This is a genomic window from Nonomuraea sp. NPDC050691, assembly GCF_040654455.1.
GTDB lineage: Bacteria > Actinomycetota > Actinomycetes > Streptosporangiales > Streptosporangiaceae > Nonomuraea.
Genome location: NZ_JBFAIA010000064.1, coordinates 1 through 40,721 on the forward strand (window position 1 = coordinate 1; position 40,721 = coordinate 40,721).

The 40,721-nt window shown below is 73.5% G+C and carries 38 protein-coding genes; 20 read left to right on the forward strand and 18 right to left on the reverse strand.

The window, feature by feature from the left end; all coding sequences use genetic code 11:
* Positions 1-55: 55 nt before the first annotated feature.
* From cutA to AB0H81_RS22910, 7 genes are all read right to left on the reverse strand, one after another.
* Complete coding sequence (gene cutA / locus AB0H81_RS22880) at positions 56-2,422, reverse strand: aerobic carbon-monoxide dehydrogenase large subunit (RefSeq protein ID WP_358377882.1); 2,367 nt, start codon at positions 2,420-2,422, stop codon at positions 56-58.
* A complete protein-coding gene (locus tag AB0H81_RS22885; protein ID WP_358377884.1) occupies positions 2,419-2,916 on the reverse strand; it encodes a (2Fe-2S)-binding protein in 498 nt (165 codons plus the stop codon). Before AB0H81_RS22885 ends, cutA begins: the two co-directional genes overlap by 4 nt.
* A 118-nt stretch (positions 2,917-3,034) precedes the next feature.
* A complete protein-coding gene (locus tag AB0H81_RS22890; RefSeq protein ID WP_358377887.1) occupies positions 3,035-3,910 on the reverse strand; it encodes an FAD binding domain-containing protein in 876 nt (291 codons plus the stop codon).
* Positions 3,907-5,292, reverse strand: coding sequence for a solute carrier family 23 protein (locus AB0H81_RS22895; RefSeq protein WP_358377890.1), 1,386 nt, complete (start codon positions 5,290-5,292; stop codon positions 3,907-3,909). Before AB0H81_RS22895 ends, AB0H81_RS22890 begins: the two co-directional genes overlap by 4 nt.
* A gap of 116 nt (positions 5,293-5,408) precedes the next feature.
* On the reverse strand, positions 5,409-6,059 hold the full coding sequence (locus AB0H81_RS22900) for an NYN domain-containing protein (protein ID WP_358377892.1): 651 nt from the start codon (positions 6,057-6,059) through the stop codon (positions 5,409-5,411).
* 147 nt (positions 6,060-6,206) lie between these two features.
* The gene (locus AB0H81_RS22905) at positions 6,207-6,410 is read right to left on the reverse strand and encodes an RNA-binding S4 domain-containing protein (RefSeq protein WP_358377894.1); all 204 of its coding nucleotides are present in this window, start codon (positions 6,408-6,410) and stop codon (positions 6,207-6,209) included.
* A 39-nt stretch (positions 6,411-6,449) separates the two neighbouring features.
* Positions 6,450-8,081, reverse strand: coding sequence for a PucR family transcriptional regulator ligand-binding domain-containing protein (locus tag AB0H81_RS22910; RefSeq protein ID WP_358377897.1), 1,632 nt, complete (start codon positions 8,079-8,081; stop codon positions 6,450-6,452).
* Positions 8,082-8,213: 132 nt separating this feature from the next.
* Between AB0H81_RS22910 and AB0H81_RS22915 the strand changes: the two genes are divergently transcribed.
* From AB0H81_RS22915 to AB0H81_RS22940, 6 genes are all read left to right on the forward strand, one after another.
* On the forward strand, positions 8,214-9,158 hold the full coding sequence (locus AB0H81_RS22915) for a DUF2877 domain-containing protein (RefSeq protein ID WP_358377900.1): 945 nt from the start codon (positions 8,214-8,216) through the stop codon (positions 9,156-9,158).
* On the forward strand, positions 9,155-10,642 hold the full coding sequence (locus AB0H81_RS22920) for an FdrA family protein (protein WP_358377903.1): 1,488 nt from the start codon (positions 9,155-9,157) through the stop codon (positions 10,640-10,642). Before AB0H81_RS22915 ends, AB0H81_RS22920 begins: the two co-directional genes overlap by 4 nt.
* Positions 10,639-12,036 (forward strand): DUF1116 domain-containing protein, encoded by a 1,398-nt coding sequence (locus AB0H81_RS22925; RefSeq protein ID WP_358377906.1) that lies wholly within the window; start codon positions 10,639-10,641, stop codon positions 12,034-12,036. The genes AB0H81_RS22920 and AB0H81_RS22925 overlap by 4 nt, the downstream gene beginning before the upstream one ends.
* Before the next feature lie 208 nt (positions 12,037-12,244).
* On the forward strand, positions 12,245-14,506 hold the full coding sequence (locus AB0H81_RS22930) for a protein kinase (protein WP_358377909.1): 2,262 nt from the start codon (positions 12,245-12,247) through the stop codon (positions 14,504-14,506).
* A 110-nt stretch (positions 14,507-14,616) separates the two neighbouring features.
* Positions 14,617-15,465: an MOSC N-terminal beta barrel domain-containing protein gene (locus AB0H81_RS22935; protein WP_358377912.1), complete on the forward strand. Its 849-nt coding sequence runs from the start codon at positions 14,617-14,619 to the stop codon at positions 15,463-15,465.
* A gap of 258 nt (positions 15,466-15,723) precedes the next feature.
* The gene (locus tag AB0H81_RS22940; protein ID WP_358377915.1) at positions 15,724-16,890 is read left to right on the forward strand and encodes an MFS transporter; all 1,167 of its coding nucleotides are present in this window, start codon (positions 15,724-15,726) and stop codon (positions 16,888-16,890) included.
* Between the two features lie 21 nt (positions 16,891-16,911).
* On the opposite strand, the gene AB0H81_RS22945 is transcribed toward AB0H81_RS22940, so the two are convergent.
* Together AB0H81_RS22945 and AB0H81_RS22950 are read right to left on the reverse strand one after the other, a co-directional pair.
* A complete protein-coding gene (locus AB0H81_RS22945; RefSeq protein WP_358377976.1) occupies positions 16,912-18,474 on the reverse strand; it encodes a bifunctional 3'-5' exonuclease/DNA polymerase in 1,563 nt (520 codons plus the stop codon).
* A 27-nt stretch (positions 18,475-18,501) separates the two neighbouring features.
* On the reverse strand, positions 18,502-19,905 hold the full coding sequence (locus AB0H81_RS22950; protein ID WP_358377918.1) for a metallophosphoesterase: 1,404 nt from the start codon (positions 19,903-19,905) through the stop codon (positions 18,502-18,504).
* 226 nt (positions 19,906-20,131) lie between these two features.
* Here AB0H81_RS22950 and AB0H81_RS22955 point away from each other — a divergent pair, with 226 nt between their 5' ends.
* Complete coding sequence (locus AB0H81_RS22955; RefSeq protein WP_358377921.1) at positions 20,132-20,545, forward strand: hypothetical protein; 414 nt, start codon at positions 20,132-20,134, stop codon at positions 20,543-20,545.
* A 27-nt stretch (positions 20,546-20,572) separates the two neighbouring features.
* Here AB0H81_RS22955 and AB0H81_RS22960 read toward each other — a convergent pair whose 3' ends face one another.
* Positions 20,573-22,195 (reverse strand): FAD-binding oxidoreductase, encoded by a 1,623-nt coding sequence (locus AB0H81_RS22960; protein WP_358377924.1) that lies wholly within the window; start codon positions 22,193-22,195, stop codon positions 20,573-20,575.
* Positions 22,196-22,211: 16 nt separating this feature from the next.
* On the opposite strand from AB0H81_RS22960, the gene AB0H81_RS22965 reads away from it, so the two are divergent.
* The 4 genes from AB0H81_RS22965 (at position 22,212) to AB0H81_RS22980 (ending at position 26,174) form a co-directional block, all read left to right on the forward strand.
* Positions 22,212-22,754: a TetR/AcrR family transcriptional regulator gene (locus AB0H81_RS22965; RefSeq protein WP_358377927.1), complete on the forward strand. Its 543-nt coding sequence runs from the start codon at positions 22,212-22,214 to the stop codon at positions 22,752-22,754.
* Complete coding sequence (locus AB0H81_RS22970; protein WP_358377930.1) at positions 22,729-24,546, forward strand: glycerol-3-phosphate dehydrogenase/oxidase; 1,818 nt, start codon at positions 22,729-22,731, stop codon at positions 24,544-24,546. The genes AB0H81_RS22965 and AB0H81_RS22970 overlap by 26 nt, the downstream gene beginning before the upstream one ends.
* Before the next feature lie 345 nt (positions 24,547-24,891).
* On the forward strand, positions 24,892-25,761 hold the full coding sequence (locus AB0H81_RS22975) for a sucrase ferredoxin (RefSeq protein ID WP_358377932.1): 870 nt from the start codon (positions 24,892-24,894) through the stop codon (positions 25,759-25,761).
* 101 nt (positions 25,762-25,862) lie between these two features.
* Positions 25,863-26,174 carry a WhiB family transcriptional regulator gene (locus AB0H81_RS22980; RefSeq protein ID WP_101784355.1) on the forward strand — a complete coding sequence of 104 codons (312 nt, stop codon included), beginning with the start codon at positions 25,863-25,865 and terminating at the stop codon, positions 26,172-26,174.
* Positions 26,175-26,384: 210 nt separating this feature from the next.
* Here AB0H81_RS22980 and AB0H81_RS22985 read toward each other — a convergent pair whose 3' ends face one another.
* Both AB0H81_RS22985 and AB0H81_RS22990 read right to left on the reverse strand, forming a co-directional pair.
* Positions 26,385-26,618, reverse strand: a complete 234-nt coding sequence (locus AB0H81_RS22985; protein WP_175603780.1) for a DUF397 domain-containing protein — start codon at positions 26,616-26,618, stop codon at positions 26,385-26,387.
* 113 nt (positions 26,619-26,731) lie between these two features.
* A complete protein-coding gene (locus tag AB0H81_RS22990; protein WP_358377936.1) occupies positions 26,732-27,622 on the reverse strand; it encodes a helix-turn-helix transcriptional regulator in 891 nt (296 codons plus the stop codon).
* Positions 27,623-27,754: 132 nt separating this feature from the next.
* On the opposite strand from AB0H81_RS22990, the gene AB0H81_RS22995 reads away from it, so the two are divergent.
* On the forward strand, positions 27,755-28,225 hold the full coding sequence (locus AB0H81_RS22995; protein ID WP_358377939.1) for an ATP-binding protein: 471 nt from the start codon (positions 27,755-27,757) through the stop codon (positions 28,223-28,225).
* A gap of 274 nt (positions 28,226-28,499) precedes the next feature.
* On the opposite strand, the gene AB0H81_RS23000 is transcribed toward AB0H81_RS22995, so the two are convergent.
* Entirely contained in the window at positions 28,500-29,141 is a 642-nt protein-coding gene (locus AB0H81_RS23000) for a phosphoribosyltransferase family protein (protein WP_358377942.1), read from the reverse strand.
* A 348-nt stretch (positions 29,142-29,489) separates the two neighbouring features.
* The gene (rsgA, locus tag AB0H81_RS23005) at positions 29,490-30,587 is read right to left on the reverse strand and encodes a ribosome small subunit-dependent GTPase A (RefSeq protein WP_358377945.1); all 1,098 of its coding nucleotides are present in this window, start codon (positions 30,585-30,587) and stop codon (positions 29,490-29,492) included.
* 440 nt (positions 30,588-31,027) lie between these two features.
* On the opposite strand from rsgA, the gene AB0H81_RS23010 reads away from it, so the two are divergent.
* The 3 genes from AB0H81_RS23010 to AB0H81_RS23020 all read left to right on the forward strand — a co-directional run bounded on the left by AB0H81_RS23010 (position 31,028) and on the right by AB0H81_RS23020 (position 33,811).
* On the forward strand, positions 31,028-31,516 hold the full coding sequence (locus AB0H81_RS23010; RefSeq protein WP_358377979.1) for a sigma-70 family RNA polymerase sigma factor: 489 nt from the start codon (positions 31,028-31,030) through the stop codon (positions 31,514-31,516).
* Positions 31,513-32,235, forward strand: coding sequence for a zf-HC2 domain-containing protein (locus AB0H81_RS23015; protein ID WP_358377948.1), 723 nt, complete (start codon positions 31,513-31,515; stop codon positions 32,233-32,235). The genes AB0H81_RS23010 and AB0H81_RS23015 overlap by 4 nt, the downstream gene beginning before the upstream one ends.
* Before the next feature lie 196 nt (positions 32,236-32,431).
* A complete protein-coding gene (locus AB0H81_RS23020) occupies positions 32,432-33,811 on the forward strand; it encodes a CHRD domain-containing protein (protein ID WP_358377950.1) in 1,380 nt (459 codons plus the stop codon).
* A 148-nt stretch (positions 33,812-33,959) separates the two neighbouring features.
* On the opposite strand, the gene glyA is transcribed toward AB0H81_RS23020, so the two are convergent.
* The 4 genes from glyA to AB0H81_RS23040 form a co-directional block, all read right to left on the reverse strand.
* The gene (gene glyA / locus AB0H81_RS23025) at positions 33,960-35,213 is read right to left on the reverse strand and encodes a serine hydroxymethyltransferase (RefSeq protein WP_358377953.1); all 1,254 of its coding nucleotides are present in this window, start codon (positions 35,211-35,213) and stop codon (positions 33,960-33,962) included.
* A gap of 134 nt (positions 35,214-35,347) precedes the next feature.
* Positions 35,348-36,328 carry a YihY/virulence factor BrkB family protein gene (locus AB0H81_RS23030; RefSeq protein ID WP_358377956.1) on the reverse strand — a complete coding sequence of 327 codons (981 nt, stop codon included), beginning with the start codon at positions 36,326-36,328 and terminating at the stop codon, positions 35,348-35,350.
* Between the two features lie 41 nt (positions 36,329-36,369).
* Positions 36,370-36,765: a YccF domain-containing protein gene (locus tag AB0H81_RS23035; RefSeq protein ID WP_358377959.1), complete on the reverse strand. Its 396-nt coding sequence runs from the start codon at positions 36,763-36,765 to the stop codon at positions 36,370-36,372.
* Between the two features lie 54 nt (positions 36,766-36,819).
* Positions 36,820-37,608, reverse strand: coding sequence for a TIGR03084 family metal-binding protein (locus AB0H81_RS23040; protein WP_358377962.1), 789 nt, complete (start codon positions 37,606-37,608; stop codon positions 36,820-36,822).
* 47 nt (positions 37,609-37,655) lie between these two features.
* Here AB0H81_RS23040 and AB0H81_RS23045 point away from each other — a divergent pair, with 47 nt between their 5' ends.
* The 5 genes from AB0H81_RS23045 (at position 37,656) to AB0H81_RS23065 (ending at position 40,600) form a co-directional block, all read left to right on the forward strand.
* A complete protein-coding gene (locus tag AB0H81_RS23045; RefSeq protein ID WP_358377965.1) occupies positions 37,656-37,781 on the forward strand; it encodes a hypothetical protein in 126 nt (41 codons plus the stop codon).
* A gap of 60 nt (positions 37,782-37,841) precedes the next feature.
* Entirely contained in the window at positions 37,842-37,925 is an 84-nt protein-coding gene (locus tag AB0H81_RS23050; RefSeq protein WP_350809452.1) for a putative leader peptide, read from the forward strand.
* Between the two features lie 109 nt (positions 37,926-38,034).
* Positions 38,035-39,708, forward strand: a complete 1,674-nt coding sequence (locus tag AB0H81_RS23055; RefSeq protein WP_358377968.1) for a nitrite/sulfite reductase — start codon at positions 38,035-38,037, stop codon at positions 39,706-39,708.
* The gene (locus tag AB0H81_RS23060) at positions 39,705-39,875 is read left to right on the forward strand and encodes an Insertion element protein (protein ID WP_358377970.1); all 171 of its coding nucleotides are present in this window, start codon (positions 39,705-39,707) and stop codon (positions 39,873-39,875) included. Before AB0H81_RS23055 ends, AB0H81_RS23060 begins: the two co-directional genes overlap by 4 nt.
* Positions 39,872-40,600, forward strand: coding sequence for a phosphoadenylyl-sulfate reductase (locus tag AB0H81_RS23065; protein ID WP_358377973.1), 729 nt, complete (start codon positions 39,872-39,874; stop codon positions 40,598-40,600). The genes AB0H81_RS23060 and AB0H81_RS23065 overlap by 4 nt, the downstream gene beginning before the upstream one ends.
* Positions 40,601-40,721: the final 121 nt, after the last annotated feature.

A 40,721-nucleotide genomic window follows, 5' to 3' on the forward strand; every position in this document is an offset into this window, starting at 1 on the left:
GTCCGCACCGGCCCTGCGCGACCGCCGGCCGCTCCCACCGGCCCGCGCCGGGCCGTCAGCCGCCGCCCGCGTGCCGGCGCCGCAGGTCGAACAGCTCCGACGGCGAGATCGGCATCCGGTCGACGGGGAACCCCTCGGCGTCCTCGACGGCCGACGCGATGACCGCCGAGACCGGGATGACCCCCGCCTCCCCCGCGCCCTTGACGCCCAGGGGGTTCAGCGGCGACGGCGTCTCCAGGTGTCCGGTCTCGATGCGCGGGATCTCCGTGGCGTACGGCATGAGGAAGTCCATGAACGAGGCGTTGAGCAGTTGCCCGTCCCCGTCGTACACCATCCGCTCGTACAGCGCCCCGCCGACGCCCTGGGCGACGCCGCCGTGGATCTGCCCCTCGACGATCATCGGGTTGACCAGCCGGCCACAGTCGTGGATCACCGCGTACCTGACCACCCGGACCTCGGCCGTGAGCGGGTCGGTCTCGACGATCGCCGCGTGCATGCCGGCTGCGAACGTGGAGCGGATCGGCGAGTAGTAGTCCCGTCCTTCCAGTCCCGGCTCGTCGCCCTCGGCGACCGGCGGCCGGTCGGGCGAGGACGCGCCCGCGAACTGGGTGGCCCGCACGGTCTCGTCGTCGAAGGCGTAGCGCAGCGGGTTGGCCAGCACGGCGACAGTGGCCAGCGGGATCGAGGCCGACGGCGCGCCCACGACGTGGACCATGCCGTCGGTGATCTCCAGGTCGGCCGGGTCGGCCTCCAGCGCGTCGGCCGCGATGCGCAGCGCCTTGGCCCGCACCTTGCGGCAGGCCAGCGCGATGGCGTTGCCGCTGACCACGGCCGCCCGCGAGGCGAACGTGCCCACCGCGTACCCGAACCGGCGCGTGTCGCCCGTCACCACCGAGATCCGCTCGATGGGCACGCCCAGCTCCGTGGCGGCGATCTGCGCGAACGCGGTCTCGTGCCCCTGCCCCTGCGAGGTGAGGCCCGTGGAGACGTGCACGCGGCCGTCGGAGGTGATCTGCACGTGCCCGCCCTCGTACGGGCCGACGCCGGTGCCCTCGACGTAGCAGCCGACGCCGATGCCGCGCCCGGGCCGCCGCTCGAACGCGTCCCAGCCGATCAGCTCCTTGAGCATGGCCAGCATCCGGGGGTAGTCGCCGCTGTCGTAGATGAGCGGCCGGCCGTCCTGGAAGATCAGGCCCTGGTCGTACGGGAACTCGTCGGGCTCGATGAAGTTGGCCCGGCGCACCTCGGTGCGGTCCTTGCCGAGATGCTGGGCGATCTTGTCCATGGTGCGTTCCATGCAGAACACGCCCTGCGGCCGGCCCGCCCCCCGGTACGGCGTGACCTGCACGGTGTTGGTGTAGATCGAGGAGAACTCGACCCGGTAGGCGCCGATCTTGTACGGCCCGAGGAGCTGGGTGGAGGTGATGATCGGCACGATGATCCCGTACGGCGTGTAGGCGCCGTGGTCGTGCAGGATCGTCACGTCCAGCCCGAGCACCCGCCCGTCGTCGTCGAACCCGGCCCGGACGTACTGCACCTGCGCCCGCTCGTGCGCCGAGGAGACGAAGTGCTCGCGCCGGTCCTCGGTCCACTTGACCTCGCGGCCGAGCGTCATCGCGGCCCACGGCACCAGGATCTCCTCCGGCCACGGGTGGACGATCTTCACGCCGAACCCGCCGCCCACGTCCGGCGCGATGACCTCGACGTGCGGCAGCGGCAGGCCGAGCGCGGCGGCCACGGCCATCCGGACGCTGGTCGAGGTCTGGGTGCTGGAGTGGACGCGCAGGTCGGTGCCGTCCCAGCGGGCGTGGACGGCGCGGCCCTCCAGCGGCATGCTGGCGCTGCGCTCGATGTCCAGCCGGAAGGCCAGCGTGTGCGGCGCCTCCTCGATGGCCTCGCGGGCGCTCCGGCCGTCGCGGGCCGGGACCTCCTGGACGAGGCGGGCGCCCACGTTGCCGGGCACGTCGTCGTGGACGAGCCGGGCGCCGTGCGCCGCCTCCTCCAGGCCGACGACCGGCTTGAGCGGCTCGTACTCGACGTGGATGAGGGCGCAGGCGTCCTCGGCGAGGTAGCGGTCGGCGGCGACGACCATGACGACCGGCTCGCCCACGTGGCGGACCACGTCGCGGGCCAGCGGGTACGCGGTGCGGCCGTGGGTGAGCGCGGGGTGCGGGATGAGCAGCGGCAGGGGCCGTCCCGCGCGCTCGGGCAGGTCCTCCCAGGTGTAGACGGCGACCAGGCCCTCGACGTCGAGGGCGGCGGAGACGTCGATGTCGCGGATGCGGGCGCGGGCGTGCGGGGAGCGGACGAACGCGGCGGCCAGGGCGTCCGGCCCCAGGTCGTCGACGTAGCGGCCCCGGCCGGTGAGCAGCCGCCGGTCCTCACGCCTGCGTACCGGCTCGCCGAACAGCCTGGTGCTCATGACACCTCCCCGGCGGGTCGCCGCTCCTCGGCGAGCAGCTCGGCGGCGCGGTGGACGGCCTTGACGATGTTCTGGTAGCCGGTGCAGCGGCACAGGTTGCCCGAGATGCCGTCCAGCACCTCGTCGTCGGCCGGGGCGGGGTTGTCCCGCAGCAGCGCGGTGACCGTGCAGAGGAACCCGGGCGTGCAGAAGCCGCACTGGAGGGCGTGGCACTCCTCGAACGCCCGCTGCACCGGCGACAGCCCCTCCGGCCCGGCCAGCCCCTCGACCGTGGTGATCTCCCGGCCGTCCACCGTCACCGCGAAGGTCAGGCAGGAGCGCACCGGCTCGCCGTCGAGCAGGACCGTGCAGCAGCCGCAGACGCCGTGCTCGCAGCCGACGTGGGTGCCGGTCAGGCCGAGGTCGTGGCGCAGGCAGTCGGACAGCAGCCGCCTCCCCGGCACCCGCGCCCGCCGTGCGGCGCCGTTCACGACCAGCGTGATCTCGTGCTCCACCGCTCTCCTCCCCCGCGCCTCGCGGCGCGCTCACCGTCGAGCCGCCCGTCCCTCTCGCCTGAGCCGCCGGTCCCCCTCGCCGCCTCGCGCCCGCGGCCCCGGCCCCCCGCCCCGCCCGTCACGGCGGGGTGGCCGCGCGGGCCGCCGCCTCCTTCAGCGCCCGCTCGGCGAGCACGCCCACCAGGTGCAGCCGGTACGCGGCGCTCGCGTGGATGTCGTCCTCCGGTTCCACGGCCTGCCGGACGGCCTCGGTGACCGCCTCCCACGGCACCGTGGCGGCGGGCCGTCGCCCGCACACCCCGGTCACGTCGGCCACGACCGGGACCGGGCCGACGCCCACGCAGGCGACGCGGGCCGCGGCGACGTGCAGGTCCTCGTCCAGGGTCACGACGGCGCAGACGCCGGCCAGCGCGTAGTCGCCGTGCCGCCTGGCCACCTCCTCGAACGCCGACCCGGACCTCGGGGGCAGCGCCGGGAAGAACGCCGACACGGCCAGCTCCCCCGGCTCGGCGGCCGACTCCAGCGGCCCGGCGAAGAACGCGTCCGCCGCCACCTCCCGCACGGCCGCATCCGGGGAGCCGCCGGTGGCGCGGCGGGCCAGCCGTACGGACCCTCCCAGCACCGCCAGCACGGCCGGCAGCTCGGCGGCCGGGTCGGCGTGGACCAGGCTGCCCACGACGGTGCCGCGGTTGCGGATGACCGGGTGGGCGACGAGCCGCAGCGCCTGCCCGAGCAGCGGGTGGGCGCCGGCGCGCGCCACCTCCGCCTGCCGCGCCAGCGCCCCGACGGTCACGCCCTCGGGGCGCGCCTCGATCGTGGACAGGCCCGGGAGGCGGTTGACGTCGACGACGTGGGCGGGGGCGGCCAGCCGCATGTTGAGCAGCGGGATCAGGCTCTGCCCGCCGGCGAGCACCTTGCCGTCCACCTCGGCCAGCAGGTCCAGCGCCTCGCGCAGGTCGCGAGGGGCGTGGTAGGTGAACGGCGGCGGCTTCACCCCGCGTCCCTCCCCTCGTCGCCGGTCGCGGGAGCCCGCTCCGGCACGGGCGACGGGCGGCCGGCGATCACCCGCAGCAGGTGGTACCCGGCCACCAGCACGATGGTGCCGAACGCGATGCCCTCCAGCCGGAAGTCGGAGCTGATCAGGAACTTCACCGGCCCGACCGCCAGGATGATGCCGGCGCCGATGGGCACCATGTTGAGCGGGTCGGCGAAGTCGACCCGGTTCTCGACCCAGATCTTGGCGCCGAGGAGCCCGATCATGCCGTACAGGATGACCGTGACACCGCCCAGCACGCCGGACGGCGTGGCGGACACCAGCGCCCCGAACTTCGGGCTCAGCCCGAACAGGATCGCGATGAGGCCCGCGATGTAGTAGGCGGCCGTGGAGTAGACCTTGGTGGCGGCCATGACGCCGATGTTCTCGGCGTAGGTGGTGGTGGGCGAGCCGCCGACCGCGGTGGCGACCGCGGTGGCCACGCCGTCGGCGGCGATGGCCCGGCCCACGTACGGGTTGACGTCGGCGCCGGTCATCTCGCCGACGGCCTTGACGTGGCCGATGTTCTCGGCGATCAGCGCGATGACCGCGGGCAGCACGAGGAGCACCGCGGAGAAGCGGACGTCGGGCAGGTGGAAGTCCGGCAGCCCGATCCACGGGGCCGAGGCGACCTTGCCGAGGTCCACCCGGTAGTGGGGCGCGATGCTGAGGACGCCGTCGGTGTAGGCGGGCACCCGGCCGAACACCTTGTCGGCCGCCCACGACAGCACGAACCCGATCACCAGGCCGATGAGGATGCCGATCCGGCCGACGAACCCCTTGAACGCCACCACGAGCACGAACGTCACCAGCATCGTGACCAGCGCCATCCACTGGTCCTGCGGCCAGTACACGTCGGCCACCACGTACGCCAGCCCGAACCCGATGAGCATGACCACGCCGCCGGTGACGACGGGCGGGAAGATCTTGTGGATGATCTCGACGCCGAGGAAGTGCACCGCGAGCCCGGCCAGGGCGAGCACGAGCCCGGCGACGAGGATGGCGCCGGTGACGACGGCGTCGGCCCCGGCCGTGTCGCCGCCGGCGACCGCCCGGATCGCGAGCACGCCGCCCACAAACGAGGCGCTGGTGCCCAGGTAGCTGGGGATGCGTCCCTTGACGATCAGCAGGAAAAGGATCGTCGCCACGCCGGACATCATGATCGCGATGTTCGGGTCGAGCCCCATGATCAGGGGGAAGACGAAGGTGGCGCCGAACATGGCCACGACGTGCTGCGCGCCGAAGCCGATCATGCGCGGCCAGGTCAGCCGTTCGTCCGGCCTGACCACCTCGCCGGGAGCCAGATGCTTGCCGTCACCGTGCTTGGTCCAGCCAAAAACCATGAAAGCCCCTCTTCAGCCGGGCCGTCGGGCAGCGGCCGCACACGGGCATGATCCGCCAAATTCACGTCCAGCACCAGCATTCCCCGCACTCACGCCGTCGCACCTGAACGGTGAGGTCAGTTCCAGTGGGGAGGACGGTGGTAGACGGCGCCGTCACGACCGTGGACCACGTCGGGAAGCTGGGACCGGCGGATGACGGCGGCACCGAGCGGGAACCAGGCGTCGCTGCACTGGCGCAGGTGGTCGGACCGCCTGTGGGGCGGAAACACCGACACGATCTTCGTCTTGCGTCCATGTCCGGCGTCAAGCCGCTTGATCGCGTGGATGGCCGCGCAGAGGTCGGAGTCCGCGGACACCAGGATGACGACGTCCACGCTGCCGGTGGCCACGTCGCCGGCCATGGCTGCGGCGAGAGCGACATCGGACTGCTTCTCGGCGAAGGTACGGCGCCGAGCACCACACTCACGGCAACGGATGATCTGCTTCTGGAACCGCCCGAGGGTCACCTCCACGCCCCGGCTCTCGAGCGTGGCGAGATACGCCTCCTGGCGCGCGCTCGCGGGCGGGTCGTCCCTGATCGCCGCGCTAAAGTAGCGGACGGACACCAGGCGTTGCCCCGGCTTGAGGAAGCCGGTGGCCAGCGACCAAAGATCCAGCCACAGCAGGCTCCGGCGGCCCGCCGCGCGCAGGCCGTAGTAGAGGTTGAACCCGTCGATGTAGACGCCGACTCTGCCGAGTTCGGGAATCGGCTTGTCGCCCACTGCCATCACGTCCTAACATGGAGTCACCTCGCCCGGGGGTACGTTCCCGGGCTCTACGGCCTCCTTCGGGAGGCCGTTTATTTTTCGTCGGCAGAGGCGACAATAGTCAACGGTCGGTAATGGCGTGATGACTTTTCGTGAAGGGCGTTCCCGTCAGCGGACCTCGATGGTGAAGCCCTCCCCGCTCACCACCTGACCCGAGCGGATCTTGGCGGTCTTGCGCAGTTCCACCTCGCCGTCCACCAGCACCATGCCCTCGGCCACCAGGTGCTTGGCCATGCCGCCCGTCTCGGTGATGCCGCAGTACTTCAGCAGGTCGCACAGCGGGATGTAGTCGGAGCGCAGTTCGAATTCCACGGCACCCAAGCCTAGACGCGGCGGCGGGCCCGGACGCGGCTAGATGCCGCGCATCCTCAGGACGTGCAGCGCCAGCGTGAGGTTGAGCCGCAGGTGCGGGTCGTCGGTGAAGCCGCCCAGCAGGCGCTCCAGCTTGCCGATGCGGTAGCGCAGCGTGTTGTAGTGGAAATGCAGCCGCCGGGCCGTCTCGGCCACGTTGAGGTTGGTCTCCAGGAGCACCTGCAGCGTGCGCCGCAGGTCGGCGTTCTCGGCGTCGTCGTCGCTGGCGAGCGGCCCCAGGGTCTCGCGGACGAACGCGTGCAGCTCCGCCGTGTCGTTCACCAGCGAGAGCAGCCGGTAGACGCCGAGCTGGTCGAAGTGGGCGACCGCGCCGGGCCCGTGGAGCTGGCGGCCGACGCGCGCCGCCTTCAGGGCCTGCGCGTACGCCTCGGGCAGCGTCGCGACGCCCGGCGACGGGCGGGAGGTGCCGGTGGAGAAGGTGGCCGGCGGCAGGTCGGAGAAGGCGGAGGCCGCGTCCTTGGCGACCCGGGCCGCGTCCACCCTGGCGTCGAGCACGGCGACCACCTCGTGGGAGAAGCCGGCGACGGCGCCGCGCGGGTCGTGGCGGCGGGTCGCCGCGGTCCAGCTGGTGACCAGGCGGTCCTGGGCGGTGCGCTCGTCGCTCTCCGGGTCGAGCTCGGCGACGAGCACGGTGACCGGCCGTTCGAGGTCCCAGCCGAACGCCCGGGCGCGCGCGGCGACCCGCTCGGCCGTGCCGGCGCGGCCGGTGAGGACGTCGCGCAGGAAGTCGGCGCGGTACTTGCTCTCGACGGCGTTGACCGCCTCCTGGCGGGTGACGACGAGGGCGGCGACGGTGGCGGCGCGCTCCAGGATGCCGACGTCGCTGTCGCGGATTGCGCCCGACGGGCTGTAGGCGACGATCCGGCCGTGGTGGTGACCGCCGGCGACGACGGGCACCGACACGAAGTCCCGTCCCCCTCCTCCCGCGTTCGCCCCGTTCGCCGGCGGGACGGCCTGGGGCGGGACGGCGGGACCGTCGGAGGCGATCGACTGGCGCAGGACCGTCACGTCGCCCTGCGGTCCGGCCGTCGCGAGGACGCGACCGGCGCCGTCCACCGCCGCCACGGCCACGTCGAGCAGCCCGGCCACCCCCTCGGTCACCTCGTCGAGCCCGCCGCCGGCCAGCACCACCTGGACCAGCGCCCGGTGCGCCTCCTCGCCCCGCGCGAGCGCGGCCGCCTGCCGGTTGAGGATGTCGGTCAGCACCTGGTTGAGGATGTCGTCGAAGCCGACGTCGTCGGGGAGCTGGATCAGCGGGAACCCGAGCCGGTCCGCCTGCTCGACCATCTCGTCCGGCAGCTCGTCCACGTACCGGCCGAGCTTGATGGCCAGCGCCGACAGCCCGCGCTCGTCGAGGTCGGCGACCAGCCGGCCGAGCGACTGGGGGGTGTTGCGCAGCGGGTAGCCGGTGGTGAGGAGCAGTTCGTGCGGCTTGACCCAGGCGAGGACGTCGGGCACCTCCATGACGTTCAGGCGCTGCACGATCCGGCCGAGGCCGCTCTCCCCCGCGATCAGCCGGGCTTGGGCGAGTGTCGAGACGCCGAGCACCTCCCCGACGGACAGACCATGGATGATCGTTCCCGTGCTGGCCGGGCGAACGGGGGGCTCCATGGGGTGATTGTGACCCGGGAAGCGGTCTGTCAGGAAGAGCCAACCTTCTTGCGCACTGTTGGCAAATTTCTCCGTACGGCGTGGTTGAACGGTCGTTCTACCGTCAAGGCCCAGAGGCGGTGAGGAGGTCCGGTGACCGTCGGTACACGCGCGAGGCGGCCGCATGTCCACGCGACCGGGGCCGCGAGCACGGCGGTCCGGCCGCTGCTCGACGCGCCGCGCCGCGCGGCCCGCGTGCTCGCCGCCTTCCCCGCGGGGGCCTACCTCCAGGTCAGGACGGATCGGGAGCCGTCGGTCATCGCGGTGCTCACGCCGGGCGCGACCCGGCTGCCCAACGCGGTGCTGCTCGCGGGCGAGCCGCCGCGGCTCACGGTGGGTGACGACGCGTCCGTGGGCGACGGCGCGGTACGGCTGGGACGGCTGAGCCTGCGCGCGTCGCGCTGGTGGGACCCGGCGCCGCCGCTCGGAGAGGCGGACCCGGCCCGGCTGCGGGAGGCGGCGGCCGGACTGACGCCCGGAGAGCCCGCGCTGGCGGGCGAGCCCGCCGTGGAGCTGCTGGCGTCCGGGTGCGCGAGCGGGAGGCTGCTGGACGTGCTGACGGCGGCCGAGCGGCTCGTCGGGCTCGGCCCGGGGCTGACGCCGAGCGGGGACGACGTGCTGGCCGGGCTGATGGTGACGTTGCGGCTGCTCGGCGCGGCCACGGGCGCAGCGCGAGCGGTGTGGCTGGCGGACTGGCTCGCGGCCACGGTCACCTACGACGCGCGGACGCGCACCACGCCCCTGTCGGCGACGCTGCTGCACTGCGCGGCGCTGGGGCAGGCGAGCCCGGAGGTGGGCGGGGTGCTGCGGGCCCTGGCCGGGCACCACCCGCTGGAGCCCGCCGTGCGCCGCCTGCACGCCCTCGGCCATACGTCGGGGTCGGATCTCGCCCAGGGGATCGCGATCGGTCTGCGCTCCGTCCTCGCCTTCTCGCCCCAGGAGTCCCCTTCCCGAGAATCCTCCTCCCTCCAGGAACCCCCTTCGTTCCGCGAGTCTTCCTCCCCCAAGGAGCTCTTCCGGCCCCGGGAGTGCGCGTGACCCCGGGGGCCGGGGAGGCCGCCGTCGTGGTGCGGGCCGGGGTCTACCACGACTCCGTGACGCTCATGCGGGTCAGCCGGGCCCTGTCCGACCTGCCCGGCATGGACGTGGCCCTGGTCGCCATGGCCACCGAGCTGAACCTCGCCATGGCCCGCGACCTCGGCTTCGCCCCTCCCCCGGCCGGGCCCTCCGACCTGCTCGTCGCGCTGCGCGGCCGGGACGTGGCGGCGGCCGAGCGGGAGCTGGACCGGCTCCTCGCGGCCCTGTCCTCCGCGCGCGGCCCGGCCGGTTCCTCCGCATACGGCATGGCCGGGGCGGAGGGGCCGGCCCCGCGCACCACCCGTTCGGCCGCCGCGCGGGCGGGCGAGGCCGCCGGGGTGGCGCTGGTGTCGGTGCCCGGCGAGCACGTCCTGCCGGAGGCGGTGGACGCCATCGAGGCGGGCCTCGACGTGATGATCTTCAGCGACGGCGTCCCCGTACGGCAGGAGGTGCTGCTCAAGCGGCTGGCCGCCGAGCGCGGCGTGCTCGTCATGGGCCCCGACTGCGGCACGGCCGTGATCGCCGGCGTGGGCCTCGGCTTCGCCAACGTCCTGCGGCCGGGCCCGGTGGGCGTGGTCGCCGCGTCCGGCACCGGGGCGCAGCAGGTGACCTCGCTGCTGGACCTGGCCGGCACCGGGGTGAGCCATGTGCTCGGCGTCGGCGGCAGGGACCTGTCGGCCGAGGTGGGCGGGCTGTCGGCGGTGCGGGCGCTGCGGCTGCTCGACGAGGACCCGGCGACCGAGCTGATCGTGCTCGTGTCCAAGCCGCCGGACCCGGGGGTGGCGCGGGCCGTCCAGGAGGTGGTGGAGTCGCTGCGCACACCGGTCGTGCCCGCGCTGACCGGGCGCGACGACCTGACGGGCGCGGCGGAGCGGGCCCTGCGCGCGCTCGGCGCGCCCGTGCCCCTCTGGCCCTCCTGGCCCGTTCCCGCCCGCCGCTCCCCGGAGCCGGGCGCGGTCAGGGGCCTCTACGCGGGCGGGACGCTGTGCGCCGAGGCCGCCGCCATCGTCGCGGCGGGTCCCGGCGCCGAGGCGGGCGCCGGTTCCGAGGCCGCCCCCTCCGGTCCCGGTCCCGGTTCCGGTTCCGGTCCCGGTTCCGGTTCCGGTTCCGGTGAGTTCGTCGACTTCGGGGCCGACGCCTACACCCGGGGCCGGCCCCATCCCATGATCGACCCGGCGCTGCGCCTGGACGCGCTCGCCCGCGTCGGCCCGGACGAGGTGGTCCTGCTCGACGTCGTCCTCGGCCACGGCGCCGATCCCGACCCGGCCGCGTCGCTGGCGCCCGCCGTGGCCCGTTGCCCGGCCGCCGCCGTGGTGGTCGCGCTCGTCGGCACCGAGGGCGACCCGCAGGACCTGCACCGGCAGGCCGCCGCCTTCCGCGAGGCCGGCGCCTCGGTCTTCGTGTCCAACGCCCAGGCCGCCCGGTACGCGAGGGACCTGCGATGACGCTGCTCTCCAGCCCGCCCCAGGTGATCACCGCCGGCGTGGACCTGCTGCGCGAGGCCCTGGACGCCCAAGCCGTTCCCACCACCCCCGTGGACTGGCGGCCGCCGCTGCCCGGCACCGCCGGCGCCCTCGCCCGGGTCCTCGCCGACCCGCGGCGGCGCGCCGCCAACGAGCGGGCCGTGGACCGGCTGACCTCGTCCCGCCCCCTGCTGGTGCGCGTGCGGCGCGCCTCGGAGCTGCTGGAGCTGCCGCAGCCGATGTTCCTGCACGCCGGGCCGCCCCTCGACTGGGAGCGGGCGTCGGGGCCGATGCGCGGCGCGCTGATCGGCGCGATGCTGCTGGAGGGGTACGCCCTCGACGAGCACGACGCCCGTGCCCGGCTGGAGTCGGGCCGGGTGCGGCTGGAGCCCTGCCACCACCACCGGACCGTGGGGCCGATGGCGGGCGTGGTGAGCCCGTCGATGTGGATGTTCGAGGTGCGTGACGACGTCCACGGCGGCGTCGCGTACTGCTCGCTGAACGAGGGGCTCGGCCGGGTGCTGCGCTACGGCGCGTACGGCCCGGAGGTGCTCGACCGGCTCGGCTGGATGGACCACGTGCTGGGGCCGGTCCTGTCGGCGGCGGTGGAGCTGGCCGGGCCGATCGACCTGCGGGCGCTGGCCGCGCAGGCGCTGCAGATGGGCGACGAGCTGCACAACCGCAACCGCGCGGCCACGTCGCTGCTGCTGCGGGAGCTGGCGCCGTACGTGGTGAACGCGGCGCCGGGGCACGCCGCCGAGGTGCTGCGGTTCGTCGGCGGCAACGACCACTTCTTCCTGAACGCCGCCATGGCCGCCGCCAAGGTCTCGGCCGACGCGGCCCGCGACGTGCCGGGTTCGTCGCTGGTCGTGGCCATGGCCCGCAACGGCACCGACTTCGGCGTGCAGGTGTCGGGGCTGGGCGAGCGGTGGTTCACGGGGCCGGCGGGGGTGCCCGACGGCCTCTACCTCGGCGCGTACGGGCCGGCCGACGCGAACCCCGACATCGGCGACTCCACGATCACCGAGACGGCGGGGCTGGGCGGGTTCGCGATGGCGGCGGCCCCGGCCATCGTGCGCTTCGTGGGCGGCGAGGTGGCGGACGCCGTGGCGGCGACCCGGTCCATGTACGAGATCACGCTCGCCGAGCACCCCGCGTACCAGATCCCGGCGCTCGGCTTCCGGGGAACGCCGGTCGGGATCGACCTCACACTGGTGGCCCGGACGGGGGTGCTGCCGGTCGTCAACACCGGCATCGCCGGGCGCGTGGCGGGCACGGGGCAGGTCGGGGCGGGGCTGGTGAGCCCGCCGGCGGAGGCGTTCACGAACGCATTGCTGGCCCTAGCCGATTCCGCACTTGATCCATTTGATCCGTGATATTTCCGGACGTAATGGGATTTGTCAGGACTTGATGCTGCTTCCGTTCCGTAATGGCGTGCCTATATCGTGTCGAACCTCATAATCTGGAACCGTGGCGCGACGCATGTGACCGATGAGGCGGGAGACTTTGGGGGCGGAAATGGCAGCCGACCGGTTGCTCGGCGGGCCCGGCACACAGGGGGAAGTGTCGCGGAGCCAGGGACGCTTGATCGGCCGGCGCTACAGGCTGATGTCGCCGGTGGGCCGGGGCGGCATGGGCATGGTGTGGCAGGCCCACGACGTGCTGCTCGACCGTGACGTGGCGGTCAAGGAGCTGATCCTGCCGCACGGACTGGACCACGCGGGTAAGCAGGTGGCGCACCGGCGCATGCTGCGCGAGGCCCGCTCGGCCGCGCGGCTGACGCACCCCGGCATCGTGACCGTCCACGACGTGGTCGAGGAGGACGGCCGGCCCTGGATCGTCATGGAGCTGTTCCGCGCGTGGTCGCTGGAGCAGGCCGTACGGCAGAGCGGCCCGCTGCCGGTGGCGCAGGCCGCGGAGATCGGCATCCGGGTGCTCGACGCGCTGCGTCACGCCCACGCGGCGGGGATCCTGCACCGCGACGTCAAGCCGGGCAACGTGCTGCTCACCGCCGACCGGGTGGTGCTCACCGACTTCGGCATCGCCGCCATCGAGGGCGACGTCACGATCACGCAGACGGGCCTGCTCATGGGCTCGCCCGCGTACGTGCCGCCGGAGCGGCTGTCGGGCCAGCAGATCACGGCCGCGGCCGACCTGTGGTCGTTCGGCGCGACGCTGTACGCGGCCGTCGAGGGACGCCCGCCGTACGAGGGGCCGGACGCGATCGCCGTGCTCGGCGCGGTGCTGACGCAGGAACCGGTCCGCCCGCACCGCGCCGGGGCGCTGCTGCCCGTCATCGAGGGGCTGCTGCGCAAGAACCCGGCCGAGCGGCTCACCGCCGCGCAGGTCACCGACGCCCTCGAGCACATCCTGCTGGCCCACGGCTCCGCCCGGCCGCGCAACCCGGAGACGCCGCAGGCGCCTCTGCCCACGGAGGCCGACCCGACGCCGGCCGGGCTGCTGCCGCCGCTCGACCCGCCGTCCGGGCCGATGCCCTCGCGCATCGTCGAGACGCCGTCGGGCCCGGTGCGCGTGCCGTACGAGCCGGGTCTCGGCGACGCGGCGGGAACGTACTCGGGAGGCTACGACGCGCCGGCCGGCGCGTCGGGGGGCCACCACACCGACCGGATCGCGATGCCGCCCCAGGGGTTCGACGCCTTCGGCGGCCCGTCGGGGCCGCTGTCCGCGCCCGGCGCGACCGGCGCGCACCCGCACGGACCCGGCACGACCGGCCCCCACCCGCACGGCTTCGGGACGACCGGCGCCGGTCCGTCCGGTGTCCCGGGTGTCGCCGGCGCTTCCGGGACCTTCGGGGCTTCGGGCACTTCGGAGCCGGGCGGCTTCGGGGCTCCCGGGGTTTCGGCTCGTGACGCGCTCTCCGGAGGGCCCGAGACCGGCGGGCCCGCGGGTGCAGGTGGGCCGTCGAGCCTCGCCGGACGGCTGCAGGCCGCCGCGGGCACGGACGAGCGCCTGGACGCCGCCGTCCTCTTCGGCGACCCCCCGGCCCCGAACGCCCGCTCCGGCCCGCGCCAGGGACCGCAGCCGATCCTGCCGCTGACCACGGACAGCCGGGCCGCCCCCTGGCCGCTGGCCTCCGAGGACCACCTGCGCGACCACTCCCGCGACCTGTCGGCGGACGTGCCGCGGCGCCGCCCCTCCGCACCGCCGCGCGACGGCGTGCGCCCGGGGAAGGGCAGGCGGCGACCGGACGACGACGAGGGCCCGTGGCTGCGCGACGGGCGGCCGACGCCCCGCCTCATCCTCGTCTCGGTGGCGGCCGTGAGCGCCGTCGTGGCGGCCACCGTGTTCCTCTCGTCCGGCTCCGGCTCCCCTACGCCGGCGACCACGTCCGCGACCTCCGGGGCGACCTCCGAGCCCGCCGCCACGGCCGCGCCGCTGCAGGCGGCGACCGTGCCGGAGGGCTACAAGGAGCACACGCCGCCCGGCTTCAAGGCCGCCGTGCCCGCCGCCTGGAAGCCGGCCACGTCCGGCGACGGGACGACGTTCGCGGGGCCGAAGGACTCGGGCATGCGGATCGTGGTCGAGCCGGTGCCGCCGCAGCAGGACGGCGGCCTGGGCGAACTGAGCCGGGCCGAGGCGGACGGCGGCGTCGACGGCTACATCCAGGTGCAGCTCCAGGCGACGCAGTTCCGCACGTGGAAGGCCGCGGACTGGGAGTACACCTACACGCAGTCCAACGGCGTCCCGATGCACGCGCTGACCCGGTACGTCACGATCGACGACAAGGACGCGTTCAAGATCACGTTCGACATGCCGGAGCTGGGCTGGGACGACCAGGCGCAGACGCGCAAGGTGTTCCTGGAGACGTTCCGCCCGACGTCCTGACCTCCTGGAGACGTTCCTCCTGGAGACGTTCCGCACCTCCTCGAGACGTTCCGCGCGACGTCCTGAGACCGCGCGGGGGCGGCGCCGGGCCGTGCGGTACCGTCCGACGCATGAGGTTGGCGAGCATCCATTTCTATCCGGTGAAGTCCACGGGCGGTCACGAGGTGCGGCGGGCCGAGGTGGAGCCGTGGGGGCTCGCCGGCGACCGGCGTTTCGTGGTCGTCGGCGGTGACGGCAAGGTGCTGACGGCGCGCACGCACGCGCGGCTGCTGGCCTGCGTGGCCACGCCGGACGACGACGCGCCGGACGGCGACGCGTTGACGCTCACCGGACCGCACGCGGCGCCCCTTCGCGTCGTCCCGCGCGGGGGGCGTGAGGTGGCCGGCCGGAGGATCCCGGTGACCTACCCCAAGGAGGTCCTGGACCTGGCCGACTGCGGCGACGAGGCGGCCGCGTGGCTGTCGGCGCTGCTCGGGGAGCCCGCCCGGCTGGCCTGGCAGGACGACCCCTCCGGCCGTCCCGTCGACCCCCTGTACGGCCGGCCCGAGGACCGCGTGAGCCTCGCGGACGCCTATCCGCTGCTGCTCACCACCACGGCCTCCCTCGACCGGCTCAACGCCTGGGTGGCCGAGACGGCCGCCGAACGGGGCGAGGAGCCCCGGCCGCCGCTCTCGATGCGCCGTTTCCGGCCGAACGTGGTGATCGACGGCGTGGCGGAGCCGTTCGACGAGGACACCTGGAAGCGGGTGCGGATCGGCGAGGTGGACTTCCGGGTCAGCAAGGGCTGCGATCGCTGTGTGCTGCCGACGATCGACCCGGTGACGCTCGCCAAGGGCAAGGAGCCCACGCGCACGCTCGCCCGGCACCGCAGGTGGGACGGGAAGGTCTGGTTCGGCGTCAACCTCATCCCGGACGGCCCCGGCGTCCTGACCCAGGGCGACCCGGTCACCGTGCTCTGACCCTCCCCTCCCGTCATGGGGAGGACACGCCGAAGGTCCGGTCCGCGGGGGATGCGCCGGCGAGGGCCGCCGCGGAATGGGGCCGGCCGGGATGGGAAAGGCGTCTTGTCCTCTTTGGGAGGATCTTGTGGGCTATGGGAGACTTCACGGGTGACCAGCGCCCCCACAAAATCATCATCGATTTCCCCCAATGACGATATTCGCCGAATTCAGCGTCGTACGCTGGCCGTCCTCTCCGGCGCGCAGATCGTCGGCGGCGTGGGCGTCGCGGTCGGCCTGGCGCTGAGCTCCGTGGTGGTGGACGAGCTGTCCGGCTCGACGGTCATCAGCGGCTTCGCGGGCACCGCGACCGTGCTCGGGGCGGCGCTGCTGGCGCTGCCGGCCGCCAAGGCCGCCGCGCGGGGTGGACGGCGGGCGGGCCTGTCACTGGCGTACGTGGCGGCGCTGGCCGGCTGCGCGCTGTCCGTCGCCGCCATCTCGATCCGCAGCTGGCCGCTCCTGCTCGCCGGGCTCGTCCTGGTCGGCGGCGGCAGCGCCGGCAACCTGGCCGCCCGCTACTCCGCGACCGACCTGTCGCCGGAGGGGCACGCCGCCCGCCACCTGTCGCTCGTGGTGTGGGCGGCCACCGTCGGCTCCGTCGCCGGGCCGAACCTGGCCAAGCCCGCCGACCAGATCGGCATCGACCTCGGCCTGGTGGACAAGGCCGGGCCGTTCGCGTTCGCGGCCATGGCGTTCGCGGTGGCGCTGGTCATCGTCGCCGCCGGGCTGCGCCCCGACCCGCTCAGGCTGGCCCGCGAGCGCGACGGCGCCCGCCCCGTGCCCGCCGGCCGCGTGCGGACGATCCGGCCGGCGTGGGAGACGCTGCGCTCCACGCCGATGGCCCGGCTGGCGCTCGTCATGGTGGCGGTAAGCCACACCGCGATGGTGTCGGTGATGTCGATGACCCCGGTGAAGCTCCACCACGACGGCTCGACGCTGGACGTCATCGGCCTGGTGATCAGCCTGCACATCGCCGGCATGTACGTCCTGTCGCCGGTGGTCGGCTGGCTGTCCGACAAGGCTGGCAAGGTGCCGGTGCTGCTGCTCGGCATGTCGCTGCTGCTGAGCGCCGCGTGCCTGGCGGGCACGGCCGGTCACCGCGTGTGGCAGGTCACCACGGCGCTGGTGCTGCTCGGGCTGGGCTGGTCGTGCGGGCTGGTCGCCGGGTCGGCGCTGCTCAGCGAGTCGGTGCCGGTGGAGCGCCGGCCCGCCGTGCAGGGCCTGTCGGACCTGCTGATGAACGTCTGCGGCGCCACCGGCACGGTCGTGGCCGGCGCGATCGTGGGCGGGCTGTCGTACGGGGTGCTGGGGCTGGTGGTGGGCCTGATGGTGACGCTGGCCGGCCTCTGGCTGGCCCTCACCAGGCGTAAGGCGGCGACGGCGTAGGAAGGGGCCGCCGGCCCGCCCTCACTTGGCGTCGGCGTAGGAGGAGACCGCCACCGCCTCCATGGGGAAACGCACCGGCGTGCGGCCGAACATCAGCCGCGTCGCCTCCTCAGCCGCCGTGGACACCGCGTCGATCACCTCCGGCGCCTGCTCCAGCGGGCAGTGGACCATGACCTCGTCGTGCTGGAAGAACACCAGCCTGGCCGGGCCGGGCAGCAGCCCCCGCAGCACGGCCATGAGGGCGAGCGCCCACTCGGCGGCCGTGGCCTGCACCACGAAGTTGCGGGTGAACCGGCCGCGGTCGCGCGCGGCCCGGCCGCCGTCGGGCCCCGACACGAGCCCGCGCCACCGCTCGGACGGGGGCGGGCAGGTGCGCCCCAGCCAGGAGCGCACCAGCCGCCCCTCCTCCCCGGCCTTGGCGGCGTCCTCGACGAACTGGTAGGCGCGGGGGAAGCGCTGGCGCATCATGGCCAGCAGCTTGGGGGCGTCGCCGCTGGTGCCGCCGTACATGGCGGACAGCATCGCGATCTTGGCGTGGTCGCGGTCGCCGCCGAACGCCTGCGCCAGCGCGGAGTAGAGGTCGATCTCGCCCGCCGCCCTGGCCAGGCCGACGTCGCCGGCCATCGCGGCGAGCACGCGCGGTTCGAGCTGGGCGGCGTCGGCCACGACGAGGGTCCAGCCGTCGTCGGCCACGACCACCCGCCGCATCACCTTGGGGATCTGCAGCGCCCCGCCGCCCGAGGTGGCCCAGCGCCCGGACACCACGCCGCCCACCACGTACTCGGGGCGGAACCGCCCGTCGCGGACCCACTGGTCGGCCCACGTCCAGCCGTGGAAGCTGTGCAGGCGGGCCAGTTCCTTGTAGGCGAGCAGGGGCGCGACGGCCGGGTGGCCGACCTGCTTGAGCTCCCAGGAACGGGTGCTCTTCAGCGCGACGCCCGCCCCCTTGAAGGCCTTGACGAGCTGCTGCACCGAGTCGGGGTTGACCGGGTGGCCGAAGGCGGCCGACACCTCGTCGGCCAGCGCCTGGAGCCGGGAAGGCCGCATGCCGTGCACGGGCCGCGGGCCGAGCAGGTCGGCGAGGAGCGCGTCGTGCACGTCGCGCCGCCACGGCATGCCGTCGTGGCCCATCTCGGCCGCGATGAGCGCCCCCGCCGACTCGGCCGCGACGAGCAGCCTGAAGCGGCCGGGGTCGGGCAGCGCCTCGATGCGGCGCAACTGGTCGGCCAGCACCTCGGCGACGACGCTCGCGGACGGCGGTTCGGGCGCGAACAGGGTGCCCGGCTCGCTGGGCCGCTCGTCGGGCACCGGCAGCCCGTGCAGGCGGGCGTGGGCGGCCCGGACGGAGCGGGGCTCGCCGTGGCGGCCCTCGAAGCCCAGGAGGAGGCCCTCGGTGAGGGCGAGGTCGTGGCAGCGGGAGACGCGCACGCCGGCGCTCAGCAGGGGCACGTAGTCCTCGCGGGTGTCGGCCCACACCCAGCGGGGCCGCTCGCGCTCCCTCTCCCGCACCACCGCCGCGAGATCAGCAGAGCCCGTGACACCGGAAGACCCCAGGGGGAGCACCTCGTCCCCCGCAACCACCACGTACACGCCCCCCAGCGTGCCAGGCGTCTACGACAAAGCGATCCGCACCTCGTCCTCCAGCGGCGGCTCCAGTTCCTGGTCCAGGCAGCCGGTGGCGGCGAAGCAGCGGAGGGTGAGCGTGTCCGGTGTGACGGAGAGGTGGAGGAACTGCTTGAAGAACGGAGGTGTGTCCCAGTCGGACAGCTCGGACAGGTAGCGGTGGAAGACCCGGTCCACCGGCAGCCGCAGCGGCCACGGCCAGCCCCCGAGCAGCCGCGCCGCCCACTTGATCCGCGCCGTCATCCGCACCGGCGACGCGATCGGCCGTACGGGCGTGCCGCCGATGCGCTCGGACATGACGCAGGCCGCCTCGGCGGGCGTGAGGTAGAGCCACTTCATGCGCAGCCGCCGGGCGTAGAGCTGGCTGTAGAACGACAGGGAGTCGCCGCGCAGCGGATAGCACTTGAAGTCGTCCTCGTGGACGCCGGCGACGTCGACCCGCGCGATGGTGTGGGTGGCGTGCATGAAGGCGCCGCCGCCGCCGGAGACGACGTACTGGATGACCCGGTCGCCCACCCGGACGGGATAGCGCTGGTAGTTGTGGACGTCGCCGCCGATGGCGGCCACGTAGCGGTGGCGGGGGTCGCGGACGATGTCGTCGATCGTCCCGCCCTCCTCCAGCGGCGAGGGCTTGTACTCGTTGCGCGTGTAGATGGGCTTGCCCGTGACGAGGATCTTGGGCCGGGGGTCCAGCGACACCTCGCGTAACCAGGCGGTCTGCCGCCGGTCGATGACGCCCCTGATGCCCGTGTCGACGCCCACGACGATCAGGCTGTCGCTCTCGATCGCCCAGTACGGGCCCGGCTGGGCGGCCGGACCGGCGGCCTGCTGGGAGGGGCGCGCGCGCAGCTTCCGGGCCTCGGCCAGGCGGGCCTCGTCGATGGTCTCGGGCCGGCGCCACAGCAGCCCGCGCAGCCATCCGCTGACCGGGCGGGGCTTGAGCGCGGGCGCGTCGCAGAAGACCCGCATGAAGCCGCCGAGCCCGTCGTACCAGTCGTGGTTGCCAGGGATCGCGTAGATGGGGGCGTCGTAGTCCTGGTACGGGCGGAAGAACTTGTCGCCGTACTCGTTGCCCGATCCGGCCGGGTAGATGACGTCGCTCGCCACCACCGCGAACGCCGTCCCCTGGCCGGCGCGCAGCAGGCCGGGCACGACCGCGTACTGGGAGGCGTCGCCCTCGCCGGTGTCGCCGAGCAGGAGGAAGTCGAAGGCGCCGCCCAGGCCGGGCCGGACCCGGAAGCCGGGGTCGGCGCCGCCGCCGAGCTGCGCGCTCACCCAGCGCTCCCGCACCTCGGGCGACGGGTCGCCGAACAGCCCGGCCAGGATCTCGTTGCGCGAACGCCACAGGGTGCGCGGGTCGAGCCAGGTGAAGCCCTTCCTCTTCGGGCGCATCCCGTCGAACGTGCCGATCCGGGCACAGGCCCAGCCTGCACCTTCTTCGGACACCCGGGACGAGAGATGCTTTCCGCGTTCGGCCGCCGCTTCCACCATGACCATATCTTTACCGTGATCTTTCCGGCGCGCATCCCGAACGCTCCGTGCAGCTCTCGACACGGAAGGTTCCCATGTGTAGCCTCACGCCCCAAGCAAGCGGTTGTCGGCCGCGGGAGGGGCTGCCATGGCCCGGAACGGTCCGGACGATACGACCAGGCGGGGCGCCCCCGAGGTGGCCGCCGTCGAAGGCCTGCTGGCGTACGCGCACACGCGGTGGCGCGGGAGCCGGGCGCGGGTCCGCGGCGTCAGGGAGGCGGTCGAGCGCAGCCGGGCGCTGGCCGGCCTGGATCCGCTCGCGCACACGCCGCTGCTGGTCCGCTCGCTGCGCGCGGCGGCCCGGGTGATGCTCGGGCACGGGCGGCCGGGCGAGGCGTTACCGTACGCGCTGGAGGCCGTCGCGCTGGCCCGCCCGCTCGGCGGCCCGGCGCTGGTGATGTGCCTGGCGACGCTGACCGAGACGTACGAGGCTCTGCACCGCTACAGCGAGGCGGCGGCCGCGGCGCGCGAGGCCGGGGCCGCCGTCGATCCGCCCCCTTGATCCCGCCCGCCGGATCCGGGGCGCGGGTCAGGGGACCAGCACGCCGGGGTTGAGCACGCCCCGCGGGTCCAGCCGCGCCTTGACCGCCCGCAGCGCCTCGACGCCCACCGGCCCCAGTTCCCCCGCGTACGCCTCCAGGTGGTCGCGGCCGACGCCGTGGTGGTGCGACACGGTGCCGCCCGCGCCGGCGATCGCCTCCAGGGTGGCCCGCTTGGCCTCGGCCCACTGCCGCACCGGGTCGCCGTCCTGGGCCGTCACCACGGTGAAGTACAGCGACGCGCCCGTCTCGTACACGTGGGAGACGTGGCACATCACCAGCGGCGAGCCGAGCGCGCCGAGCAGCGCCAGCCGCACCGCGTCGTACAGGCGCGGCAGCCCCGACCAGAAGCAGGCCGTCTCCAGCGTCTCCACGGTCGCGCCGGCGGCGAGCAGCGAGTCGCGCAGGTACGGCGCGGAGAAGCGGCCCCGCTCCCAGGCCAGCCCCGGCTCCTCCCCGAGCGGCTCGCCGCCGTGTCGCGCGAGCACCGCGGCGGCCCCGGCCCGGGCGGCGGCGACGGACGCGCCCTCGTAGCCGGCGATCACCAGGCATCCCGCGCCGCCGCCCCCCAGGGCGTCCGGGCGGGCCAGGCCGACCAGGGTCTCGGTCTCGTCCGAAAGCCGCAGCACCGTGGGCAGCGGCCCGTCCTGGGCGAGCTCCCGCAGCGCGGCGGCGCCCTCACGGAACGTCGGGAAGCGCCAGCCCTCGTAGACCTTCTCGGCGGGCACGGGACGGACCCGCAGGCGCAGCGAGGTGATGACCCCGAGGGCGCCCTCGGAGCCGAGCAGGAGGTGCCGCAGGTCTGGCCCTGCGGCGGAGCGTGGGGCGCGGCCGAGCTCCAGGGTGCCGGCGGGGGTGGCCGCGGTGAGGCCGACCACCATGTCGTCGAAGCGCCCGTACCCGGCGGACGCCTGCCCGCTGGACCGGGCCGCCGCGAACCCGCCGAGCGTGGCGTACTCGAACGACTGGGGGAAGTGGCCGAGTGTCATCCCGTGGGCGGCGAGCAGCCGCTCCGCCTCGGGAGCGCGCAATCCCGGCTCCAGCTCGGCCACGCGCGACTCGGCGTCGAAGCCGGCGAGCCGGTTCATCCGGGACAGGTCCAGCGCCACGACCCCCGCGAACGGCGCGCCCCCGCCGTCCGGACCGTCACCGGGCCGGCCGGGAGCCGGGCCCCGGGAGCGGTCGGGCGTCAGGCCGCCCACGACCGAGGTGCCGCCGCCGAACGGGACGACGGCCACCCGCTCCCGCGAGCACAGCTCCAGCAGCGCCGCCACCTCGGCGTGGGAGCCGGGCAGCACGACCGCGTCGGGGGCGTCGAGGGCGTCGCCGGCGCGCATGCGCAGCAGGTCGGGCGTCGACTTGCCGCGCGTGTGCCGCACCCGTGCCTCGCGCGAGGTGCGCACGTGGCCGGCTCCGGTGATCCCGGCCAGGTCCTCCAGCACGCGGCCGTCGAGCGCGATCTCGGGCAGCCGTACGGACTCCAGCGGTACGGCCGGCACGGCGGGCCCGCGCACGCCGAGCAGGTCGCGCAGCAGCTCACGGACCGGCTCGGGCAGCTCGCGGGCGAGGGCGGGGTCGCCCCAGCCGGACCAGAGCATGGGTTCAGCGGACATGTCTACACTGTGACATATGACGGCGATTCGTCACAATGACGGTGTTCTGGACGCGGCGCGTGACTGCGTGCTGGCCTACGGGGTGCGGCGGACCACGCTCACCGACGTCGCCCGCCGGGCCGGGGTCTCGCGCATGACGCTCTACCGGCGCTGGCCGGACGTGCGGTCGCTGGTCGCCGACCTGATGACGCGCGAGTGGCTGCGGGCGGTGGAGGACCTGGACCTGTCCGACCCGGTGGCCGCCGTGGTGGAGGGGGTGCGGCGGCTGCGCTCCCACCCGCTCTGGGTCAAGATCGTCGAGGCCGACCCCGAGCTGCTCCTGCCGTACCTGCTGCACCGCAGGGGCGCCACCCACGACGCCGTCCTGACCCTGCTCGAACGCGTCACCGGCGACCCGCGCGCGGCGCGGGCGGTCCTGCTGGTGGCGCAGTCGTTCCTGATCTCGGCGCCCGCGATGACCGGCCCCGGAGGTGACGGCGGGGTCACCCTGGACGACCTCGACGCCGAGCTCGCCGCCCTGCTGGAGGGATACCTTGGACAGCTCGATCGACACCCGTAGCTCGCTCAACGCCTTCAGGAGGCGCGCGGAACTGACGCGGACCGCCGAGGAGACGGCCGACGTGCTCGTCGTGGGCCTCGGCGCGACCGGCGCGGGCGCCGCCCTGGACGCCGCCTCGCGCGGCCTGTCCGTGGTCGCGGCGGACGCGCACGACCTCGCCTTCGGCACCTCCCGGTGGAGCTCCAAGCTGATCCACGGCGGACTGCGCTACCTGGCCAAGGGCGAGGTGGGCATCGCCCACGAGAGCGCCGTGGAGCGCGGCATCCTGCTGCGGCACACGGCGCCGCACCTGGTGCGCGCGCACCCGTACGTGCTGCCGCTCACCGGTGACGTCTCGCGGGCCCGGGAGGCCGCCGTCATGGCGGGCTACCGGCTCGGGGACGCGCTGCGCGCCTCCGCGGGCACGCCACGGCCCCTGCTGCCCGGCCCGTCGCGTCTGGACGCCTCCCGGACGCGCCGGCTCGCGCCCTTCCTCAGCCCGTACGGCCTGCGTGGCGGCCTGCTGTCGTGGGACGGGCGGCTGCTCGACGACGCTCGCCTGGTGGTGGCCCTCGCGCGCACCGCCGCCGCGCACGGCGCGCGGATCCTGACCCGGTGCCGCGTCCTGGAGCTGACCGGGCGGGGCGCGCGGGCGCGCGACGAGCTGACCGGGGAGGAGTTCGAGATCCGCGCCAGGGTGGTGATCAACGCCACCGGCGTGTGGGCGGGCGGGCTGGACCCCCGGGTGCGGCTGCGGCCGTCGCGGGGGACGCACCTGGTGTTCGCGCCGGGGACGCTGCCGGGGCTCACGGCGGGTCTGCACCTGCCGATCCCGGGCGCGGGCAATCGGTTCGCGCTCCTGCTCCCCCAGCCCGACGGGCGCGCGTACGCGGGGCTGACGGACGAGCCGGTGGACGGGCCCGTGCCGGACGTGCCGGAGGCGCCCGAGGAGGACATCAGGGCGCTGCTCGGCGTTCTCAACGCCGTGCTGGACGTCCCGCTGCCCCGGGAGGCGGTGGCAGGGGCCTACGCGGGCCTGAGGCCGCTGCTGGCGGGCGAAGGCGGCACGGCCGACCTCTCGCGCCGCCACGCGGTCCTCGGGGGCGAGAGGGGCCGGTGGGGCGGCCGTGGCGACTCGGTCGTCACGGTGGTGGGCGGCAAGCTCACCACGTACCGGCGGATGGCCCAGGACGCGGTGGACCGCGCCGTGTCCGCCGCCGGGCTCGACGCGGGAGCGTGCCGGACGGCCCGCCTGCCGCTCGTCGGGGCGATCCCGACGCTCGGCGCGTCCGGCGGCTTCGGCGACTCCGGGGGCTCTGGCAGCTCTGGCAGCTCTGGCGGCTCTGGCGGCTCTGGCGGCTCTGGCGGCTCTGGCGGCCGAGGGTGGCTCAGTGGCCTGGGCGGGCTCCGTGATCGCAGCGGGCTCGGCGATCGGGGCAGGGGCGATGATCGTGGCGGGCCGGGCGGTCTGCCCGGGAGCCCGGGGAGGGGTTCGCTGAGGGGCCGCGGACGTCGTGGCGGCGGCCCACACGGGGCCGGGGACGGAGGGCCGTCCGCGCGGCTGGTGGAGCGCTACGGCGCCGAGGCGGCCGCCGTGCTCCCGCTCGTCCGCGCGTACCCGGAGGAGGTGGGGGCGGGCGTCACGGCGGGCGAGCTGCTCTGGTCGGCGCTGCACGAGGGCGCCCTGGACGAGGTCGACCTGCTGGACCGGCGCACCCGCATCGGCCTGGTCGCGTCGGACCGCGCCGCCGCGCTGCCCGCCGCCCGCGCCATGCTGGCCCGCGCCACCGCCGAGGGCCCGCCGAACGCCTGACCCCCGACGCCGCACACGGCCCGGAAGGCCCGAAGACCGGACCACCGGACCCACCCCACGCCGCACCCGGCCCGCAGCCCCAGAGGCCACGCCCTCCGTACCCGCACAAACCCGCCCAGACCCCGGCCCCAGCCGCCGGGCTCCCCCAAGGGCGCACGGACCCGGGCGTTTCGGAGGCCGGGCGGCTGGAAGGGGCCGGAAGGGGGGCGGCGAGGACACGTCGGGTGGAATCCCTACATCGGCCGCGCCTTACCGTTAGGTTAGTCTTACCTAATCTCGTACTGACGCGGAGGGGGAGCGTTGGCCAGGGGCTGCGAACATCCGGACGGGTGCCACACCGGGACCGTGCCCACCCTGGCCAGCGCCACCGTGGGAGCCCGGCTGTGGCTGCTCGTCGAGTACAACGGCCCCTGGCCCTCCCACCTGGAGAACCTGGAGCTCCCGGACGACGTCGCGCGGCTCGTCGAGCGGGCTCTGGAGCGCGGCGTCCGGCCCCAGCTCATCCGCCGCCCCGGCCGCCGGACCCGCCAGGCGGGGCAAGGCCTGCGTGTGCTAGTCGCCTACGGCGCGGGCCCGGAACCGTGGCTGGCCTCGGGTGTCGTCGCAGGTCCGGACGATCTTGACCTGGACGCGCTGGTGGCCGGAGTGGTCCCGGAGTCCTGCATACTTGAAGACGAGCCGGTATTTCTGGTCTGCACGCACGCCAAGCGCAATGCGTGCTGCGCCCGCATTGGACTACCCCTCGCTCGCGAGCTGGCCGAGGTTTGGCCGGACAGAGTATGGGAAACGTCACACGTTGGCGGCGATCGCTACGCCGCCAACCTCGTGTGCTTGCCACACGGAATTTTCTACGGCAGCATGTCTCAGGCTGCTGCGATCGCAGCGGCGAACGCGTACCGGTCGGGCGAGATCATTCTCGACCGCTACCGGGGACGCGCGGGCATCCCTGAGCCATTGCAAGCCGTCGAGCACTTCGCCCGAGCCCATACGGGAGAGTGCTCTGTCGGCGCAGTGGCCGTGGAATCCTCCAGGTTGGACGGCGACGTCACCCACGCCATCGTGCGCTGCGGCGACGTCCGGCTCCGGGTTGTGGTCACGCCCTCGGCGTTCCGAGCGCCGTGCGGCACGGTTTGCGCCGAGACGATCACCACCTACCGGCTGGTTTCGCTGGACAGGCTCTCGCCTGTGCGGTACGCCACGCCGGCGCTCACCTGATTGTGGGAACATCACGGCCCCTCCTTGCGTTGGAACAGTGACGCCGAAAGCGTCCAATGCGGCTCAATTACCGAAATACCTCTCACGAAGGTGGTTTTCTCATGTCTCAGGTACGTCGGCAGCTCGCCCGCCCGCGCCCCAGCTGGGGTTGGCAGGATGATGCCGCGTGCCGGGGTGAGGACCTCGTGCTCTTCTTCGGTCCCGACGGGGAGCGGCAGCCGGAGCGTGACGTACGTGAGCGGAAGGCCAAGGCGATCTGCGCGCAGTGCCCGGTCCGCACCGAGTGCCTGGACTACGCGCTCTCCCGCCCGGAGAAGTACGGCACGTGGGGCGGCCTCAACGAGGACGAGCGCGCCTCCGAGCGTCGCCGTCGCATGCGCCGCGCCGCCAGCGCCGGCATCTCCGCCGCCTGATCCGCCCGGCCGCCACGAGCGCGGTCACGAGCACCGCGTGATCCCGCAGTTGTCCCGATGAACCGGGGTCCGGCCCGCCGGACCCTGGCGAACCCGGTCGGGGCAACTGCATGATCAGGCGCGATTCTCAACCCGAGCACGCGAAAGAGCCCGGCGCCTTCCCTCGGCGCCGGGCTCTCGTCATTTCCGGAAACCCCCGTTTCGAGCGGATCAGACGATCAGGTCATCGAACTCCCCGTCCTTGGCCCCCAGGACGAACGCGGTGATCTCGGCACGCGTGTAGACGAGCGCGGGATCGTCGGGAAAGCGCGAGTTGCGCATCGCGATCTCCCCCGTGGGAAGGGTGGCCACCTCGACGCAGTTGCCGTTGGGGTTGCTCCGCTTGCTCTTCCGCCACACGACGGGAAGACGGCCGGCGGGCGTTCCGTTGCGGAACCCATGCATGGAAGAAGCTCCTCGCTTGCAAATGCACGTGCATCCGTGCTTTGCGAGCTGAGATTACGGCAGCGCGCGGCCGGCCATGCCCCTGATGGGCAAATTTCCCCGTATGGAGTGGGTCACAGGGAGGAGCGGAGGCTCTCCAGGAAACGCCTGCTTCGCGCCGGCGACTCGGCCTGGATGCTCAGCCGGTCCATCACCCGCATGTAGTTCTCGGACTCGGCGGGTTTGTCCAGGTACAGGGCGCTGGTGAGCTGCTCCATGTAGACGACGTCGGGCAGGTCGCGCTCGGGGAAGCGCAGGATGCTGAACGGCCCGCCGGCCGCCGCGTGCCCGCCCCGGTCGAACGGCATCACCTGCACGGTCACGTTGCGCAGGCCGGTCATCTCCAGCAGGTGGTCGACCTGCTGACGCATCACCTCGGGGCCGCCGAGCGTGCGCCGCACGACCGCCTCGTCGATCACCGCCCACAGCGTGAGAGCGCCCTCGCCCTCCAGCCGGCGCTGCCGCGTGGTGCGCAGTCTCACCCGCCGCTCGATCTCCTGCTCCGGCGCCGCCTCGTGCGCCAGCCTGATCACCGCGCGGGCGTAGCCGGGCGCCTGGAGCAGGCCGGGGACGAACTGGTTCTCGTACGTCCTGATGACCGAGGCCGCGCCCTCCAGGCCGATGTACACCTCGAACCAGGAGGGCAGCAGGTCGCCGTACTTGTGCCACCAGCCGGGGGCGTTGGCCTGCCGCGCGAGTCCCAGCAGCGGGGCCCGTTCGGTCTCGTCGGTGACCCCGTACAGGGTGAGCAGGTCGGCGACGTCGCGCTCCTTGAAGCTGACCTGCCCGAGCTCCAGCCGACTGATCTTGGCGTGAGAAGCGCGAATCGCGTATCCGGCGTCGTCGCGCGAGATACCCTTCTCCGTGCGGAGCCTGCGCAGCTGGGTGCCCAGCAGGATCCGCAGGACCGTCGGGCTCCCCGGCGTGAAGCCGAAGACACTCCCCTCCGCCCTTTGTGCGCTCACGCCGCCGCTCCCAGATCGTCTGCACGTGCAGATGCGATTTGCATCCGTAAACGACGAAAAGTCTTGCATCGGAAAGCGCATCCCGTAAAGATGGCAATGGATCACTTAACAGACCGCGCTTCGGGGGCCAGGATGACGACTTTCGACGCACGGCCGCACACCGCAGCCGCAGGGGCCCGGCCACCTGACTGGCTGTCCTCCGTCCTGGTGGGCGGACGGCCGACGCCCTGCGACGCGTCGTTCCCCTTTCACGGGCTGGTCGAGCCGGCGTGCGTCTCGTCGGCGCGGCGCTTCGTGGACCACACGCTGGCCGGCTGGGGGTCGGACGGCGTGGCGTTCGAGGCGCAGCTCGTGGTCTCCGAGCTGGTCACCAACGCGATGCGGCACGGCGGCGGCATCGAGGAGCTGCGGCTGCTCGGCTACGGCACCGAGGTGGCCTGCGTGGTCACCGACCGCAGCCCGGCCGCGCCGATCGCGGTCTGCCCGGACGTGTTCGCCGAGTTCGGACGCGGGTTGCGGCTGGTGGAGGCGATCTGCACGACGTGGGGCTGGGTCGTCTCCAGCACCCGGCGCAAGCTCGTCTGGGCCGTCCTCGCCGCCTAGCCCGCGCTGCGCGAGACCCGCGGCCGGATCGTGCTCGTCGGCCCACCGCGGACAACATCGCCGATGCCATCGCCTGGTCGCCGGCCCAGCTGCCCGGCGTGGACGTGAACACGGTCGTCGTGCGCCCCACCGGCCAGCCCACCTGATGCCCGCCTCCTACCCCGTTTCTCCGGAGGCAGCATCGGCTTCTCCGGAGGCAGCATCGGCCGGCCGGCCGCGCTGGGGGCGACGGCCTACCAGGCGCTGTACGCGGTGGCCGTGGGGCTGTCCGTGATCAGCTCGCCTCTCCTCTGCCCTGTGCCAGCAGGTCGAGGACGTCGGCGTCGCTGAGCTGGTCGAAGTGGGCGTACCACTGGCCGACCGCGTGGAAGTCGGGCGGCATGGCGAGCACCACCACGTCGTCGGCCTCCTCCCGCAGCGCGCGCACCGTCTCGCGGGCGCCGACGGGCACCGCCAGCGTCAGCGTGGCCGGCTTCGCGCGGCGCACGGCCCGCAGCGCCGCCCGCGCGGTGCCGCCGGTCGCGAGCCCGTCGTCCACCACGACCACCTCGCGCCCGGCCAGCTCGGGCAGCGGCCGGTCCCCTCGGTAGACCCGCACCCGCCGGTCCAGTTCCCGGCGCTCGTCCTCGACCACGCCCGCCACGGACGACGGCTGCAGCCCGAGGCGGGCGAGCAGCGGCAGGTCCAGCACCGGCTCCCCGCCCTCGGCTATCGCGCCGACGCCCAGCTCCGGCATCGGCGGGTAGCCGATCTTGCGGGTGACGAGCACGTCCAGCACGCCGCCCAGCCGCCGCGCGACGGGCAGCGCCACGGCGACGCCGCCCCGGGGCAGGGCGAGGATCACGGGGTCGTGGAGGTCGCGCAGCCGCTCGGCCAGCAGCTCACCGGCCTCGGCCCGGTCCGCGAACACGTCCATGCCCTGGTCCTACCCCCGCCCCGGCTCCGCTCCCCCGCCCACGGACCCGGCGCCTCCGCTCCCCGAGGGGCGGGTGGAACGAACCCGGCCAACCCGCTCCCCGCGTACATGGGCGGACGAACCCGACCGGCCCGCTCACCTCGCACACGTACGGACGAACCCGGCCGGCACCCTCACCTCGCACACGTACGGACGAACCCGGCCGGCACCCTCACCTCGCACACGTACGGACGAACCCGGCCGACCCGCTCCGTGCGCACGCGTTCGGGCGAGATGCCCTCGCCGCGAACGCGCGCACCCGGACGCGGGTCGGCGCCCCCGCGTGCGGGTGCGAGGGAGCGGGACGGTTCAGGGGCGGTTGCGGCCGGAGCGGCGCATCTCCTTGTGGATGATCTTCCACCGGTTCTGCTGCTCCTTGCGGATGCGGGCGTCCGTGCGGCCGGCCATCCAGCGGGCCTCCCGCTGGAGCTTGCGCCAGCTCTGCAGCCGCCGCTCCGGCAGGTCGCCGCTCTCCACGGCCGCCAGCACCGCGCAGCCCGGCTCCGACTCGTGCCCGCAGTCGTGGAAGCGGCACTGGGCGGACAGCTCGTCGATGTCCGAGAACACCAGGTCCACGCCCTCGTGCATCTCGTACAGGCCGACCCGCCGGATGCCGGGCGTGTCGATGATCAGCCCGCCGGCGGGCAGCGGGATCAGCTCCCGGTGGACGGTCGTGTGCCGCCCGCGCCCGTCGGCGGCGCGCACCTGCTGCGTCTCCATCACGACGTCGCCGGCCAGCGCGTTGACCAGCGTGGACTTGCCGGCGCCGGACGGGCCGAGCACGACGGCGGTGCGCGAGCCCTCCAGGTACGCGCGCACCAGCTCGACGCCCTCGCCGCGCAGCGAGGACACGGCGTGCACGTCCACGCCCGGCGCGGCGGCGTGGACGTCGGCGAGCAGGTCGTCGAGGCCCTGCTCGAACAGGTCGGCCTTGGTGACGAGCACGACCGGCGTGCCGCCCGACTCCCAGGCCAGCGCGACGAGCCGCTCGATGCGGCCGAGGTCGGCGAAGTCGGTGGAGTGCATGGACGGCTCGGCGACGAACACGACGTCCACGTTGGCGGCCAGCACCTGGCCCTGGCCGTCGCCGGACAGGCCGCCACGCGAGTCGCGGCTGACGCCGCCGCGTACGAACGCCGTGGTGCGCGGCAGCACGGCCTCCAGCTCGTAGCGGCCCTCGGGCAGCGGGCGCAGGGCGGCCCAGTCGCCGACGCACGGCAGCGCGACGGGGTCCTCGGCGGACGCCCGGCGTACGCGCGCCGAGTGGCGGGCGTGGTGCTGGCCGTCCTCGGTGATCACCTCGGCGGCGCCGCGATCCACCCGGGCGACGCGCCCGGGAACGGTGCCGGCGGGAAGCTCGGCGGCGCGGGACGCGGTCCAGCCGAGCAGCGAAAGATCGTAAGACAACGGAGTGATTCCTTGCTGTGAAGAGATGCTGAGAAGGGGTGAGCCGGGCGGCTCAGGCAGGCACCCGGAGGTGGACGGCACGCAGGCGGAACAGAACAATCCGCATGGTCTCCACCTCCTCTTCTCGCCTCGCGGCCGCGCCCTCGCGCTCCGCGGTCTCTCCGTGCTCCGTGGCCACTCCATGAAGCAACACCGACGCACCCGTTCCAGGGCGTCGCGGCGACTCTACGCAGCTCGCCATCCGGGCGCAATCGCATTTTTCTCGGCGTGTCGTTGAACCCTGCCCGGAGCTCCGGCCGTACTTCCTGCCGACAGCTCGAGAAAGGGGAATGATGCGGACCAGCACGTATCCCCCACCCTCGGCCGAGGGGGCCGGCCTCATGGGCAAGCCGCGATTGAGCCACTGGATCAGGCGCGTGCGGCCCGACGACGATCTCGTCGTGTCGGCTCTCTATCGGGAGTACCACGGGCCGCTGCTCGCGTTCGTGGTACGGCTGACGGGGGGCGACAGGCAGTGGGCAGAGGACGTCGTGCAGGAGACCATGATCAGGGCCTGGCGCAGCGCGGAGCGGCTGGATCCGGCATCGGTCTCGCTGATGCCCTGGCTCGCGACCGTGGCGCGACGTATCGTCATCGATGACCGGCGGCGCAGGGACGCCCGCCCTCAGGAGTCGGGCGACGGGCCGCTGGAAAGCGTGCCCGTGCCCGACGAGATGGAGGGACTGCTGCACCAGGTGCTCGTGTCAGACGCGCTGAGGGCGCTGTCACCGGCGCACCGCGAGATCCTCAACGAGACGATCCTGCGGGACCGGTCGGTGAACGACGCCGCCGAGGCCCTCGGGATTCCCGTGGGCACCGTGAAGTCCCGGGTGTACTACGCGGTCCGCGCCTTGCGCGTCGCACTGGAGGAGAGGGGGGTGACGGCGTGACGTCGCGAGTGGAGCACACCGATGTGGGCGCCTACGCCCTCGGCCTGCTGGACGACGACGACAAGGCCGCCTTCGAGGAGCACCTGGCCACCTGCCCGCCGTGCGCGGCTGAGCTCGCCGACCTGTCGGGGGTGGCGGGCGCGCTCGTCGGCATCGGCCCGCTGGAGGATCTCGGCCCGCCGCAGCCACGCGGCGAAGCCGAGGTCGTCGACCTGATGCGGCGCAAGCGGGCGGCCGACCGCCGCGCGCGCAGGGGCACGATCGTGATCGGCATGGCCGCCGCGGTGACGCTGGTCGCGGGGGGCCTGACGATCGGCACCCAGCTCGGCGACTCGGGGGCGCCGGCGGTCGCGGCGTCCGGGCATCAAGGCCATCTGGGCCCGGCGGAGCAGTTCTACGCCGACGGCACACCCGTGGCCGGCACCGGCGCCGGCGGCGTGACGGGCGGCCTGGTCATCGAGTCGAAGGCGTGGGGCACCCATGCCGCGCTCAAGCTGTCGGGCGTCAAGGGCCCGCTGGAGTGCGAGCTGGTGTCGGTGTCGAAGTCGGGGCAGCGGCGGGTCATGACGGGGTGGGCCGTGCCGTCCGCCGGCTACGGGGTGCCGGGCCAGCCGGACCCGTTGTACACGCACGGGGGAAGCCCCGATCCGCTGGAGAAGATCGACCATTTCGAGGTGGTCACCACGACGGGCCAGAAACTGCTCACCGTCAACGTGTGACGTTCGCGCCTCATGCCCTCTCACCCGCGGTGGGAGGGCATTTCTCTATGCCCTGCGGACTGCCGGTACTTTTACACATTCGCGGGTTGAACCTCCGCGCGTCCGGGCTTCGTACTGCCTGCCGTACCGAACCGAAAGCCCGAACGCCCGAATGCAGAGGTTTGCCATGTCCAGCCCTGTGATGTCCAGCCCTGTGATGTCCCGCTCTGTGATGTCCAGCTCCCGGCCCGCCCGTGGTCCCCGGCTCGCCCGCACCGGGACCGTCGTCGCCGCCGGACTGCTCACCGCGGCCCTCTCCCCGGCCGCCCTGCCTGCCTCCGCCGCCGCGTCACCGCCCGTGCCCCAGGCGGCCGTGTCCCGCGCCGACGCGGGCGACGTCTACCTCGCCGCCGGGCTGCGCGGCGCGAACGAGGTGGACGTCAAGGGCGACGCCGACGGCCGCGCCACCGTCGTGCTCCGCGTCAGCGGCGACCGGGTCGCCTTCGCGATCCGCTGGAACAGGATCGGCTCTCCGACCGCGGCCCACATCCACCTCGGCGCGCGCGGCGTGAACGGCGACGTGCGGCTGGAGTTCCTCACCAGGCCGCTGCCCGGCGGCGTGCTCGGCGTGAGCGGCGCGGTGGACGCCGGCCCGGAGCTGGTCCGGGCGCTCGTCGAGGACCCGGGCGGCTTCTACGCCAACGTCCACGACGCCCGTCACCCCAAGGGGGCCGTGCGCGGCCAGTTCCACCGGCTCGCCGCCCCGGCCGACCTCGACGGCGTGCTCCAGGGCAGCAACCGGGCCACCCTGAGCTCGCGTGCCGACGGGGCGCAGGAGGTCCAGGCCGAGGACGGCGCCGAGCGGGGCGACAAGGACGGGCGGGCCGTGTGGTGGCTGCGCCCGCACGGCGGGGCCATCGGCTACACCGCCCTCTGGTCGGGGCTCGCGCCCGTGACGAACGGCCACGTCCACAAGGGCGCGCGGGGCCGGAACGGCGCGGTCGTGGCCGGCTTGTTCGCCGCGCCCGAGGGGCTGCCGGCCGGCATCACCGGCGTGGCGGGTGAGGCCAAGGTGCCCGCCGCCGTGGTCAGGCGCATCGCCGCCCACCCGGGCAGGTACTACAGCAACCTGCACACCACCGAGTTCGGCGGCGGCGCGGTGCGCGGCCAGCTGTCCGGCCGGCCGTTCGCCCACCCCCGCTCGGTCACGGCCGACGTGCTGCGCGGCGCCCAGATCTACGCCTGCACGAAGCAGCCGGGCGGCGCCTACGCCTTCACGCAGTACGGCGTGCGGGCCACGCTGCGGCGCGGCATCGCGCACTCCTTCGTCACCCCGGCCGCCGGGCCGCCGCAGTGGATCGCCCCGGACGGCAGCGCGGTGCGCGGCAAGGTCGTCACCAAGACACCCAACGGCGAGCGGGCCATTCCCGAGCTGGTGCTGGCCGCCACCCCGTCGGGCGCGAAGGGCGGCCTGCTGTCGGGTGTCACCCAGGTGCTGCGGCTCAACACCGAGGGCGGGCTCGCCCCGGCCGGTTCCTGCGAGCCGGGGCGCAAGGCGAGCGTCCCGTACGGGGCCGACTATCTCTTCCTGAACTGACCGGCGTCTCTTCCCGCCGGTCGCACGGCCCCGTCGCGGACTCCCCCTTCCGCGGCGGGGCCCTCGCGTGCTCTGTCGTGGCGCCAGGAAGAGCCCGGCGCCACGACAGGACGGGCGCCAGGACAGGCCCGGTACGCCAGGACGGGCGCTAGGACAGGCCCGGCGCCGGGAACTGCGCGGTCAGCTCGCTGACCTCGTGGTGGACGCGCGTGATGACGTCCTCGGCATCGCCCTTGGCCAGCGCGGTGACGACCTCGTCCATCCAGGCGCCGATCTGCCGCATCTCCGCCTCGCCCATGCCGCGCGAGGTGACCGACGGGGTGCCGATGCGGATGCCGGACGGGTCGAACGGCTTGCGGGTGTCGAACGGGACCGTGTTGTAGTTGGTCTCCAGGCCGGCCCGGTCGAGCGCCTGGGCGGCGGGCTTGCCGCCGATGCCCTTGGGCGTGAGGTCGAGCAGGATCAGGTGGTTGTCGGTGCCGCCGGAGACGAGGTCGAAGCCGCGGCTGCCCAGCTCGTCGGCCAGCGCCTTGGCGTTGGCGACCACCTGGTGGGCGTACGCCTTGAAGCCGTCGGTCGAGGCCTCGTGCAGGGCGACGGCGATGGCGGCGGTGGTGTGGTTGTGCGGTCCGCCCTGCAGGCCCGGGAAGACGGCCTTGTTCAGGGCGGTGGCGTGCTCGTCGCTCGTCGCCATGAGCATGGCGCCGCGCGGGCCGCGCAGCGTCTTGTGCGTGGTCGTGGAGATCACGTCGGCGTGGCCGACCGGCGACGGGTGCGCGCCGCCCGCGACGAGACCGGCGATGTGCGCGATGTCGGCGGCGAGAACGGCGCCCACCTCGCGGGCGATCGCGGCGAAGCCCTCGAAGTCGATCGTGCGCGGGATGGCGGTGCCACCGCAGAAGATCAGCTTCGGCCGGTGCTCCAGGGCCAGCTCGCGGACCTCGTCGAGGTCGACGCGGCCGGTGTCCTTGCGCACGCCGTAGCGGACCGGGGTGAACCACTTGCCGGTGGCCGAGACCGACCAGCCGTGGGTGAGGTGGCCGCCGAACGGCAGGCCCATGCCCATGACGGTGTCGCCCGGCTGCAGGAACGCCATGTAGATCGCCAGGTTGGCCGGCGAGCCGGAGTAGGGCTGGACGTTGGCGTGGTTGACGCCGAACAGCGACTTGGCCCGCTCGATCGCCAGGGTCTCGATCTGGTCGATGACCTGCTGGCCCTCGTAGTAGCGCTTGCCGGAGTAGCCCTCGGAGTACTTGTTGGTCAGGACGGTGCCGGTCGCCTCCAGGACGGCCTTGGACACGTAGTTCTCGGAGGCGATCAGCTTGACGGTGTCGGCCTGGCGGCGCTCCTCGGCCTGGATGAGCTCGGCGATCCGCGGGTCGACGCTAGCGAGAGAACTCATGACTCCCCTGTCATCATTGACATCCGGCGAAGACCCAGGCGCACGGCCTCCGCTCCCTTCCGCTCCCCGGTGGTGAGCCCACCTCATGCGCCAGTCGCGACCTTACAGACGATAGCGGAAGTGGTGCTCACGGCTCACTCGCGCGTGGCCACGGCGCCCCGCGTGACGTCTGCGTCTCCCGGGCGGGCGGCGCGGCCCGTGCCCGGCCACCACTTGTCCACCTCCGCGTTCAGGATGGCCCCGATGAGCACGGCCAGCGCGGTGATGTACAGCCAGAGCAGCACGGCGATGGGCGCGGCCAGCGAGCCGTACACGGAGACGGGCGAGACCCACGCCGCGAGCACGGCCCGCAGCACTGCGGCGCACACGATCCACAGGATCAGCGCCAGCACGGCCCCGGGCAGCTCCCGGTAGACCTTGGTGCGCACGGGCACGCTCACGTGGTAGAGCACGGTGAGGAACGCCACCGATCCGGTGACCACCACGGGCCAGTAGAGCACGTCGATGAGAACGCCGAACTCGGCCGGCAGGGCGTCCTTGAGCAGGGTGGGGCCGATGACGAGGATCGGCATGACGACGATGGCGGTGGCCAGGCCGACGACGTAGAGGCCGAACGACATCAGGCGGGTGCGGACGATGCCGCGCGCCTCGCCCAGCCCGTACGCGACGGAGATGAGGTCGACGTACACGTACAGGGCACGCGAGCCGGACCACAGCGACAGCAGGAAGCCCAGCGAGATGATGGAGACCTTGCTGGCGTCGTCGCGCAGCACGTCGTTCATGAGCGGGTTGACGACGCGGTCGATGGCGTCCTGGGTGAACAGCACGCCGGCCTGCTCGACCACCCACGCGCGCACCTGCTGCACCGTCTCCTGGCCGAGCCAGGTGCCGAGCTTGCCGATGACGCCGATGACGCCCAGCACGAACGGGGGCAGCGACAGCAGGGCGAAGAAGGCCGCCTCGCCCGCCAGGCCGGTGACCCGGTAGGTGACTCCGGCGTCGACGGCGTCGCGGACGATCGCCCATGCCTTCGTGTCGCGTGCCCGGCACAGCCCGGCGCGGACGTTGGCGGCGATGCGCTTCCTCGCCCGCGTGGGCAGGTCGGTGGAGGTCATGGCACCAGGACCAAGCTTTCGCAGTGACTCTTCCGGACAGCTTATGTCTCCATGACCCTGCCCTGGTCGTTCTCGACGATGCGCGCCCCGAGCGGCAGCAGCGAGACGGGCACCAGTTTGAGGTTCGCGACGGCCAGCGGGATGCCGATGACCGACAGGAACAGCGGGATCGAGGTCAGGACGTGGCCGATGGCCAGCCAGACGCCGGCGACCACGCACCAGATGATGTTGCCGAGCAGCGAGAACACCCCGGCCTGCGGGTCGCGCACGACCGTGCGGCCGAAGGGCCACAGCGCGTACGCGGCGATCCGGAACGAGGCGATGCCGAACGGGATCGTGATGATGAGGACGCAGCAGACGATCCCCGCCAGGGCGTACCCGAGGGCCAGCCAGATGCCGGCGAAGACCAGCCAGATGACGTTGAGAATCGTGCGCATGGCTACAGCTTGTCACCGGGTGTGCGCCAAGCGGCATCCGGTACGCCCCTGAAGCTACCCCGACCTGGGCGGACGCCCCCTGCCGGGGGGACCGGCGAACGCCTGGGCCACCTCCGCCCAGGCGCGGGCGGCCGGACCGGTGATCTCCAAGGCGGTGTCGGCGAGGTGGATCCGCCGGGTGACGAGCAGGCAGAAGTCGAGCATGGGGCCGCGCACCACGTCGGCCGCGTCCTGGGGGCCGGCGATCCACGGCTCGCCGCCGCCCGGAGGCGTCAGCTCCACCCGTACGGGCTCGGCCGGGAGGGGCAGGCCGCGCACGGCGAACCCGTAGGGGCGTGCCCTGACCCCGAGCGTCGCCACGTGCCGCAGCCGGGCGGACGGTTCCCGGGTGACGCCGAGCGCGGCGGCCACGTCCTCGCCGTGCGCCCAGGTCTCCATGAGGCGGGCGGTGACGAACGAGGCGGCCGACATGTCGGGCCCGTACCAGGGGACGCGGTCGCGCGCGCCGAGCCCGGCGAACGCCTCCAGGCTGCGGGCGCGGGCGTCGCGGAACCAGGCGTGCAGCTCGGCGGCGGGCATGCCGCGCGAGCGGAACGCCAGCTCGTCCACGGTGCCGGCCTCGACGGCGAACCCCTCCAGCGAGGCGCGGAACGCGGCGGGGTCGGTGACCGCCGTGCGCGCCGCCTCGTCGAACCAGGCGAGGTGGGCGACCTGGTCGCGCACCGCCCAGCCGTCGGCCGGGGTGGGCAGCTCCCACTGGCCGGGACTCAGAGGCGCGAGCAGGGTCTCCAGCGAGTCGGTCTCCGCGCGCAGGTCGGCGAGCAACTCGCCCATGAGGTCCATGCCCGCCACCCTAACCGAATGATGTTCTACGAGGAATAATGCGAAACGTGATCTGCGAGAGCTGCAAGGAGCGGCGGCACGACGAGTGCCGCGGAGGCTCGTGGTGCGACTGCCAGCATCAGAGCGACGAGAAGGAGACCGAGTCGCCGCTGGACTGGCCCCGCCAAGGATGATCACGTCCAGACTCTGGACCGTTGTTGGACATCTCGGACAGCCCGAGTATCTTCGTATACATGCCAGCGGACCCCATGCTCGTCGGCCGACGCCACGTCGACCTTCAGCGTGTCCGCAGCGCCATCTGTCGTGACGCCCGCTGATCATCCCCTGATTTCTCTCACCTGAGGGCGTCGCACTCCTCTTCGCAACCCCCGCACTCGACGACGAGGCGGGAGGAAGCCCGCGCGCCCATGATGCGAAGGACGCGCCATGAGCACTCCTGCCAGCCGGCACCACAAGCGCCCGCGCGGCGAGGGTCAGTGGGCTCTCGGTTACCGTGAGCCGCTCAACAAGAACGAGGAGAACAAGAAGAACGACGACGGGCTCAACGTCCGCCAGCGGATCATCGACATCTACTCCAAGGGCGGCTTCGACTCGATCGACCCCGCCGACCTGCGGGGACGGATGCGCTGGTACGGCCTGTACACCCAGCGCAAGCCCGGCATCGACGGCGGCAAGACCGCGATCCTGGAGCCGGAGGAGCTGGACGACCGCTACTTCATGCTCCGCGTCAGGATCGACGGCGGCCGGCTCGACCTGCGCCAGCTCCGCACGATCGCCGACATCTCCAACCTGTACGGCCGGGGCACCGCCGACCTGACCGACCGGCAGAACGTGCAGCTGCACTGGATCGACATCGAGTCGGTGCCCGACATCTGGGACCGCCTGGAGGCCGTCGGCCTGTCCACCACCGAGGCGTGCGGCGACACCCCGCGCGTCATCCTCGGCTGCCCGCTGGCCGGCATCGACACCGACGAGGTGCTCGACGCCACCGAGCAGATCCGCGAGGTGTACGACCGCTTCGTCGGCGACCCGGCGTTCTCCAACCTGCCGCGCAAGTTCAAGACCGCGATCAGCGGCTGCCCGGCCCACTGCACCGTCCACGAGATCAACGACGTGGCGTTCGTGGGCGTCGAGCTGCCGGGCGGCGAGAAGGGCTACGACCTGTGGGTGGGCGGCGGCCTGTCCACCAACCCGATGTTCGGCAAGCGGATCGGCGTGTTCGTCCGGCCCGACCAGGTCGGCGAGGTCTGGGCCGGCGTGGCCGGCATCTTCCGCGACTACGGCTACCGGCGGCTGCGCCACCGGGCGCGGATCAAGTTCCTGGTCAACGACTGGGGGCCGGAGAAGTTCCGCGAGGTGCTCGAGACCGAGTATCTCAAGGAGGCCCTGCCCGACGGGCCCGCGCCGGCCCAGCCGCGCGGCTCGCGCCGCGACCACGTCGGCGTCCACCCGCAGCAGGACGGCAACTTCTACGTCGGCTTCGCGCCCAAGGTCGGCCGCCTCGACGGCGACAAGCTGCACCTCATCGCCGACATCGCCGAGCGGCACGGCTCCGGCCGGGTCCACACCACGGTCGAGCAGAAGATGGTCATCCTCGACGTCGCGCCCGGCCAGGTCGACTCGCTGGTGGCCGAGCTGGAGGCCAACGACCTCCAGGTCAACCCGTCCACGTTCCGGCGCCAGACCATGGCCTGCACCGGCATCGAGTACTGCAAGCTCGCCATCGTCGAGACCAAGGCCACGGCCTCCGACCTCATCGACGAGCTGGAGCGCCGGCTGCCCGGCTTCGCGGAGCCGCTGACGATCAACGTCAACGGCTGCCCCAACTCCTGCGCCCGCATCCAGGTGGCCGACATCGGCCTCAAGGGACAGCTCGTCGTCGACGAGAACGGCGACCAGGTCGAGGGCTTCCAGATCCACCTCGGCGGCTCGCTGGGCGTCAACCCCGGCTTCGGCCGGAAGGTGCGCGGCCTGAAGACCACGGCGGCGGCTCTCCCCGACTACGTGGAGCGGGTCGTCACCCACTACGACGCCCAGAAGAAGGAAGGCGAGTCCTTCGCCGACTGGGTGCAGCGCGCGGACGAGGCGGACCTGCGATGAGCGAGCGCGCCGTCCCGTTCCACTGCCCGTACTGCGGCGACGAGGACCTCGAACCGTACGAGGGCGAGCTCAACGTCGGCGGGTCCGCGTCAGGTGGCGGCTGGTACTGCCGCTCCTGCGCCCGCGCTTTCAAGCTGAAGTTCCTGGGGATCGGAGTGAGGACATGACGCTGGTGGACATCGAGGTCGGACTCCGGAATCAGCGCGGCACCCTCGACCTGCAGGACATCGTCGAGTCGGCCGCCGTGTTCCTGGAGGAGGCGTCCGCCCGCGAGATCATCCGCTGGGCGGCCGCGACGTTCGGCGACCGGCTGTGCCTGACCTCGTCGATGAGCGACGCCCTGCTCATCGACCTGGTGAGCCGGGTCAAGCCGGGCGTGGACGTGTTGTTCATCGACACGGGCTACCACTTCGCCGAGACGATCGGCACCCGTGACGCCGTCCGGCAGGTCTACGACGTCAACGTGATCGACATCAAGCCGTCGCGCACCGTCGAGGAGCAGGAGCGCGACCTCGGCCCGCGCCTGTTCGGCCGCAACCCCGACCTGTGCTGCTACCTGCGCAAGGTCGAGCCGCTCAACCGCGCGCTGGAGCCGTACCTCGCGTGGATCTCCGGCATCCGCCGCGACGAGTCACCCAGCCGGACCGGCACGAAGGTCGTCGAGTGGGACGCCAAGCGGCAGATGGTCAAGGTCAACCCGATCGCGCGGTGGACCCAGGAGGACGTCGACAACTACATCGCGGACAACGGGGTGCTGATCAACCCGCTCCACTACGACAACTACCCCTCGATCGGCTGCGCCCCCTGCACCCGGCAGGTCGCGGAGGGCGAGGACCCGCGCAGCGGCCGCTGGGCGGGGCTGGGGAAGGTCGAATGCGGCATTCACCTGTAGTCCCCGGCGTGCGGCCCGCCCCGTTGGCAGACGGGGCGGGCCAGGACCCGCCTCTGGTGGCGGCGCCGGGCCCACCCCGGCACCGAGCCACCTGGAGGCATGATGTGCGACCCCATCACCC

Bases quoted from the DNA above. Each gene is read 5' to 3' on its own strand.
- glyA (WP_358377953.1), bottom strand. From the start codon at position 35,213: ATGAGTTCTCTCGCTAGCGTCGACCCGCGGATCGCCGAGCTCATCCAG.
- cutA (WP_358377882.1), bottom strand. From the start codon at position 2,422: ATGAGCACCAGGCTGTTCGGCGAGCCGGTACGCAGGCGTGAGGACCGG.
- AB0H81_RS23050 (WP_350809452.1), top strand. From the start codon at position 37,842: ATGCCAGCGGACCCCATGCTCGTCGGCCGACGCCACGTCGACCTTCAG.
- AB0H81_RS22895 (WP_358377890.1), bottom strand. From the start codon at position 5,292: ATGGTTTTTGGCTGGACCAAGCACGGTGACGGCAAGCATCTGGCTCCC.
- AB0H81_RS23030 (WP_358377956.1), bottom strand. From the start codon at position 36,328: ATGACCTCCACCGACCTGCCCACGCGGGCGAGGAAGCGCATCGCCGCC.
- AB0H81_RS22935 (WP_358377912.1), top strand. From the start codon at position 14,617: ATGAGGTTGGCGAGCATCCATTTCTATCCGGTGAAGTCCACGGGCGGT.
- AB0H81_RS22955 (WP_358377921.1), top strand. From the start codon at position 20,132: ATGGCCCGGAACGGTCCGGACGATACGACCAGGCGGGGCGCCCCCGAG.
- AB0H81_RS23065 (WP_358377973.1), top strand. From the start codon at position 39,872: ATGACGCTGGTGGACATCGAGGTCGGACTCCGGAATCAGCGCGGCACC.
- AB0H81_RS22960 (WP_358377924.1), bottom strand. From the start codon at position 22,195: ATGTCCGCTGAACCCATGCTCTGGTCCGGCTGGGGCGACCCCGCCCTC.
- AB0H81_RS22950 (WP_358377918.1), bottom strand. From the start codon at position 19,905: ATGCGCCCGAAGAGGAAGGGCTTCACCTGGCTCGACCCGCGCACCCTG.
- AB0H81_RS22965 (WP_358377927.1), top strand. From the start codon at position 22,212: ATGACGGCGATTCGTCACAATGACGGTGTTCTGGACGCGGCGCGTGAC.
- AB0H81_RS22900 (WP_358377892.1), bottom strand. From the start codon at position 6,059: ATGGCAGTGGGCGACAAGCCGATTCCCGAACTCGGCAGAGTCGGCGTC.
- AB0H81_RS22995 (WP_358377939.1), top strand. From the start codon at position 27,755: ATGACGACTTTCGACGCACGGCCGCACACCGCAGCCGCAGGGGCCCGG.
- AB0H81_RS23020 (WP_358377950.1), top strand. From the start codon at position 32,432: ATGTCCCGCTCTGTGATGTCCAGCTCCCGGCCCGCCCGTGGTCCCCGG.
- AB0H81_RS22925 (WP_358377906.1), top strand. From the start codon at position 10,639: ATGACGCTGCTCTCCAGCCCGCCCCAGGTGATCACCGCCGGCGTGGAC.
- AB0H81_RS22910 (WP_358377897.1), bottom strand. From the start codon at position 8,081: ATGGAGCCCCCCGTTCGCCCGGCCAGCACGGGAACGATCATCCATGGT.
- AB0H81_RS23035 (WP_358377959.1), bottom strand. From the start codon at position 36,765: ATGCGCACGATTCTCAACGTCATCTGGCTGGTCTTCGCCGGCATCTGG.
- AB0H81_RS23055 (WP_358377968.1), top strand. From the start codon at position 38,035: ATGAGCACTCCTGCCAGCCGGCACCACAAGCGCCCGCGCGGCGAGGGT.
- AB0H81_RS23000 (WP_358377942.1), bottom strand. From the start codon at position 29,141: ATGGACGTGTTCGCGGACCGGGCCGAGGCCGGTGAGCTGCTGGCCGAG.
- AB0H81_RS22985 (WP_175603780.1), bottom strand. From the start codon at position 26,618: ATGCATGGGTTCCGCAACGGAACGCCCGCCGGCCGTCTTCCCGTCGTG.
- AB0H81_RS23060 (WP_358377970.1), top strand. From the start codon at position 39,705: ATGAGCGAGCGCGCCGTCCCGTTCCACTGCCCGTACTGCGGCGACGAG.
- AB0H81_RS23040 (WP_358377962.1), bottom strand. From the start codon at position 37,608: ATGGACCTCATGGGCGAGTTGCTCGCCGACCTGCGCGCGGAGACCGAC.
- AB0H81_RS22980 (WP_101784355.1), top strand. From the start codon at position 25,863: ATGTCTCAGGTACGTCGGCAGCTCGCCCGCCCGCGCCCCAGCTGGGGT.